This is a genomic window from Streptomyces sp. NBRC 110611 (assembly GCF_001590865.1).
Lineage (GTDB): Bacteria > Actinomycetota > Actinomycetes > Streptomycetales > Streptomycetaceae > Streptomyces.
Window position 1 is genome coordinate 513,524 of sequence record NZ_BBUY01000005.1, and the last position, 54,030, is coordinate 567,553.

Consider the following 54,030-nt stretch of genomic DNA (forward strand, 5'->3'; position numbering starts at 1 on the left):
GCCCAGAACCGCATCACCGAGCCCGCCCTCCTCGAAAAGCTCGTCGTCGACCTGATCGGCAATCAGGATTGGACGATCGACGGCACGGACCTCAAGGGCGACGCCTACGAAGGTCTGCTCGCCAAGGGGGCGGAGGACACCAAGACCGGGGCCGGGCAGTACTTCACCCCGCGCCCGCTGATCGATGCCATCGTCGACGTCGTCCAGCCGCGCCCCGACGACACCATCGCCGACCCGGCCTGCGGCACCGGCGGCTTCCTCATCGCCGCCCACAGCTACATCCGCAAGCACCACATGCGGGATCTGTCACATGAGCAGCGGATCGCGCTCAGCGAGGGCAAGGGCATGATCTTCGGCAACGAGCTGGTCACCGGCACCGCCCGGCTCGCTGCGATGAACATGCTGCTGCACGGCATCGGCGACAGCGACGGCCCCAGCCTCATCGACGTCGGCGACGCGCTCGCCGAGAAGCCCAAGCGGCACGCGTCCCTGGTGCTGGCCAACCCGCCCTTCGGCCGCAAGTCCGCGATCACTGTCATCGGCACCGACGGCACGGCGGAAAAGGAGGAGATCTCCTACGCCCGCGACGACTTCCGCGCCACCACCACCAACAAGCAGCTGAACTTCCTCCAGCACATCATGTCGCTACTGGCCATCGACGGCCATGCCGCGGTCGTCCTGCCCGACAACGTGCTCTTCGAGGGCGGCGCCGGGGAGAAGATCCGCACCCGGCTCCTCCAGGACTTCGATCTCCACACGATGCTGCGCCTGCCCACCGGCATCTTCTACGCGGGCGGCGTCAAGGCGAACGTCCTGTTCTTCGACAAGAAGACCCCGCGCGCGGACGGCAGGCCGCACACCAGCAAGCTGTGGGTCTACGACTTCCGCACCGGCCTGCACTTCACCCTCAAGCAGCGCCAGTTGCGCCGCGCCGACCTGGAGGAGTTCGTCCAGGCGTACAAGCCGGGCGAGCCGCTCGACGAGCGCGTGGAGTCCGAGCGTTTCAAGGCGTTCGACTACGACACGCTGATCGCCCGCGACAAGGTCAACCTCGACATCAGCTGGATGAAGGACCCGGCCCTTGAGGACGCTGACAGCCTGCTGGCGCCCGAGGTCATCGCCCAGGAGATCGTCCAGGACCTCCAGGCCGCGCTCGACGACTTCAAGGCGATCGCCCTCGCCCTGGGCGGCGAGGTGACGGACGAGGGCCCTGCCGCCGAGCTGACGCCCTGACCGCTGGCGATCGGCCCGGCGGGCAGGGGCAATCAGGACAACTTTCCGTCACATAGCCGTCGCACCGCTTGCCCTTCCGCGTGTCCCGCGCAAGTCTTGATCATCCGGCCCACGGGGGCGCATCACGGGACAGGGGAGGGTCCGGATGGCGATCGCGCGACCGCAGACACGCCAGTTCGAGTCGTTCACGACCAACATGGAATACGCGCGCCAGCTGATTACCGCAGGTCAGAGCCTGCATGGGCTTCAGCCGGGCGCACTGGACATCGGCGACCTCTACCGCGCGGCGTGGGTCCAGGCAGTCAGCGCCGTGGACCACTGGCTGCATGAGGAGCTCTTCCGGCGGGTGGCCGAGCTCGCCGCCGCTTCTGGTGCCCGACTGCCCGTACAGCTCCAGAAGTACCAGCTCCCGCTGTCCGTCATCGAAGAGGTACGGGCGGGGCAGGTCACGCTCACGGATGCCGTACTGGAGCGCGTAAGGAGTGAGTGGGCTACCAGGCCGCTGCACAACCCCAAGGAGATCGCCCGGGCGTACCGGCTGGTCACCGACGACAACCTGTGGAGCAAGGCCGCTGTTCAGCTCAACGAGTGGTTCCAGTACCGCACCCACTACGACGCCGACGCGCTCAAGGAGAAGTTCTCGGCAGTCGTGGCCCGCCGCAACAAGATCGCCCACGAGTCGGACCTGGAGGAGGGCCACCTGAAAAGGCGTCGTCCGATAACGGATGCCGACGCGTGCGACGCCGTGGACTGGATAGAGCGGATTACCCTCGCCATCGCCACTGTGCTGGACTGAGCCGGCACATCGCACCGCACCGAGGGGGGCTCTGAAAGCCATATGAAGGACCTTCAGGTACGTCATCTGAAGACGACGCTGACAGATCAGTTCAAGGGACTGATCGATATGACGGACCGCGCGGCCCAGGTGGCCGCGGACAAGGAGGGCACCTTCCTGACCCGGTCGCTCGCGGCGCTCGCGGTGCATGAGGTGACCGGCTGGGAGCGCAAGCAGGCAGCGGAGTGCGTCATCGACGGCTTCGACGACGAGGGCATCGACGCCATCGCCGTCGACACCGAGGCCCCGCACGTGTGGATCATCCAGTCGAAGTGGAGCGGCACCGGAAACGCCACGTTCGACCAGGATGCCTGGTTCGTTCTCGCCAGTGGCCTCAAGTACCTCGTCAAGGGGGAGTACCACCGGTTCAACAGCCGGCTCCAGGCGATGGCGGCCGACCTCGACAAGGCGCTCAACAACCCCAAGGTGCAGGTCACGGTCGTCTTCGCGCTGGCCGGCGGTCAGGGTCTGTCACCGAACATCCAGCAGCGCTGTGCCGACCTGAAGGCCGAGTACAACGAGGACCAGGAGTTCCTGCGGTTCGAGACGCTGCTGCTGGCCGACTTCACCCGGACGATCCGGGCCGGTATCGACGAACCCAACGTCGAACTCAGCGCCCGCATGTCCGACTTCCGTCCCCATGAAGGCCCCTTCATCGCCTACCACGGCACCGTCACCGCGGACCAGGTCGCCACCTGGTATGCCGGCCATCGGCATCGTCTCTTCAAGCGCAACATCCGGCACCCGCTCGGCCTGACCAAGATCAACGGGGAGATGGTCAACAGCGTCGTCCGCAACCCCGAGCTCTTCTGGTACCTCCACAACGGCATCACGGTGCTCTGCGACGAGCTTGAGATCGGCCCGCGCGGCGATCTCAAGCTCCAGGGGGCCAGCGTGGTCAACGGCGCGCAGACCGTTGCTTCGCTCCACGAGGCCCATGAGCGTTCCCCGGAGGCCCTGGCCAAAGCCCGTCTCAGTGTGCGGGTCATCCCGCTGAAGGAGACGCCCTACGGCTTCGCCGAACGGGTCACCATCGCCACCAACACCCAGAACAGCGTGGTGCAGCAGGATTTCAGGGCACTGGACAAGATCCAGAAGCGGCTGCGTTACGACTTCGACGTCACCTTGGGCAAGACCTACGTCATCAAGCGCGGTGAGGAGCCCCCGGAGCGCGCGGACGGATGCCACATGAACGAGGCCGCCGTGGCGCTGGCGTGTGCGCACAAGGACGCACGGATGTCCTTCCGCGCCAACGCCGAAAAGGGTCGTCGCCTGTGGGACAACGACACCTATCCGCAGATCTTCCGGACCCCGGACGCCCGCAGGGTCTGGCGGGCGGTCCAGCTGGTGCGCGAGGTGCGGAGGGCGCTCGGCGAGTCGCAGAACGAGCGGGAAGGGCGCGCCGCGCTGCTGGCGGAACAGGGGCCCCTGCTGATCGCACACCTCGTCTTCCAGAGTCAGCGCGACTGGCACTCACTCGACGACGCCGAATGGGAGCAGCTGCTCAAGCGAGGCCAGGAGATCACCGACGCCACGCTGCGCTGGGCCATGCATGCCGTCGACGACAAAATCGGCGCAAACAGCCAGATCAGCGCGATCTTCCGCTCCGATGTCCGCTATCAGACGGTGACCCAGGCGGCGCTGAGTGCGATGCTCGGCAGCCACTCCGCGCCCCCGCTGGCACCGGAATACCGCACTGCGGAACGTGAGTACCGGGCCCGCCAGACCAAGGCAGTCACCGTGATCCTTGAGGCGGGGGCGATCGAGGAGGGGACCGGACTGGAGTTCCGCCCGGTCACCGGCCCGGAACGGGCGGCGCTGAGCGACTGGGTCGTGGAGGAGGCCCGCCGAGGTCGCGCCACCTGGGTCAGGCATCCGAGCAAACCGCTCCTGTGGGCGTGGGACGGTCAGCAGTACGCGCCGAGCGCCCTGGTGCAGGAGATGTTCGCGCAGGCGCACAAGAAGGGGCCGAAGGCCGTGCAGGGCACCCGCCGCTGGTTCGTCCCCGAGGAAGGGTCACTGGTGGAAATCGCCGACCGGCTGCGCGTCGAGGCGGACTCCTGACGGAGGTATGGGCCCGGGGCACCGCCGCACGTGCAGGTGCCCCAGGCCCACAGGTGCCATGCGAGGGTCCAGCAGTCTCGGGTGTCGCTTCGCGGGCCCGGTTCACTTCCGGGCGGAGGACCGCAGCCCCAGTGGCCCGGCGATCTCCGCGGCCATGACCCTTCCGGCCTCCTCCGCGAGTCGCTCCTCGTCCCCGTCACCGTCGATGCCGGTGTCGGTGTCCAGGCCGTCGAGCGCGGCCAGCGGCTGGTCGAGGCGTACGTGGGCGACCAGCGACTGCAGCGCACGCAGGGCGGCGGACGCGGTCGGCCCCCAGTTGGAGAGGTAGGAGAACTGCCACCACCACAGGGCTTCGACGACCCGGCCCGCCCGGTAGTGCGCCAAGCCGTGGCGCAGGTCGGCGATGATGTTGGCCAGATCGTCGGAGATCCGGCAGGCGACCGGCTCGCTGCGCGGGACGTACGGGTCGAAGACCTCCGAGTAGACGTCCACGGGGTCGAGCAGGGCCGCGAAGCGCTCACGCAGCTCGTCGACGTCCGGCTCCGGGCCGGTGTCCGGCTCGTACCGCTCGTCGGGAACGATGTCCTCGTGGGCGCCCAGCCGGCCGCCGGCGAGCAGCAGCTGGGAGACCTCCAGCAGCAGGAAGGGCACCGCGCTGTCCGGCTCGTCGCCCTTGGCGACCTCCGTGACCGCGACGATGAAGCTCTCGATCGAGTCGGAGATCGACACGGCGAAATCGTCCGGGGCCTGTGTCGCGTTGTGCAGCGTGGCGTCAGACATCGAGAAGTCTCCTCCCTTCGAAGGCCCGCCCGAGCGTGACCTCGTCGGCATACTCCAGATCGCCTCCGACCGGCAGTCCGCTCGCCAGTCGTGTCACTCTCAGGCCCATGGGTTTGATCATGCGGGCCAGATACGTGGCCGTGGCCTCGCCCTCCAGATTCGGGTCGGTGGCCAGGATCAGCTCGGTGACGGTGCCGTCCGCGAGCCTGGCCAGCAGTTCCCGTATCCGCAGATCGTCGGGGCCGACGCCCTCGATCGGGCTGATCGCCCCACCGAGCACGTGGTAGCGACCGCGGAACTCGCGGGTCCGCTCGATCGCCACGACGTCCTTGGGCTCCTCCACGACACAGATGACCGCCGGATCACGCCGGGGGTCCAGGCAGACCCGGCACTGCTCCTCCTGCGCCACATTGCCGCAGACGGTGCAGAACCGGACCTTCGCCTTGACCTCCATCAGCGCGTTCGCGAGCCGGCGGACATCGGTCGGCTCGGCCTGAAGGATGTGGAAGGCGATCCGCTGCGCGCTCTTGGGACCGACGCCGGGCAGCCTGCCCAGCTCGTCGATCAGGTCCTGGACCACGCCTTCATACACGGAACGTCTTCTCTCTCTTCTGGCGTGCTGCGTACGCTAGTTGGCCACTCCTCAGAAGGGGAGACCGGGGATCCCGCCGCCGCCCAGGCCCTGGGCGAGCGGCCCGAGCTTCTGCTGCTGGAGCTGCTGGGCGCTGGCGTTGGCATCCCGGACCGCCGCCAGGACGAGGTCGGCGAGGGTCTCGGCGTTCTCCTCGGCGGATCCGGCCTCCGGGTCGACCGCCTTGGGGTCGATGACCAGAGCCTTCAGCTCACCGGCGCCGGTCACCGTCGCCTTGACCAGACCGCCGCCCGCGGAGCCCTCCACGGGCGTCTCCGCCAGCTCCTGCTGGGCGGCCGCGAGATCCTGCTGCATCTTCTGGGCCTGCTGGAGCAGCTGCTGCATATTGGGCTGACCACCGGGGATCACGACGGGACTCCTGCCGTACGACAACGATTGGTGCGGTAGCCCGAGCCTACGTGGTTCACGGCCCCCGCGCCCTACGCCATAGGGAGGAGCAGGGTGTACGCCTGCTGTACACCCGCCCGTACACCTACGCATCCCCGCCGCCCCTTACCACCGCGAACCGCGGCGCGCCAGCGGAACGGCTCAGCCGCTCTCACCCACCGGCTCCCCCCACTTACACGCTCCGGCTCCCCTCTCCACATTGCTCACTCATTCACACACGCTCACATTCACACACGCTCACTCGTTGTTGAACTCCTCCACGACCGTCGCGCCCAGCTCCCGGACGATCAGCTCATGACCGCTGAGCGCCGAGTCGACGAGGTCGGGGTCGTCCTCGGCCGGCATGTCGTACTCGATCGACACCGGCGGGGGCTCGGGCGTATACGAGGGCTCCGCCGCCGGAGCGCCCTGCGCGCCGCCGCCCGCGGACGCCGACGGCGCGACCGCTTCCCGCGCCATCCTCGCCCCCTGGCTGCCGCCGCCACCGGCTCCTCCGCCGCCCTGCCCGTACTGGCCGGACTGGCCGTACGCGTCGCCGGCCTGCGGTGGCCCGGCAGGCCCGCCCTGCTGCGCCGACGACTGCGGTGCGGACGGCTGGGGCGCGACGGGCGCCCCGCCACCGAAGCCACCCCCGCCGCCGAAGCCGCCACCGCCGCTGCGGGGAGCGCCCCCGGCCGGCGGGTTGGCGCCGCCCGACGGATCGACGATCGCCTCGACCCGCCACTGCACCTGGAACCGCTCCGCGAGCACGTCCTTGAGGACGTCCTCGCTCCCGCCGTTGGCGAAGCTGTCGCGGGCCCCGGCGTTGGGAAAGCCGATCTGCAGCGTCGTGCCGTCGAACCCGGAGACCTGGGCGTTCTGGCTCAGCAGGATCCAGGTGAAGCGCCGGCGGGCCTTCACCGCCTCCAGGATCTCCGGCCACATCTGCCGTACCTGAGCCGCGCCCTGCGCCGCCTCAGGGGCCACCGCCGCCTGCGGCTGCTGCGGTACGGGCGCGAGACCACCGGCCGCCGGTCCGCCCTGCCCCGACGGCTGTACGGGCGCGCCGCCCGCCGCCCCGGCGCCCGGTCCGGACGCGGGCGCCCCGCCCTGCTGCCGCTGACCGCCCTGTCCCGGCGCCACGGCCGTCGGCCAGCCGCCGGGCTGCCGGGCCGCGGCGCCGTTGCCTCCGCCGCCACCGGCGCCATTCCCCCGGCCGACACCACCGGGCCACGCCCCTGGCCGCGCACCCGCGCCCTCGTTCGCCGCAGCACCCGACGGAGCCGCAGCAGCGGGGGCCGAAGCAGCAGGGGCCGAAGCACCCGGAACGCCGGCACCCGGCGCTGAAGCCGCCGGAGCGGCGGGACCCGCGGCACCGGGCGCCGAAGCTGCCGGAGCCTCCGTCGCGCCCCGTACCGCGGCACGCGCGGCCGCCGGCCCGGACTGCCCCGCGGCGGGCATCGGCGGATGCGCCTCCGGCCCCGGCACGTACCCGGCCGCCGGTCCGCCGCCGGCCACCACGGGCGCCACACCAGCTCCCGCACCACCCGCGGCCCCGGCGCCCGGCCCGACACCGCCGACACCTCCGATGCCACCACCGGCACCACCAGCACCGCCCAGCAGCCCCGCGCCGGCGCCCCGCTCCAGCCGGTCGAGTCGCGCCTGCACCGACCGCTCGTCCCCGTACGCCGCGGGCAGCAGGACCCGCGCACAGATCAGCTCCAGCTGCAGCCGGGGCGAGGTCGCCCCCCGCATCTCCGTCAGGCCCTCGTTCACCACATCCGCAGCCCGGCTCAGCTCCGCCGCGCCGAACACGGCGGCCTGCGCGGCCATCCGCTCCACCACATCGGCGGGGGCGTCGATCAGCCCCTTCTCCGCCGCGTCCGGCACCGCGGCCAGGATCACCAGATCCCGCAGCCGCTCCAGCAGATCGGCCACGAACCGCCGCGGATCATTGCCCCCCTCGATGACCCGGTCGACGACCTCGAAGGCCGCCGCCCCGTCACCCGCGGCAAACGCCTCCACCACAGCGTCCAGCAGCGACCCGTCCGTATACCCCAGCAGCGCCGTGGCCATGGCATACGTCACACCGTCGTCGCCCGCCCCCGCGAGCAGCTGGTCCATCACCGACATCGAGTCCCGTACGGACCCGGCGCCGGCCCGCACCACCAGCGGAAGCACGCCCTCCTCGACCGGGATGTCCTCCCGCCCGCACACCTCCGCCAGGTAGTCCCGCAGCGTCCCCGGCGGCACCAACCGGAACGGATAGTGATGCGTCCGCGACCGGATCGTCCCGATGACCTTCTCGGGCTCCGTGGTCGCGAAGATGAACTTCAGATGCTCCGGCGGCTCCTCGACGACCTTCAGCAGGGCGTTGAAGCCCGCCGAGGTCACCATGTGCGCCTCATCGATGATGTAGATCTTGTACCGGCTGCTCGCCGGCCCGAAGAACGCCTTCTCCCGCAGCTCACGGGCGTCGTCCACACCACCGTGCGACGCCGCGTCGATCTCGATCACATCGATCGAACCGCGCCCGTTCCTGGCCAGATCCACACACGACTGGCACTTCCCACAGGGAGTGGGAGTGGGACCTTCCTCACAGTTCAGGCACCGCGCCAGGATCCGCGCACTGGTCGTCTTGCCGCAGCCGCGCGGGCCACTGAACAGATACGCATGATTGACCCGGTTGTTCCGCAACGCCTGCTGCAGCGGATCGGTCACGTGCTCTTGCCCGATGACCTCGGCGAAGGTCTCGGGGCGATAGCGGCGGTACAGCGCAAGGGACGACACGCATACGACGATATCGGCCCCCACTGACAACCGGCCCGCCCCACAGCTCCACGGGCCCGCGAAACCGCAAACACAAGCGCCCCTCACGCACCCGCCAGAGCCGACCTACCCTTGCTGCCTTCCGGCCCTGGGGGAGTTCAGTCAGATAGCGCCACGTGAGGGGCTGCGCACCACACTAGCGGATCCCCGGCCCAACCACCGAACCCCTCCCCGACTCCACCCCCACCCACGCCCCCTCCCGCACCCCCTCCCCCGGATCATGTTCGCGAGCACCCCCCAACGTCTTGTATTGTTTGCGGCGGAGGATTCGCCTAGTGGCCTAGGGCGCACGCTTGGAAAGCGTGTTGGGGGCAACCCCTCACGAGTTCGAATCTCGTATCCTCCGCACCGCCCATCAGGGCAAACGAAGGTCCCGACCGCTCAGCGGCCGGGACCTTCGTCGTTCCGTGGCTGCAGTTCTGGTTGCAGTCAGTCCGGCGCGGGCATGCCGTCGCGGGCATGCCGGCGCGGGCGGCGAGGAGCCCTTCTGTGACGCAAGGGGCGAGGTGGCGGGGTGGCGGGGCCGTCGCGCCGGGGAAGGTCGCCTACGCGAAGCCCGTGACGCGCGACTCGCTCGCCTGGCCGCGCGTGCGGCTACTGGAGAGGGCCGAAGGCGCTTCGGAGGTGCGTCTCTCGCTCAAGAAGTCTTCCTTCGCCACCCCTGTCTCGGGCCCCCTGTCCCGGGCCCGGCCCTGCAGGCTGGGGGCCTCTCGTATCTGGTCGCGTCCGTCGGCTTGTTGGAATGCCGAATGGCCGCAGCCGCTCGATGCCCTCCGGGCGGTCGGGCTGCCCGTCAGGCGGACAGCCCGACCCGAGTGCTGCGGAGGATCAGTCGCACAGCCGGTCCAGGAGCCACTCGCCGAGTTCCTGGGTGATGGCGGTGTGCGCCGTCGTGTCCGAGGAGCAGATGAACTCGTCGACCTCGCTCTCCTCCCCGGGCAGGCCGTCGATGTTCGCGTAGAGGTCTTTCTGCTGGTCGATGTCGCGGATCGCGACCGCGCTGACGGAGGGGACGAAGCAGACGTGCTCGTGCCGCAGATCGATCTTGGCGCCGACCTTCTTCAGCGCGTCGGCGAGGATGCCGTACGAGCGGAGGGTGCCACCGGGGGCGCCGTCCAGTTCGGAGAAGTCATTCGTCGTGATCGTTTTCTCCGCCGCGGGGAACCTCCGCTTCAGCTCGGCGGTGATGACGTCCTTGCCCTGGGCCTGGGTGGAGAAGGTCGTGCCCGGGTAGATCCGCTCGACCTTCAGCGCGGTACTGCCGGGCGGGATCTCCAGGCCCGCGCCGTCGCCGCGGCCGTTGGCGACCGCCAGCTTCAGCGGGTCGGACGGCCAGCCGCCGACCTGTGCCAGTTCCTGGAGGAACTGCGTGCGCTCGGGGGCGATCCCGATCTCCCCGGCCTCGGGGTCGTAGTGCCGCCAGAGCATCTGCCGGGCGGCCGGGCTGTTCATCTGACGGGCGAAGGGGTTGTTCGGGAAGGGGATGAAGTGCGCGAACGCCTGGAGGCCCACGGGCACGACAGCGCCGCGGTGCGGGCTGTCGTAGGAGAAGTACAGGCTGGTGCGGTGGCCGGCCCGCAGCCTCTCCATCTTGGCCAGGGCGTAGCGGGTGACCAGGCCGCCCATGCTGAAACCGCCCACGGTCAGCGGTGCGTCGCCCAGTTGCTGGGCGCAGGTCTGCGCGATGGCGGCCATCGCTGCCTGGGCGTTGTCCAGGATTGAGGCGGAGCGCTCGTGGTAACCGAGCAGGATGACGTCACGGCCCCGGCGGCGCAGCTCCGTCAGGAAGGGGAAGTCGCTGTCGAGCCCGGAGTACAGCCACTTCAGGTCGCTCTTGCCGAGGCTGAAGCCGTCGGCCATGATCAGCGGTCGGGTGATGTCCCGGTTGCCCTCGCCATAGAAGACGTGTGCGAAACCGTGCGGCAGTTCCCACTGCTCGTCCGGTTCCGGGACCGTATACGCCAGTGCAGCCGGCGGCTCGGCGCTTACGGGGGTGGTGAGCGTGAACTCCCCGACGCTCCGCTCAGCCTGTTCGTACTCTTGATCGGACAACGTCGTCTCCTTCCGTGCGCGCGCATGACACAGCAGCCCGCCCCGGAAGTGGACTGAGAGACTGCGAGCGGCGCGAAGACAGCACCATCGTCAGCGGTGCCGTCGCTGGTCAGCCCTGACACGCCCGGCCCTTCATCCGTACGAAGGGATTGGGAGCGAATGGCGAATATGTTCGGTACGTCCCCCGTTCAGACCACCCCAAGACGAGGACTTGGACGGCCTGTTGGGGGCAATCCCTCACGCGTTCGAATCTCGTATCCTCCGCCAGGCAAAAGGCCCGGATCGCGGAAACGGTCCGGGCCTTAAAGCTCCTAACGCAACGTGGGTTGCAGGCGGTGCCAGCAGATGAGTGAGCATGCAAGTCCGAGGAAGGCTTCGTGGATTTCGTTGCGGTTGCCACCCGTCAGGGTCACGGCCGACGGGGTGTCGGTGGCGTCGCAGACCACGTGCTGCCTGGAGCCCGGCCGTCCTCGGTCGACCGGGCTCCGGCCGGTTTTGGGCCGGCCCCCGGCGCCCTGACGTGGGAGCCGTCGATCACCGCCCCGGACAGGTCGAGCCGCCCCGCGGCCCGCAGCTCGGGCAGCAGCACCTCGTGCAGACGCTGCCAGACGCCTGCGTTGATCCAGACCCGCAGTCTGCAACTGGATCAGGTTGGCGCCGAGGAGCCACCCCTCCTGCTCCGCCCCGACCAGCACGGGTGGGCGAGGCTCCCCCGTGCTGACACAAAGGACATCTCCACCAGCCAGCCTGAACTTGACGAGCTCCTGGGCCTTCTCGCAGGAAACCTTCTCCTCCTCTCGGAGCAGGATCCGCACGCCCTCCAACTATCGGGGAAAGACCACGGGCACTTCCCCCGACGGCGACCGTTCTCCCTTGCCGAGACGGGTGCAGGAAGGGCCCGGCTGGATCTCACCCAGCTCGGCGAGACGTGCTTCCGCCCACCCCTGCGGCAACGGGGCGGTGACGCTCCGCGCGCACAAGAGCCGGTCCCAGGCGAGGCCAGCGGCGGCTGCGTCCACCGCGTGCACCAGGTCACCGAGGCGGGCGGCCTCCCCGTGGGTCTGGATCAATTCGTCGCGTGCGGGCGGCCCGTCCGGCCGGGATTCCGGTACGTGATCCATGGGACTCAAGGAATAAGCAGACTCGGCAAACGCCTCCCTCGGCACCATGGTCGTATGGGGAACCAATTCGCCGTCTGCGACCAAACCGGGCACCGCCCCGGACAGCCACGGTCGCACGACCTCCAGAACGGCACCAAGTCCGTCGCCGCCGACCGCGTTACGCCCGCCCCCTCCGGCCCCTAGCCGCCGGGCGTCCACCAAGAGCACTTGGGGACGCGGCATCTCCGCAGGCCGGCGTGATCCTCATCGTGGTCGAGGTTGAGACGGAACGACCCCTATGCAGCTTCGCCGCGATCCCCACGGCTCCCACAATGCTCCCGAGCAGACCTGCCGTGTGTTCCAGGCCCGTGCCCTTCTTCGTAGCGCCTTCCACGTCCTGCCAGCCGGCCGGGGCGGCCTCCCGGGCAAACGCTCCCCTCGCATCTCAACTCGCCTACGACACGCGCAGGGGTTATCAGATAGCTAGGCCTTGTCGCACCTGCGTCACAGCATGCAGACACGGCAATCCAGGAAGATCAAAGGAAGAAAAGAGCGGACACTTTCAGACAAGATGCGTCGCATTCCGATCATATCGCTACGGGTTCGGTTCACTTCTGCAACGCTGCATAACAAACGACGGAACGCAGCGAGTTCAGCCGCACGCTCCGTGGGAACGAGGAGGATCGGGTTCCATACCATGCGCACTGAGACGATGATGGTCACGCCGGACATCTGCATCGACTGGATGAAGAACAGGGTCTGTAACCGCGTCCCGTTACGCGGTTACAACGTCGAGAAGTTCCGGGAGATCCTGCGGACTGGACAATTCCGCACGACCCATCAAGGCTTCGCCCTGGACCTGCACGGTTGCCTGATCGATGGCCAGCACAGAGCACAGGCCATCATCGACACGGGAATCTCCGTGACCGCGCAGGTCACCTACGGCCTCGACCCGGATGCCTTCGCCGCCATCGACGGGGGCCGTGTGCGCACCGCGGGCGACTACGTGGCCCAGGCGTCCGGCATGGCACAGAACAACGCCAACTACTATGGCGCAGCGCTGAAGATCCTGCGCAATCGAGCCGCAGGCCTGCACTGGACCCGTTGGTCCACAGGAAAGCTCACGGCTGACGAGATTCCCGCCCTCATGACGTCCTGGCCCATCTCGGAACACTGGATCACATACATGCTCATGAAGGGGCGTCAGTGCCATGCCAGCGGCACGGGACTCCTCATCAGCCACCAGATCATCCTGGAGAAGTGGCCCGAGCACGTTGCCGAACTCTTCTTCAGGAACATCGGTGACGCGAGTCGCGAGTACCTCGGCAAGGACCCCAGGGCCGTATACACGAACACCATGCTCAACGTGAACAAGGGCGTCGTCAGCAGAGACAGCGTCCAGCAGTCGGGGCAGGCGATCAAGGCCTTCAACGCGCTCATCACAGGCGAGACCATCGGCACCCTGAAGAAGATGAAGATGGGCGGTATCAAGGTCGTACGCAACCGCCAGACCGGCGAGGAGATGGAGCAGGAGTACCTCGCCGATCGCTATCCCGATGTGGTCGACGTACAACCCCCCAGTGATAACTGGCTGCACATCACGAAAGACTAGGGCGCCCTTGCAGAACGTCCCCTGACTGCCCAGTTCCGGATGCAGAACCGTGCGCCGGCAAACAGCCAGGGGGCCGGGGGGATTACTCGGGGGTTTCTGTCCAGGTGACCGGTAGTTCGTGGACGCCGTAGATGTTCATGTCGGCTCTGAGTTTCACCTCGTTGGCGGGGATGGCGAGTTTGAGGGTCGGGAAGCGGCGCAGCAGTCCGTCGAAGCCGGCGCGCATCTCGATGCGGGCCAGTTGCTGGCCGAGGCATTGGTGGATGCCGTGGCCGAAGGACAGGTGGCCGCGGGCCTTGCGGTGGATGTCCAGGGTGTCGGGGTTGTCGAAGCGCTGGGGGTCGTGGTTGGCGGCCAGCAGGGAGACAACGACGGTCGACCCCTTGCCGATTGTTTCGCCGCCGAGCTCGATGTCCTCCGTTGCGTAGCGGTAGAAGATGTCGGCAACGGAGAGGAAGCGCAGGAGTTCCTCGACGGCGTTGGGGAGCAATGACGGGTCGGCGCGTAGTTCGGCCAGTTGCTCGGGGTTCTCCAGGAGCGCGAAGGTGCCCAGGGCCAGCATGTTGGCGGTGGTCTCGTGGCCCGCGAGCAGCAGCAGGAAGGCGGCGCCGGTCAGTTCCTCGATAGTGAGGTCGTCATGGCGGGCCAGGTCGGAGAGTATGTCGTCGCCGGGTTCGGCGCGTTTGTGTGCGACCAGTTCGGAAAGGTACGTGGTCATCGCGCCGTATGCGGCCATCTTCTCCTCGAGCGTCACATCCTTTTGCAGGAATGTGGCGGAGTTGCCCTGGAAGTTCTCCCGGTCCGTATAGGGGACACCGAGCAGTTCGCAGATCACCAGCGAGGGCACCGGCAGCGCGAACTCCTTGACCAGGTCGACGGGCGGGGTAAGGCACACCAGCTCGTCCAGTTGCCGCGCGACGATGTCGACGATGTGGTCTTCGAGCATTTTCATGCGTTTGACGGTGAAGGCGCCGGTGAGTTTGCGCCGCATCCGGGTGTGGTCCGGCGGGTCCATGCTGATGAACAGGCCCGGCATCTGCGGGGACGGTTCGGTAGCGGCGGGCATGCCGGGGGTCTCGTACGGCACATGGATGACGCCGATGTCCTGGCGGGAGCTGAACCGGGTGTCGGCCATGAGCTGGCGGACCGCGTCATAGCCGGTGACCAGCCAGCCCTCGTGACCGTCCGGGAAGACCAGGGGACTGACAGGGCCTGCGGCACGCAGCCGGGTGAGGTGGCGGGGCGGGGCGAAGGGGCCGGCATCGCGCTCCATGGGAAGGCCGCGCGGGGTGGGAACCGTCTGACTTGTCTGGATCTGGCTCGTCTGACTCATCTGGCTCATCGGAGTTCCTTTGGTGGTTGGTGCGGCGGCAGTCGTCGGCGGGCCTCACGCATGGCTGAGACGGCTCGGACACCGACCACGTCGGAGACATGGCCGGCTGGGCCCGAGCCGTCCGGTCGACGACATTGCGGACCGACTGGCCCACGGCATCGGGCCGCTTGAAGTGGAGTTGGCTATGAGCGGCCCATCAAGCGGCGTCGAGGGCTTCGGTGATCTTGCGGGCCATCTCGGCCATAGGGGGGGCTGGACTTGCCGTTCAGGCCCTTGCCCTGGGGGTGCTTGGCGAGCACGTGCCCGACCAGGCCGGTCGCGGAGCCCAGGGCGATGGCACCGTCGGTGGCAACCCTGTGGGGCTTCCCAGCGGCGTCAGTGGCGGACATCAGAGTGACGGCGCCGCGCGCGGCGATCCGCAGGGTGAACTTGTCCTGTTCGGTGAGGGTGACGGACATGGTGATGCGCTCCTTGGGCGAAACGGATGGGCGGCGAAACGGAAGGACGGCGAAACGGAATGGTGGCGAGGGCGGGCCTGTCGGGATGCCGGCTCGGTCTCAGTCGTCGAGTACCTGGTAGAGCATGGTCCAGAAGTCGTGGATGAGCCGCCGCGAATCCGGAGTGGACATTCCGACCTGGGTGAGCAGGATGCCGCTGAGCTGTTCGTCCGGGTCGGCGTATGCGGTGGTGCCGGTTCCGCCGTCCCAGCCGAACTGGCCGATGGACGCGTAGTCGCCGCGGCAGGTGCGCACCGCCATCCCGAGACCCCAGCCGCCTTGCTGCGCCTGGCCGAACGACAGATGGACCTTGTCACGGGCCAGAGCCTCTCGGGCGGCTCGCTGCTCGGGCGTGAGGCGGTTGGTGGTCATCAGCTGGACGGCGGGCCGGGACAGGATCCGTTCGGACCCGTGCATCCCGTGATTCAGCAGCATCCGGAAGTACGCGTGATAGTCGTCGACGGTCGAGACCAGCCCACCGCCGGCGCCCTGGAACGCCGGAGGCCGGCTGTACCTTCCACCTGCCGCCTCGTCCCACACGACGAACTCTCCGGTCTGCGGATCGGGCACGTAGCTGGGCGGCAGACGGTCGATCTTGCCGGCGGGTACGTGGAAGCCGGTGTCGACCATCCTCAGCGGGTCGAGGATGCGTTCGCGCAGAAACGTATCGAACGGCTGGCCCGTGACCCTCGCGACGAGCACGCCGAGCAGGTCGGAGCCGATCTGATACCCCCACTCCGCTCCGGGCTGGTGCATCAGCGGAAGCGTGCCAAGACGGCGCATCCACTCGTCCGGCTCAGGGGGCGGCGCTCCATGGCCGGTGAGCTCCAGCTCCTGGATTGCCTCCTGGATCGGGGCGTCCGGCGTTGTCAGATCCATTGCGAGCCCGAACGTGCACGTCAGCACGTCCCGTACGCTGATCGGCCGCCGCGCCGGCACGGTGTCGTCCAGCGGACCGTCGGTCCGCTTCAGCACTCGCCGGTCGGCGAGTTCGGGGAGCCACGGCTCCACCGAATCGTCCAGCCGCAGCCGGCACGCGTCGAGAAGGACCATCGCCGCCGAGACCGTGACCGGCTTGGACGTCGAGGCCATCCCTGTTGCGGATAAGCCGCGGTTGCTTTTCCCCATCATGAATCTCCTCGGGTGCAGCCCGTCCGTGTTCAGGGATCTCTGAACAGTCACGAAGCTACATTGCGTTCACTATTTCGTCAACGCGAGATGAGGGTCCAGTTGCTCTTGTTGCCGGGGTTCCCAAGCCTACTATTGCAATGGGCGTGGCTCTGAATGCAATGATGACTAGAGGGGGCATTGCAATGGTATCTGGGTGAATGCATACTGTGCAGCGGAGTGCGCAGGCGCCGAGCGCCGTGCAGGTCGACAGACGGGAGACGAAAACCGATGCCCGGAGGCAGGCTCACCAGCGAGGACCGTCAGCAGATCGCTGCGGGGCTGGCCGAGGGGCTCGGATATACGGAGATCGGACGGCGCCTGGGGCGGCCCGCCTCGACCGTCATGCGAGAGGTCACCCGAAACGGGGGGCCCGACCGCTACGTGGCGGATCGAGCGCACGAGGCCACATGGCACCGAGCCCGCCGGCGCAAGCAGGCTCAGCCTCCGGCGCCGCCGGTTCCCGACAGCGGCCATGGGCGTGACCCGCAGGCGGTCCAGGACTTCACGGAGTCCTGGACCGCTCTCCTCGTTCAGCAGGGGCTGCCCCGTATGGTGGCCAGGGTGCTGGCCTGCCTGTGCATCACCGATTCCGGCACTCTCACCGCCGCTGATCTGGTCCAGCAGCTTCGCGTCAGCCCCGCCTCCGTCTCGCACGCCGTCACCTTCCTCGAACAGCAGGGGCTGGTGAGGCGGGAACGAACTCCCGGCATGCGCCGCGAAAGCTATGTCGTCGACGATGAGGTCTGGCTCCGGTCCCTCCTCGCAGCCCTGCAGATGAACGACGCCCTGGCCGCCACTTCACGGCGCGGAGCCGAGATTCTCGGGGCCGCGACCCCGGCGGGCGCCCGCTTCGCGTCCTCCGCCGAATTCCTTCTTCTCGTGAGCGAGTCCCTCCAGAACGCCATGGAGCAGTGGCGGCAGAGCCGGTCCGTTGCGCCGACGGGTTCTGCGCAAGCGGACCGGTGAAGTCCCGGCCTTCGCCTGCCAAGGACCGGCCAAAGGACCGGTCAGGGCCCAAGCTCGGGGACCTGGGCCCTGCCTCATCCGATGCCTTGGCGGCTCGGCGGGATTGGGCTACTTCCGGCAGAACTCCGCCTGGAGGACATCGGGGAAGACGCCGATGTGGGCGGGGATCCAGTCGGCGTTGATGTTCTGGGCGAGCATGTGCCGGCCGTCGCGCGTGCCCATCGTGTACGACCACGAGCCCCAGGTGGCGCCGCCGTTGCCCCAGACCGTCCGGCCGCACGGCAGCTTCTGTGAGAGGACGCCGAGGCCGTATCCGGTCACGCCCGGTATGTAGTCCTTGGACGGGACGGTGGTGAACATCTCCCGCTGCTGGGCGGGCGGGAGGAGCCGGCCGCCCAGCAGTGCACTGAAGAACCGGTTCATGTCCTCGGCCGAGGAGACCATCCCGCCGGCCGCCCAGGAGGTGGACTGGTCCATGTCGGCCACGTCGTAGACCTTGGCGTCGGGGACGGTGTCCCGATGCAGCTTCGAGTAGTGGCGCGGGTGCGGTCCGGGGATCACCGTGCCGCGGTCCGGCAGATACGTCCTGGTCAGGCCGAGCGGGCGGGTGATCCGCCGGGAGATCTCGTCGGCGAGCGGCCGGCCGGTGATCCGCTCGACGATCATTCCGGCGAGGTAGTAGTTGGTGTTGGAGTAGCCCCAGCTCGTGCCCGGTGCGAACGCGGGCCGATGGGTCATGGCCAGCTTGACGAGCTGCTCGGGACGGTAGTGGTCGTTGCGGTGCTCGAACCACGCGGGGCCGGTCTACTTCCTGTTCAACGCCGGGTCCATGGCGTAGTTGTAGATCCCGCTGGTGTGATTGAGCAGCCGCCGAACGCTGATCTTGCTTCCGTCGTGGCCATGGCCGTGGACCACGCCGGGCAGCCACTTCTCCACCGTGTCGTCGAGGCTCAGCTTGTGCTCGGCCACGAGCTGCAGAACCACGGTGGCCGTGAACGTCTTGGCGGAGCTCCCTATGCGGTACTGCTCCTGTGGCTTGCGCTGACGGCCGGTGTCGGTGTCGGCCACGCCCGCCGTGCCGAACCACGACCGCCGGCCGTCGCGGACCTCGGCGACGATGCCGGGGCTACCGCCCTCGCTCACCGCCCGGTTGAGTGCGCGCTGGACTTCGGCATGGGGGGGGGCTCGGCCACCGCCGTAGGGGCCGCGGAGACCTCGGGGGCCGTTAAGGCGCTGCCCGCCACCGCTGCGGCGGCGAGGAGCGGGACGAGCACAAAGCCCAGGGTGCGCTTGGGGAGGCGCATGCGCACCGCGTGTCTACTCATGGGGAATCCTCCCTTCAGGGCTGCTGGTGGGCTGCTGCTGATGATGTGTCGTGTGATGTGTCGTGTGGTCGATGGCGGTGATGGCCGCGGCGGGGCAGAGGCCGGCCGCCAGCTGGGCCGCGGCATGGCGGGCGGGCGGTGGAGCGGCGTCGAGGAGGACCACCCCGCCGTCCTCGTCGCTCTGGTCGAACACCTCGGGGGCGGTCAGTGCGCACATCCCGGCACCGACGCAGCGTTCCCGGTCAACGGTGAGGGTGAGAGTGCGGGCCACGGGCTATTCCTTGTCCCAGGTGACGGGGAGGCTCTGCACCCCGTAGATGTCCGAGTTGGCGCGCAGCGGTACGTCCTCGGGCGGGACGGCCAGTCGCAGTGTCGGGAAGCGGGTGAGCAGCGCCGGGAAGGCGACGCTCATCTCGACGCGGGCCAGCTGCTGGCCCAGGCACTGGTGGGCGCCATGACCGAAGCTCAGGTGCCCGGCGGCCTTGCGGTGCAGGTCGAGGCGGTCGGGGTCGGGGTACTTCGCCGGATCGCGGTTGGCGGCCTGGAACGAGACGACCACCGTCTCACCGGCCCTGATCAGCTGACCGTCGATCTCGACGTCCTCCAGCGCGGACCGCACCCCGGGATCAGCGACGGTCAGATAGCGCAACAGCTCCTCGACGGCCTGACCGGCCAGCCCCGGATCGCCGCGCAGAGCGGCGAGTTGGTCCGGATTGCTCAACAGCGCGAAAGTGCCGAGTCCGAGCATATTGGCGGTGGTGTCGAGACCGGCGGCCAGCAACAGCGCGCCGATACCAGCCAGCCACTCATCGCTGAGATCGCTGCTGGTCAGGTCACTGAGCAGGTCATCGGTGGGCTCGGCGCGCTTGGCCAGCACCAGCTTGTGCAGATACTCCAGCAGCGCACCGGTGGCGGCGGCGCTGTCCTCCTGGCCGGCCGTCTGGTCGAACATCGTCGCCACATGACGCTGGAAGAACGCACGGTCGCCATAAGGCACTCCGAGCAGTTCACAGATCATCAGCGCGGGGACGGGCTGGGCGAGCACCTCCACCAGGTCCACCGGACCACCACGACGCTCCATGTCATCGAGACACTCGGCCGTGATCTGCTCGACGCGCTCGGCGAGTTGACGCATCCGGCGGACAGTGAACTTCCCGGCGAGCAGCTTCCGATAGCGGGTGTGCTCGGGCGCGTCCAGACCGAGGATGTCACCGGCCGGCGCCGCAGGAAGCTCACCGACGTCCGCAAGCGGATAGTGCATCAGCTCATAGCGCGCACTGAAACGGGGATCAGCCATGATCCCACGGCACACGGAGTGCCCCGTGGCCAGCCAACCGATATGCCCGTCGGGGAAGTGCAATCGCCGCAGCGGGCGCTCCGCGCGCAACCGCGCAAATTCCGCGGGCGGGTCGAAGGGGCACCCCGAGTGACGGCCGGTCGGCAACGACACCGGCACTAGCTCTGGCTCTGGCTGCGTTACTGACTGCGGCTCGGGCTGCGGCTCTGCGTCGGGGGCGGAGTGTGTCGGTGGTCCGGTGCGCATGGTCCCCTCCGGGAGATTGTCGGCGTACGGCGCGAGGCCGTAACGCCATCATGGCACCGCGATGGCGTCATGACAAGCCATTGTGACACCATTAAGAGTCCTGCGGCGCCATGGTGGCGCCACAGGGGCGGGAAGGAGGGGAGAGGCGAGGGAGGAGAGAGAGGAGGGGAGGGCAAGGTTGTTAAGGGGCTTCGCTCTTGACGGAGAGCGGCGGGTCGCTGTCGTAGGCGCGGCCCGGTGCGTCGTAGGTGCGGCCCGGCGCGTCGTACGCGTGGCCGGGAGCCTGGGCCAGGAACAGCTGGGCGTACAGGCCGTGTTGGGTGAGGAGTTGGCGGTGGGTGCCCGATTCGACGAGGCGCCCCCCGTCGAGGACGAGGATGAGGTCGGCGTCCGTGGCGAGGTCGAGGTCGTGGGTGATGACGATGGTGGTGCGGCCCTCGGCGAGCCGGCGCAGGGGGGTGAGGATGCGCTGGGTGGCCAGGATGTCGAGGCCGGTGGTGGGCTCGTCGAGGACGAGTACGGGGGCGTCGCGCAGCATGGCGCGGGCGATGGCGATGCGCTGCAGCTGACCTCCGGAGAGGCGGGCGGTACCGGGAGCGATGACGGTCCGGTAGCCGTCCGGGAGGGCGGAGATGAAGCCGTGGGCGTCGGCGGCCTCGGCGGCGCGGACGACCTCCTGGTGGGTGGCGCGGGGGTGGGCGCGGCCGGAGGCGATGTTCTCCTCGACGGTGTCGTGCAGGACGAGCGTCTCCTGGGGCAGCAGGGTGATGTTGCGGCGGAGCTGGGCGAGCGGGAGATGGTTCACGGGGATGCCGTCCAGGCGGATGCTGCCGGAGTCGGGGTCGTAGAAGCGGAGCAGCAGCGCGGCGAGGGTGGACTTGCCGGCGCCGCTCGGGCCCGTGATGACGAGGAGTTGGCCGGGGACCGCGGTGAAGGAGAGGTCGTCGAGGACGAGGGCGTCGGGCGGGCTGCCGGGGTAGTGGAACGTGACGTGGTGGGCCTCCAGCTCACCTGTGGCACGGTGACGGCGCGGCAGGGCGAGGAGGGAGACGGCGGACGGGGACGGGTCGTGCACCGCGGGCCGGGCGTCGAGGACCTCCAGCAGCCGTTCGGCGCCGGCGGTCGCCTCGGTGGCGGTCAGCCCGAGCTGGCCCAGTGAGCGGATCGGCGGGTAGAGGTAGCCGATGAACGCGGCGAAGGCGAGCAGCTGGCCGAGGGTCATCCGTCCCGCGGCGATCTCCCATGCCCCGAGGCCGATGATGGCCAGTACGCAGAGGGTTTCCAGGAGCTCGACGACCTGCACGTACAGCACGTTGAGGCGGGCGCTGGTCACCGATGCCCGGAACCAGGTGCGCGCCTGCCGGTCGAGCCGCTGCTCCTCGTCGTGCTGCCGGTTGTAGGCCTGCGTCAGGACGACGTTGACCAGGCCCTCCTCGACGACCGAGGTGATGGCGCCGTCCGCGGCGCGCTCGCGACGGGAGAGCTCTTTCACGCGGCCGGTGAAGCGGTGGGTGGCGAACCAGAAGACGGGGGCCAGGGCGAAGGTGGCCAGCGCCAGGTCCCAGCGCAGCCAGAGGGCGGCGCCCGCGTAGAGGATGATGCCGAACAGGGCGGTGGCCAGTTGGACGAGACCGCTGACCACCAGCTCCTCGATGGCGTCGATGTCTCCCGTCATCCGCTCCAGCAGGTCACCGCGGCGGTTGCGCTGGAAGAAGTGCGGCGGCAGCGTCTGGAGATGGCCGAAGGTCCGGGCGCGCAGGCGCATGACGAAGCGCTCGGCGGTCCACGCGGCGAGCGAGTTGCCGAGGTAGCCGACGACGGCACCGAGGACGGCGACGCTCAGCCACAGTCCGGCCGGTTGCCAGAAGGCGCTGACCGATCCCTTCTGCAGGGCGTTGTCGGTGAGTTGGGCGAAGAGGAGGATGGCCACTGTCTCGGTGAGCGCGGCCGTGATGGCGGCCAGGCACACCAGGGCGATCCAGCGCCGGTCGCCACGCGTCAGCGGCCAGAAGCGGCGGAGCGCCTCCCGGATGCCGACGCGTCTGGTGCGGATCGTGGCGTCCGTCAGATGCGCCAGATCCGTCCGGTCCGTCATGGAGTCCCACAGGCCGATGCGGCCAACAGGCGGTACTCCGTCGGCTTGTTGGGGCGCGCCCGTGACCTGTTCAGGAGCGCGGTGTGAGCTGCGCAGGTGCATGGTCGCGGGCCATATCGTCGGCGCCGCAGCAGGATCGGAGAGCCGGCTCGGTGAGTCGGCTCTCCGCGAGCTGGCCCGGTGAGTCAGCTCGATGAGCCGGCCTGGTGAGCCGGCCCGGCACGCCGGCTCGGTGAATCGGCTTGGTGAATCGGTCCTGCTGGGCTGATGAGGGAGTCGGGCTGCGGGGCCCCGGAGCGCATCGGCCCGGGACCCCGACCCACGAGGGAGACCCGCGCGGAACGCGGGTCAACCTCGACTCAGAGCATTCAGAGCTTTGGGTCAGTCTCAGTCACAGACGCCTTACTTGCGCCCGTGGCCGCCTTTGCTGCGACCGTACCCGCGGCCGTATCCACCGTGGCCGTTCCTGCGACCACGCCGCCGTCCACGACGACCGTAGTCGTGGTCGTCACGGTCCCAGTCGTCACAGCCGTTCTTGCGGTTGAAGACTTTCCGGAAGCTCATACCTGCCTCCTTGATCGTTCCTTAGCTGGCGAGCCGCTCCGGATCGGTATGAGCCGCCGTCTCCGGCTTCGTCAGCGCCTCAACTCCCAAGCTACGTCGACCACCTGCCCACCAACAAGGAAATATGGGTGAAAATTCAGACAAAATTGCAAATTCTCCCCTCGCCCTCGCAGGGTGCCGACGCGTAACGCTCCGCATCCAGACGCCATGCCGGGCCGGCCGCCTCGACGCACCCGGCCCACCAGGCATCTTTCACCCTCCGTAGCCGGTACGGGACTTGACGGTCCGATGTGCGTCCGCGCCCATATGAGCACGACGACGCGGGGGCGGCACGTGGGCGCGGCGACGCAGCGCAGGGGAACGGCGGCGACGGGACCGGTGCGTGGCACGTACACGCATGAGTGCGGCGGCGACGGTGGTGGCGACGAGCAGGGCGACGGCCAGCCAGAAGGCGTTACGGGCGCCGTGCAGCGCGGCGATGGCCGGCACCGACGCGCTGGCGGTGGCGGGGGCGGGGGCATGCAGAAAGACCGTGCCGTGCAGGAAGACCGTGCCCAGCACGGCGGTGCCGAGTGTGCCGCCGAGTTGCTGGGCGGCATTGAGCAGACCGGCCGCCGAACCGGTCTCGTATGGGCGGACGCGGCGCAGCGCGGTAGTGAAGAACGGGACGGCGAACAGCCCCTGACCCACCCCGCAGGCCGCCAGCGCGACGAGCAGCGGCCACGGGTACGACGTGGCCGGACCGGCCGCATGGGCTGCGTAGACCGCATGCACCGCATGGACCGGGTGGGCCGCATGGACCGCATGCACCTCGTAGCCCTCGTAGACCGCGATTGCGGCCAGGACGCCGGTCAGCAGTACGGCGAGCCCGGCGAACATCACCCGTGAGCCGTGGCGGGGCACCAGCCGGGCACCGGCGATCCAGGAAGCGAGCGCCATACCGCCCGACCACGGCAGCAGGGTGAGGCCGGCGGACCGGACATCCGCATGCAGCCCGAGTTGCAGCTGAAGGACGACCACCAGCATCAGGCCATTGACCACCGCGAAGAACAGCAGCGATGCGACCAGCGCGGCCGGGAATCCCCGGTCCCGGAAGAGGCCCGGCTCCACCAGCGCACTGCGCCCCCGGGCGCCGCGGCGCCGCTGATGTGCTCCGAACCCGGCCAGGACGGCGAGGCCCGCGGCCAGGCATATCCAGGCCCGGAGCGGCCCCGCGTCCAGTACCCCGGGAGCCGGTCCCCCGGAGGCCGGTGCCCCGGAGGCCTGCGCCCCCGGGATCAGGTCGCCCTCGATGAGGGGGTGGACGACCAGTCCCGTGCCGAGCACCGCCAGCACTGTGCCGGTGAGGTCGAGGCGCGGCCGCCGGTCGGAGCGGTCCTCCGGCAGCAGGTGGGCCGTGGCGAGCACGCCGGCTCCGAGCGGGATGTTGACGACGAACACCGCCCGCCAGGAGAAGCCGAACAGGTCGGCGTGCGTCAGGACGCCGGCGAGTACCGGCCCGCAGACCGCGGCCAGGCCCATGACGGGGCCGATGCCGCCCATCGCCCTGGCCAGTTCGTCACCGTCGAACATGCGCCGGATCAGGCCGATGGTCTGCGGGATGACGAGCGCGGCCGCGGCTCCCTGGACGGCCCGCGCGGCGATCAGCACGGCGGGCGAGCCGGCCAGCGCACAGGCCAGTGAGGCCAGCACGAAACCGGCGACGCCGATCCGGAACACCCGGCGCCGCCCGGCGATGTCGCCGAGCCGGCCCCCGGTGATCAGCAGGACGGCGAACGGGAGCGTGTAGGCGGCGCTGAACCACTGGATGCCGGAGGCGGGCCCGCCGAGATCGGCATGGATGGCGGGTGCGGCGACCGTCATGATCGTCGCATCGAGCAGATTCATCGCCTCGGCGGTCAGCAGCGCCACCAGCGCGGCCCAGCGGTGCGGGTGGAGGTGAATGCCGGGGTGAGGGTACGGGTGGGGGTGAGGGTGAGGGTGAGATGAGGTAAGTGGCGTAGAGGGCGCAGGTGGCGTGGAGGGCACGGTTTCTCCCCTTCGGTGGATTCCGGGAGAGCGTGCAGAGGCCTGCGCCAGTCGTTCCATTCAGAGCAGCCGGACCATCGGAATTTTCCCTTCAGGCTCATCTGCTGAAGAATTTCTCCATGGTCAGGAGAGCTCCGTCCACACTGGACGACGTCGACCGCGGGCTGATCCACGCGCTGCACATCGACGGGCGGGCGCCGCTCAGCCGGATCGCCGAGGTGCTCGGCGTCTCGCCCCAGACCGTGGCCCGCCGGTACCAGAGGCTGTACGCCGAGGCCGGGCTCCGCGTCGTCGGACTCGTCGAACCGCATCATGCCGGACAGGCGCAGTGGCTGGTCCGGCTCACCGCCGCCCCGCACAGCGCCCAGGACCTCGCGCAGGCGCTGGCCCGGCGGACGGACACGTCCTGGGTGAAGCTCGCCTCCGGCGGCACCGAAATCATCGCGGTGGTCCACGCCCCGGCGGCCGGCACCGGCCGTCACCCACTGCTGCTGCACGACATCCCCCGCACCGCCGGTATCACCGCAGTGTCCGCCCACTATCTGCTCCATACGTACCTGGGCGGCCCCACCGCCTGGCGCGGCCGCGCCAGCATCCTCGACGAGCAGCAGCGACGTCGCCTGACGCCCCGCCATAGGGCGGGACACGACGACGAACAACTCGCCGGAATTGCCGATCTCGCCGCCGAGTTCGGCACTTCCGGCGAGTTGTCCGATGTCGACGAAAGGCTGATGACCGCCCTTCAGCGGGACGGCCGAGCCAGCCACACCGAACTGGCCGCAGCCACCGGCTGGTCAGCCGCCACCGTCGCCCGCCGCCTCACCGCCCTGCAGGCCGGCGGCGCGCTCTTCTTCGACCTCGAATTCGACGACGCGCTCTACGGCGCCACGACCCAGGCCCTGCTCTGGCTGACCGTGGCCCCCACCCACCTCGAACGCGTCGCCACCTCCCTGGCCCGGCACGACGAGCTCGCCTTCGTCGCCGCGACGACCGGCCGTACGAACGTGGTGGCACATGCCCTGTGCCCCGATCCGGCGGCACTGCACCACTACCTCACCCGGCGTCTCGGCAGCCACGATGCCATCCACGCCCTGGAGACCGCGCCGGTGCTGCGCACGGTCAAGGGCGCCGGCCTGCTCCCCCGTCGCCGGCTCGGCCGGCGCCGCTAGCAGGCTCATACAGAACGGCTGACCAACTGCCGCGGCTGCCGGCACTCACCTCGTGCACGACGTGCAGACGTGCAGACGTGCAGGACGAGCAGACGTGCAGGAACGAGCGGGAACGAGCGGGACGAATCACCTTGCCTTGCGCGCGAGAGGCGCGGACTCCTGTCCCCACTCCCCTCCCATTCCGGCGTTCATGTCGAAGCCGTCGTTCTTGTCGAAGTCGTCGTGTTGGTTGTGGTCGCCGAACTCATGGGGTTTGTCGGGATGGGGCTCGTGGGGCTTCTCGATGTGGTCGGGATGGGGCGGGTGAGGCGTTTCGATGTGGTCGGGATGGGGTGCGTGAGGCGTTTCGATGGGGTCGAGATGGGGTGGGTGGGGCGGCTCGGGCGTGTCGACGTGGCAGTGATGATGGCACTTGTGGTGGTGATGATGGTGATGGTGCTTGTGGTGATGGTGATGGTGGTGGTCATCGTCGCCACCCGGCAGGCGCTTCTGCTGCGGAGTGACAAACGGGGACAGGGGGGCCGGCAGCATGCCGAACGGCGCCGGGGAGCGGGTCACCATCGGGGAGCTGGAGGCCGCCGGCGAACTGGACGCCGCCGGGGAACCGGACGCAGCCGGGGAGCGCGCCGGGTCGGGGTACGGACGGTCGGAGCGAGCCGGGGAGCGCGACGGGGCCGGGGAGCGGGAGGGAGCCGCCGTTGGATTTACGGCGGGGCCCGCGGTGCTGGACGGGTCCGGGCGGTCCGGCGCATCGCGGCGGTCGGGGGGTTCACGGCGGTCGGGAGGTTCACGGCGGTCGGGAGGTTCGCGACGGTTGACGGGATCGCGGCGGTCCGACGGAGCCGAGGAGTGGTCATCCGAAGGAGCGGGAGAGTCGGACGGGTAGTCGTCGGGCCCGGGCTCCGGGGGTTCCGGGGCGCTGTCCGGGTCGAGCTGCAGACTCCCGTACGTCTTGAACCGGGCCGCGTCACCCGAGCGCACGACGGCCATCGCCTTCCCCGTGCAGTTACGGGAGGGCCACAGGATCAGGTCGAGCGGGGTGTCGTTGATCACCTGCCCGCCCCCGGCTCCGAGCCCGTAGCAGTGGTCGTCGCCGGGGTCGAGGATCTTGTACTCCTTGTTATGCGGCCGCATGTGGAAGGTGATGGTGCCGGTCGTGGCCTGGGCTCCACTGAAGGGTACGAACGCAGCGAGCGCCGTCCCCGTGACGGCCGCGGTGCCCAGGAAGAGGGTCATGTGTCGCATGGCCCGACAGTTCCCTATGACATATCGGACTATTCACATGGAATGGGATATTCACCCGCGTCCACAGCGCCTTCCGCCCCCGCCGGCACCTCAGTCCCGCACACTCCCCAGCCACAGCATGTCCCGGGCCCGGGTCATGGCCACAAAGAGCTGACTGCGTGCCAGCTCCCCCCGTTCACGGGCGGTTTCCCGGCCGACCTCAGCCACCTCAGCCACCTCCACCCCCTTCCCGGCCTCGGCCGGTACGGCGTCGACCGGTCTGGCGTCCGCCGGTTTGGCGTCGGCCGACAGGTGGGCGTCGTACCGGGGCAGGTAGACGCGCTTGAATTCGAGGCCCTTGGCTCGCCGGTAGCTGCCGAGTTTCACGGCCTCGACCGGATGCCCGTCGTACTGCTCCAGCAGACAGACCCGGATCCCGGCCCGGGTGAGCAGCCGCCGGTAGTGATCGATGGCGCGCTTGAACGGGCACAGGACGGCGGAGTCGGCCAGCTCCTGCGGGGTCAGGGCGCTCAGCGCGGACAGCAAGGCCTCGTCGTGCGCGGCCCGGGTCGGCAGGGCGGCGCGCTGCACCCGGCCGTGATGGTAGGTCAGGTCGATGTCCCGGCGGCCCGGCGTGGGCCGGCCGTCGATGTCCTCGAAGGCGTCATCGGCGACCACGGACAGCGCGGTGTCCACGATCTCCTTGCTGTTGCGGTAATTGGCGCGCAGTACCTGCCCGCGGTCGCCCCGCACGTCGATACCGGCGTCCGAGAGCCGGAACCCGCCCGGGTAGACGGCCTGTTGCCCGTCGCCCACCAGCAACAGTCCGTTGGGGCTGTCCCCGACCAGGGCGTGCAGCAGGCGCACCCCGACGAGCGTGAGGTCCTGGACCTCGTCCACCACGACGGCCCGGTAGGCGGAGTGGCCGGTGCGCCCGGCCGCCTCCGCCAGGGCGAGCGAGAGGACGTCGTTGAAGTCGTGCACCGCGCGCTCGACGCGCTCGGCCTCGTACGCCTCGTACAGCTCCCAGACGGCCTTCCGGTGCGAGCGGCGAAGGCCCGCGCGGCGGCGACGGCGGGCCAGTGCGGCGTACTCCTCGAAGGAGGTGATGCCGCGTCCCTTGATGACGTAGTCGATCTCCTCCTTCCAGTAGCGGGGCAGCGGGTCGATCTCGGCGAGGCAGCTGTCCCGGCCGACGTGTTTCCAGGCCAGGCTGAAGGCGGTCTCCGCCTTGTCCCGGTGCAGGCGGACGGGGACGCCGCGCGCGTGCAGATACTCCTGCGCCCAGGAGTGCAGGCTGCGGAAGTCGACCCGGTCGGCCACCGCCGGGGCCATGGCGGCGAGGAAGGTGGCCTGGACGCGCGGCAGGTTGTTGGCGAAGGTGACGTACAGGACCCGGCCGTTGGTGCGCTGGGCGAGGTAGGCCGCACGGTGCAGGCCGACGACGGTCTTGCCGGTACCGGCCGGGCCGCAGATACGGGCGGGACCGGCCCAGTTACGGCGTACGAGGGCGAGCTGGTCCGGGTCGAGGAAGGTCATCCACTGCTCGATGGGGGCCCGGCGGGCCGTGTCGAGCGCGGCCTCACGCAGCCCGTCGAGGTCGAAAAGGCCGTCATCGAGGCCGTCGTCGGGGGCGTCGTCGCGGTCGTCGTCGAGGCCGTCAGCGCTGCGCGCGGGCCGGGGGCCGGCGGCTGCGGGCCGGGGGCCGGCGGACACAGGTCGAGGGCCGGCCGGATCCTCGTATTCGGGGAAGATCCGCCCCAGGTGTTCGGTCAGGGCACGGACCGAGGCCGTCGACAGCCGGGTGCGCTCCGACAGCAGTGCGGGTCCGATCTCCCGCTCGCCCAGCAGCCGTACCCGCCCCACCTCGCCATCGACCCGCTGCCCGGCGAAGGCCATCAGCGGCCGCACCGCCACGGGGGACATGCCCAGGGACGCCACCGCGCCCTCGGCGGTCTTGGTGACCGCGAGCAGCTTGCGGCGGTGCTCGTCGCGTGAGAAGCCGCCGGCCCGCAGCCGGCCGCAGGACGCCTCCGGGGCGGCCCGCCAGTTCTTGACGTCGATGACGAAGACACCGCCGGGGCCGATCAGCAGCATGTCGACATTGGCCGCCCGGGTGCCCGGCCAGCGCCGGTCCACCAGCAGCCGCCAGCCCCGTTCGGTCAGCATCAGCAGCTGGGCGACGATGCGCTGCTCCCCCTCGCTCGCCGCCTCCCAGCGCGCGGCCCGCTGCCGGGCCGCCCGCCACCGTTCCCGCAACAGGCGCTCCTGCCTCCGGGCGTCCTGCACCCGCCGGGACGCCGAACCGCCCCGCCGTCCTGACCCACCCCGCCCTGAACCGCTCCGCGCCCTGGCACCTGAACTACCCGAACCACCCGAGCTACCGGAGCCACCGGAGCCACCCGACCTACCTGAGCCACCTGCCGCCATCGCTCGCCCCCTCGCCACCGGCCCCGCGCCTGCCGCCAACTCCGCCACCTGCGGGGGCATGAACCATAGGTCCGTGGCACATGTCGCGACAGCGCGCACGGGAGGAGCACAGGGGCACGGCGCGGGACCATACGCCGTGCCCCTGTACAGGCAGCGGCGCCTACCCCGCCACCGCCACCGCCCGCTGGAAGAGCCGGGCCGCGGACGTGCCGAGCCCGGTCGGCGCGCCCAGCCGGCCCGGCGAACCCTGCGGGTGGCGTAGCTCGGGCTCGACATAGCGGCGGCAGCCCCGGTGCCAGTTCAGGATTCCGGCCATCCAGTTCTCCAGCTCGTGCACATAGCCGTCCAGCACCTCACGCGCCTCGTCCGAGAGGTGGAAATCGTCGTAGACGACCGGTAGTTGTTCCTGGGCGACATGCTGGAACTCCCGCAGACGGGAGGTCATGAGGTCCGTGACGATGGCCAGCCCGCTCGGGTAGTCGCAGTCGAAGAAGGTCTGGACGACCAGGATGCCGTTGTGCACCTCGCCCTCGTACTCGACCTCCTTCTGGTACGAGAAGACGTCGTTCATCAGGCATGCGAAGTCGGCGGCGGAGTTCTCCAGCGAGCGCATCGCGCCGGTGCGGTAGACCTCCGGCGGGACCTGCCGGCCGTGGCCGATGCGACTGAGAGCCATGGTGAGGTCGGAGCCGAAGGTGGCTCGGCGCATCTCGATGTAGTCGACGGGGTCGGGGACGCGGTTCTGGACCTGGTTCTCGATCTCCCAGAGCCAGCTGGCCGTCATGGTGTCGATGGCATGGCGGAAGCTTCGGCGCGCCGCGGGCGTCATCGGTCCCGCGGTGCGCGTCCACAGGTCCGCAAGCGCCCGTTCGAGGGCGTTGACCGGCTCCGGCGTGCGGACGTCGGGCCCCGATGCGGTGGCGGAGAGACCCGATGCGGTGGCGGAGAGGTCGAGTGGCATGAACGACGACAGCCGCTCGGTGCACGCCTTGGCCGCGACGATGTCCCTGGTCCGGCCGAAGACCTGCGGGTAGTAGTCGTCCGCGTACGTGCCCCAGGCCAGCCACTGGGAACTCAGGTCGAGTTGCTCCGGCGTGGCGTCCGGGTGGAGGCCAGCCGCGCAGAGCGCCAGGTCGTGGCGGACCATCGCGGGCTCGTCCCACACGTCCGAGAGCGGCACGCCGGGCTGCGGCTGGAGCATGCCCATCCGGTGAGCCCACTCGATCACCCGGCGGCGGGCGCCCTCCAGATGGGGGCTGAGGCTGAGCGGGAACGGCAGGGCGATGTCGGGGATCTGCGACGGCCCGACCTGCTGGTGCGGGATGTGGGTGGCGCTGCGGAAGCGGTGCGCACCGCCCGTGGCCAGCGCCGCCTTCAGATCCGCCGCGGAGGTGCCGAGGCCACCCACGCGGGACGGCGACCAGGGCGGTTCCGCGGCGTGGGCCACGGACCAGGGCCGCACGTGCGGTACCGCGGCGTGAACCACGGACCAGGGCCGTACCCCGGCATGGGCCGCCGCCCCGCCGCCGTTCATATAGCGGCTGGAGCGCATATGCCATTCATGGCCGCCCGACTGCCAGTCCTGTAGCCCCTTGGCGTACGCCAGCACATCCGCACAGGCCCCGGCGTCCAGCCCCTTCTCCAGGAAGAGCGCCGGCAGCTCCATGACAACAGTGTTCTCGAACTGCTGGAGCCGCGAGGTGATCAGGTCGTTGACAGCGTCCGCGGCCTCCTGGGTGGTGCAGTCCAGGAAGGTCTCCAGCACCAGGACACCATTGCTCAACTCGCCCTCGTCCTCGGTCTCCCGCTGGTAGGAGAAGAGGTCGTTGCGCAGGTGGACGCCGTCGGCGAAGGTGTCGCGCAGCACCCGCAGCGGGCGCGAGTCCGCGACGGCCGCCGGTACCTCGGCCCCGGTCGCGTACTCCACCAGGCCCGCCGACCAGGGCGCGCCACCCACCTTGCGGCGCATCTCGATGTACTCGACGGGGTTGGGCACCCGGGCGATATTGATGTTGGACAGTTCCCACAGCGATTCGTTGAGCAGGTGCTCGGTGCTCTCGGCGAACCGTTTCCGCCAGGCCATCGACATCTGCGGCACGGTGCGCGCCCACAGGTCGGCGAGCCCCGCCTCGACCGGGTTGGCCGGCTCGGGCACGGGCGTGGCGTCGTCCATCGGCATGAAGGCGGGCAGCCGGTCGAGGTACTCCTTGCCGCCCTCCCGGTCCAGCGTCCGCTTGAACTTCTCCAGGAAGTGGTCGTCGAAGAAGAAGACCCAGACGTACCAGTCGGTCACCAGGGAGAGCGCATCGGCGTCGCAGTCCGGGTGGGTGTACGAGCAGAGCAGCGCGTAGTCGTGGGCGTCGAGGTCGCTCTCGTCCCAGATGCCCGAGCCCTCCAGCATGCCCATGTCGCGGGCCCACTTCCTGGAATGGGTACGTGCCGTCTCCAGGTGCGGATTGAGCCGCGCCGGATACGGCGTGTAGAACTCGGGCAGTTCAAATGGCTGTGTCACGTTGCCGGCCTCTTCCCCTGCGTACGGACGGTACGGAAGGAGGACGCACGGACCACGCCCCCCTGCCGGGGCAGCGCTACCCTGCCGTTCGGCGCACTAGGCCTTGTGGAGGAAGAGGCCCCGTCCAGTTCCGCCCAGCCGCGCATTGCGGCCGATCAGCTCCGCTCGACGATCATTGCCACGCCACTTCTGACGCCTTTCCTTCGTTCCGCATGGCCGTACGGAGGGCGAGTTCCGCCAGGGCCTCGGGCGCTCCCGCCTGGCCCCGGATGCCGGGGAAGGCGTTGATGTCCACGATCAGCGGCGCGCCGCCGCCCGCGTCGAGGACGTCCACGCCGTAGACCTCCAGCCCGAATACCTCGCCGACCCGGAGCACGGCCGCCACCCAGGCCGCCGGGAGCTCCGCGACCGGCAGCGGCAGCGTGCCGCCCCGCCCCTCCGGGGACAGCTCCGAGCGGCGCAGCCCGGCGAAGAGCCGTCCGGCGACCACCCACAGCTTGTGGTCCCATCCGCTGTTCGCCGTGAACTCCTGTACCACTACCGGCTCTTCGAGCCAGTCGGCGGCCAGCGCCCGCAGGCGTACCGCGCTGTCGGCCCGGGCCACGAGGTCATGGCGCCGGCTGTACCGGCTCTTGATCACCAGCGGAACGGGCGGCTCCCCGGCCGCGGCCAGCTCGCGCGGTGTCGTCACGCCGACGGTTCGGGCGAACGGCAGCCCGGCCGCACGAGCCAGCTCCGCCATCTCCACCCGGTCCTGGCAACGGGACGTGGCGGCAACGGAGTTGAGGACGGGCGCGCCGCACTCCTCCAGCCGGGCGGCGAGCGCGAGCGCGCGGGGCGTACGGGCCTTGAGGAGGTAGACATCGGCCGGCCCACGGCCCGCCCGCCCCTCCGGTCCTGGACACGCGCCCTCCGATCCCGGACGCATCCCCTCCGGATCGAGCTGCACGACCTCATGCTCCGGATCCAGGTGCACCACCTCATGCTCCGGCGTCAGCAGGCGGGTGACCGCCGCCAGCACCGGATGACCGGGGTCCGCGGTGATCAGACCGACCTTCACCGCTCACCGCCGATACTCGTCAGCGGGACCGTCGCCGCCGCGACGGAGGCGGCCGGGTCCGGGACCAGCCGCGGCCCGTTCCCCCTACGGGCCAGCCGCAGTACGGCGGCGGACACCCGGGCGACCGCGTCCGGCACCTGGCGGAAGCTGGGGAAGTCGTTGATGTCGACGACCACCGGCCCGTCCGGCCCGAGCAGGATGTCCACCCCGTACAGATCGAGCCCGAAGACGGTGCCCACTTCCTGGGCGATCCCGGCGACCTCCGGCGTGAGCGGGACCTGACGTTCCGTCACGGCGTGCCCGGGGTGCAGCGGGGAGCACCGCTCGGTGGCGTACAGCTCACCGGCGACGCAGTACACCTTCAGATCCGTACCGGAGTTGGGCACATACGGCTGCGCGATCAGCAGCCCCCCGGCCGCCCCGGCCGACACCCCCGGCCGCTCCCCCGGCACGACCGGCCCGTCCCCCGGCTCGACCAACCGGTTCGGCGACTCGACGAACCGGACCGCGCGCCCCGAGCTGCCGTCCGCGGGCTTCACCACGAGCGGGTACTCCGCCTCGGGTATCGCCGCGAACTCCTCGGCCCGGGCCGCCGCGTACGTCACCGGGACCGGCAGCCCGTGGGCCCGGGCCAGCACCGCGGCCAGCGCCTTGTCGCGCACCCCCCGGATCGCACGGACGTCGTTGACCGTCGGCAGCCCGACGGCGGCTGCGGCCTCCAGGAGGGTCAGCCCCGGGCCGCCGGAGACCGTCTTGAGGACCCAGGCGTCATGACTGCCCGCCCGTATCGCCTCGGATATGGGGATCAGCGACCGGCCGGGCCACAGCACGTCCACCTGGTGACCCCAGGCGCTGAGCCGGCCGATCACATCCAACGGCATGCCGTCGTAGCGGTACTGCTCCTCCACCAGGAAGCAGAGTCTCATCGATGCACCCTCATCGTCGACGCATGCCCGTCCGCCGTTCGAACGGCAGATCCACGACGCAACAGGATCCCACGGAGAGATCGGCAGACTCCGGACAGCCCCCGCGTGCCCCTACACCCGGTACACCCCCGTTACACCCCGACGGTGCTTGGCTGAACGAGCAACGGCGGGACATCATCCTCAGTCGGACACATCCTCGCCGCCGCCCCGCCGCCACGCCCGATTGCGAGTCGCCCCATGCCCCACAAGGACGCGCCCTTCGACGACCTCGACCGCAAGATCATCACGGCGCTGATCGACAACGGCCGGGCGAGCTTCGCGGAGATCGGGACCGCCATCGGGCTGTCGGCGACCGCGGTCAAGCGGCGGGTGGACCGGCTGCGGGAGAACGACGTGATCACCGGGTTCTCCGCGACCGTGCACCCGGCCGCGCTGGGCTGGCTGACCGAGGCGTACGTCGAGGTGTACTGCGACAGCGCGGCACCCCCAAGGCGACTGGCCGAGGTGGTGCGCAACCATCCGGAGATCGCCGCCGCGATGACCGTGACCGGTAACGCCGATGCGCTGCTGCACGTCCGGGCGACCGATGTCGAGCACTTCGAGGAGGTGCTCGAACGGATCAGGACCGAACCGTTCATCCGCAAGACGATCAGCTACATGGTGCTCTCCCATCTGCTGCCGGAAAGCCCGGAGGCAGGCGCCCGCCGCTCCTCGACCCGTACCTCGCCCCGCACCGCGACCCGCACTTCGCCCCGGCCCTAGAACAGACGAACCCGACGCAGGAAAGCCGCGCGCATCGGCTCGGATACGCAGCTTTCCTGCGCAGTTGCGCATCATTCGATTCTTGTGGCCGGAATGGTCGCTTTCTTACCGTGGATGCACCGCGGATGACGATCAGTAACGGCTGGTGGCAGGCCGGTCCGGCAGCAGCCGACTGCCTCGGCATGCCCCCCGTACCCGCCCCCGTACACCCCCGTCCAAGTAAACGGCATCCACACCCCCACTCAAGGAAGCGGAGGGATAGTTCTGTGCCTACGAGTCGTGTGCCGAGCCCACGGCGCTATCTGGTCTGCGAGCCCACACACTTCGATGTGCGCTACACCATCAACCCCTGGATGCGGAAGGACGCGCCGGTCGACCGGGATCTGGCCGGCCGCCAGTGGGAGACGCTGATCCGCACCTACCGCGAGTACGGCCACACGACGGAGTCGGTGGCCCCGGTGCCCGGCCTGCCGGACATGGTGTTCGCGGCGAACTCGGCGGTCATCATCGACAACCGGGTCTTCGGCTCGCTCTTCCACGCACCGGAGCGGCGGCCGGAATCCCTCGCGTACGGAACCTGGTTCAAGGCCGCCGGATTCGACGTCTACCAACCGGAGTCGGTGTGCGAGGGCGAGGGCGACCTGGTCCCCGCGGGCCGCTACCTGCTGGCCGGCACCGGGTTCCGTACGACGCGGGACGCACACCACGAGGTCCAGGAGTTCTTCGGCGTACCGACCGTCAGCCTGCGGCTGGTGGACCCGTACTTCTACCACCTCGACACCGCGCTCTTCGCCCTCGACGCGGACAACATCGCGTACTACCCCGAAGCGTTCTCGCCCGGCTGCCGCGAGGTCCTCGCCCGCCTCTTCCCGGACGCGGTGCGAGCGACCCGCGACGACGCCATGGCCTTCGGCCTCAACTCCGTCTCCGACGGCCGGCATGTCTTCATCGCACCGCAGGCGACCGGTCTCATCGACCAGCTCACCGCCCGTGGCTACCTCCCCGTCCCCGTCGACCTGTCGGAGTTCCACAAGGCCGGCGGCGGCATCAAGTGCTGCACCCAGGAGATCCGCTCATGACCGCTCCCACCCGCATCGTTCCCACTGGCACCGGCACGGGCCCTGGCACAGGTACCGGCACCGGCACCGCCCCCGTAGGCGCGCCCCGTTCGTCCGCCGAGCTGATTCGGGCCGAACGCCCGGTCCTGGCGCACAACTACCACCCCCTGCCCGTGGTCGTCGCGCGCGCCGAAGGGGTCTGGGTCGAGGACGTCGAGGGGCGCCGCTACCTCGACATGCTGGCCGGCTACTCGGCGCTCAACTTCGGCCACCGGCACCCGGCCCTGATCGAGGCCGCGCACCGCCAGCTCGACCAGCTGACCCTCACCTCCCGCGCCTTCCACAACGACCAACTCGCCGGCTTCGCCGAGCGGCTGGCCGAGCTCACCGGCCTGGACATGGTGCTGCCCATGAACACCGGCGCCGAGGCGGTGGAGAGCGGCATCAAGGTCGCCCGCAAGTGGGCGTACGACGTCAAGCGCGTCCCGGCGGACCAGGCGACGATCGTGGTCGCCGGCGGCAACTTCCACGGCCGTACGACGACGATCGTGGGGTTCTCCGACGACGACACCGCCCGCGTCGGCTTCGGCCCCTTCGCCCCCGGCTTCCGCACCGTCCCCTACAACGACCTCGCCGCGCTGGAAGCGGCCGTGGACGAGACGACCGCCGCGGTGCTCATCGAGCCCATCCAGGGCGAGGCCGGAGTGCTCATCCCCGACGACGGCTACCTCACCGGCGTACGTGAGCTGACCCGGCGGGCCGGGTGCCTGTTCATCGCCGACGAGATCCAGTCCGGGCTGGGCCGGACCGGGACCACCCTGGCCGTCGACCATGAGTCCGTCGTCCCCGATGTCCTCCTCCTCGGCAAGGCGCTCGGCGGGGGCATCGTCCCGGTGTCCGCGGTCGTCGCCCGCCGCGACGTACTCGGCGTGCTCGGGCCGGGGCAGCACGGCTCGACCTTCGGCGGCAACCCGCTGGCGGCGGCGGTCGGTTCGGCCGTGGTCGAGCTGCTCGCCACCGGCGAGTTCCAGCGCCGCGCCGCGGAACTGGGCGCGGAGCTGCGCTCCGGCCTGGCCGCCCTGACCGGCAAGGGGGTGACCGGCTTCCGCGCCCGCGGCCTGTGGGCCGGCGTCGACATCGACCCCGCCCTCGGCACCGGCCGCGAGATCAGCGAACGCCTCCTGAAGGAGGGCATCCTGGTGAAGGACACCCACGGCTCGACGATCCGGCTGGCCCCGCCCCTGACCATCACGAGCGAGGAACTGGCATCGGCGCTGCACTGCCTGGAGCGGGTACTGGCCTAGCCAACGGGCACTGGCCTGGCCAACGGGTACTGGCCCAGCTGAGGACATGAGGGTTTCGGTGGTGATCAGCCTGGATCACCACCGGCCCGAAGCCAGTCGCCGCAGCGCCTCGGCCGAGGGCGACCCCGGCTCGGCGTGGTAGGTGATCAACTGCTGGTCGGGGTCCGCGGGGAGCGTCAGCGTCTCGTACGAGAGGGTGAGGCGGCCGGCCACCGGGTGGTGGAGCACTTCCCTCCCGAAGCCCTTGTCCTGGACGTCGTGTGCGGCCCACAGCCGACGGAACTCGGCGCTCCGGACGGAGAGTTCGGTGATCAGCGAGGCCATGTGCGGGTCGTCGGGATTCCTGCCCGCATCGCGCCGCAGGTAGCCGACCACGTCGGCCGCCTTGGCCGGCCCGTTCTCGTACAGCTCGCGGGCCACCGGGTCGAGGAAGATCCGGCGGGCCAGGTTGCGGCGTTCGGGCGGTAACGCGGAGAAGTCGCCGAGCAGGGCGCAGGCGAGCCGGTTCCAGCCGATGATGTCCAGCCGTTGGCCGATGACGTAGCCGGGGACGTTCTCCATCGCGTCGAGGAGCTGTTGCAGCGCGGGGCGGATGCGCTGCGCACGGCCTGCGGACGGGCGGCGCAGCCGGTGGGAGGCCGGGCGGGCGAGGTGGCTGAGGTGGTCGCGCTCGGCGGGGGTCAGACGCAGCGCGGTGGCGACGGCGTCCAGCACGGCGGTCGAGACGTTGCGGCCGCGGCCCTGTTCCAGGCGGACGTAGTACGCGACGCTCACCCCGGCCAGCTGGGCCAGCTCCTCCCGGCGCAGCCCCGGCACCCGGCGCCGCCCACCGTGGTCGGGCAGGCCGACGTCCTGAGGCCGCAGCCGGGCCCGCCGGGTGCGCAGGAACTCGCTCAGCTCGGTGCGGCGGTCCAGTGTGCTCCCGTCGGGAAGGGGGCTCCGGTCCGGCGGGGTGGTTCTGCCGGGCAGGGTGGTTCTGCCAGTGGTAGGTACGGCATACATATGTTCAAGGGTGCACTGGCTAGGGGAGTTGGGGCGAAGGAATCTCGGTGGCATGACCCCTACCGCTGTCTCCGCGTACGCCGCACCCGCCCCGAAGGCGCCCCTGGAGCGGATCACGATCCCGCGCCGGGAGCTGGGTGCTCACGACATCCTGATCGAGATCAAGTACGCCGGTATCTGCCACTCCGACATCCACGCGGTGCACGGCGATTGGGGCGGCGGCGGGAACTTCCCGATCGTCCCCGGCCATGAGATCGCCGGTGTGGTCGCCGCGGTGGGCACCGAGGTCAGCCGCCACGCGGTGGGCGATCGGGTCGGCGTGGGCTACTTCGTCGACTCCTGCCGGGAGTGCGCGAACTGCCGGGCCGGCCGGGAGCATTACTGCACGGGCGAGCTGGGCGCGGTCATGACGTACAACGCGACGGGCCGGGACGGCGAACCCACCCAGGGCGGCTACTCCACCCACCTCGTCGTCGACGAGAACTACGCCCTGCGCATTCCCGACGGCATTCCGCTGGCTGCCGCGGCCCCGCTGCTCTGTGCCGGTATCACGCTCTATTCGCCGCTGGCCCGCTGGAAGGCCGGTCCGGGCAAGAAGGTCGCCATCGTCGGCCTGGGCGGCCTCGGGCACATGGGGGTGAAGTTCGCGCAGGTGATGGGCGCGGAGGTCACCGTGCTGAGCCAGTCGCTGCGCAAGAAGGACGACGGACTGCGGCTGGGCGCGGACCACTTCTACGCGACCTCCGACCCGGCCACGTTCGAGGAGCTGGCGGGCGTCTTCGACCTGATCATCAACACCGTCTCGGCGGACCTGGACCTGGCCGCCTGCCTCGGGCTGCTGCGCACGGACGGCACCCTGGTCCAGGTGGGCGCCCCGGTGAACCCGCTGTCGGTCCCGGCGTCCGCACTGCTCGCGGGAGGGAAGTCGATATCCGGATCGGCGATCGGCGGCCTCCCGGAGACGCAGCGGATGCTGGACTTCTGCGGTGAGCACGGGCTGGCCGCGGACATCGAGGTGATCGACGCGGAGCAGATCAACGAGGCGTACGAGCGGGTGCTGGCGAGTGATGTCCGGTACCGGTTCGTGATCGACGTGGCGACGATCTGAGCCGCCGCTCTGCACTGGGCGCCCCTGCGTGCTGGGTGGCCCGGCCGCGGCGGCGAAGCGATCGCATCCGGCCACGGTGAGCGGCTCCCGCCCCCCGCCAATGATCCATGTTTGCGGCCAATGACCCCTTTCCGCCGCTGCGGCATGGCTGCGCTCAGGGCCGCTCGCCCGGTAGGCTTTCCGTGTGATCTTCAAGCGCATCGGAAATGGGCGGCCGTACCCCGACCACGGCCGGGAGAGCACCCGCCAGTGGGCGGATGTCGCCCCGCGCCCGGTACGCCTCGACCAGTTGGTGACCACGAAACAGCAGCTCGATCTGGAGACGCTGCTCGCCGAGGACTCGACGTTCTACGGCGACCTCTTCGCGCATGTCGTGAAGTGGGAGGGCGACCTGTATCTGGAGGACGGGCTGCACCGCGCGGTGCGCGCCGCACTCCAGCAGCGCCAGGTGCTGCACGCCCGCGTGCTCGAACTGGACTGACCGCCGGCAGCACCGCCGCCGCACACCCGCAGATCTCCCGTAAGTCCCCACACGGTACGCACCTCACCCCAACCCACCCTGCCCGAATTGGCCCTTTTGGGTTGGCTCTCACGCCACGCGTTGATCATCTAGTAGGCACGGCCTGTCACCCGCACTACGCTGCGGCCATGAGCATGCTGACGCCCCCTGGCATGGGCGGTAAGAACTACCGCATCACGGGCGACAGGTATCCGCGGATGCGCCGTCCTCGACACCGTCGCCGGATCGCCCTCACCCTCCTCGCCACCGTCTGTGCCCTCGGTCTGGCCGGCTGGGGGACGCTGCAGCTCATCGACGTCTTCGGCGGCGGACGGAACGGCACCGCCCAGGCCGCTCAGGAAGGCCAGGGCAAGAAACACTGCCGTCCGGGCGGCGCGGCGGCGGCCGGAGCGCAGGCGCAGCCCGCGGTACGGAAGCTGCCCGCTCCCGGCACGCTCACGATCAATGTCCTCAACGCCACCGCGCGCGCCGGACTCGCCAAGCAGACCGCCGACGAGCTCCAGAAGCGCGGCTTCAAGATCGGCAAGGTGGGCAACGCACCGGCCGCCTACGACAAGAAGGTCAAGGGAATCGGGATACTGCTCGGCTCCAGGGCCGCCGCCGACGGCCCGCTGAAGGTACTGGGCACCCAGCTCGCCGGCGCCCAGCAGAAGACCGACGACCGCAAGACCGCCGAGCTCGACCTGCTCCTCGGCGACACCTTCCAGACTCTGGCCACCCCCCAGGCCGCCGCCAGGTCCCTGGCGCTGCTGACCCACCCGTCACCGGAGCCGTCGGCCGACGCGAAGTGCTGACCGTCCGGCCGCACGGAGACCGGGGCGCCGGTGGCATGGGCCGGGCCCCGCACCACCAAGGGCATGGTGCGGGGCCCGACTCGTGATCACTCCGGGTCCGTCAGACCGTGTCCGTCACTCCGGGTCCGTCGCTCCGGACCCTCGTATCAGGTTCTCAGCCGGCCGTGCCGTACATGCGGTCGCCCGCGTCGCCGAGGCCCGGCACGATGTAGCGGTCCGGGTTCAGCCGCTCGTCGACCGCCGCGGTGACCACCGTCACCGGCGTACCGGCCAGCTCCTTCTCCATGACCGCGACCCCCTCCGGCGCGGCCAGCAGGCAGATCGCGGTGACGTCGTCCGCGCCCCGCTTGATCAGTTCCCGGATCGCCGCGACCAGCGTGCCGCCGGTGGCGAGCATCGGGTCGACGACGTACACCTGGCGGCCCGAGAGGTCGTCGGGCATCCGCGTGGCGTACGTGTGCGCCTCGTAGGTCTCCTCGTTGCGGACCATGCCCATGAAGCCGACCTCGGCGGTGGGCAGCAGCCGGACCATACCGTCCAGCATGCCCAGACCGGCCCGCAGGATCGGTACGACCATGGGGCGGGGGTGCGACAGCCGGACACCGGTCGTCGCCGTCACCGGGGTCTCGATGTCGACCTGCTCGGTGCGCACATCGCGGGTGGCCTCGTACGCGAGCAGGGTCACCAGCTCGTCGGCGAGCCGCCGGAAGGTGGGGGAATCGGTGCGCTTGTCGCGCAGTGTGGTGAGTTTGTGCGCCACCAGCGGGTGGTCGACGACGTGGATCCGCATGACATCGACAGTAACCGAGCCGGAGAGTGCCAGCGCCCGCCGTGCAGCGCCCGGAGTCCGGCCACGGCCGCCCGGCCCGGCCGACGGTGGTACCGGTCGGCATCGATGCGGCTTGGTTGGCATCAGACCGTCGAATCGGGGGAAAGTGGGCACATACGCCCAATCGGCCATCTGGTCGCCCGGCCCCCGGGTCGCCAGGTCGTCCGTCCGGCCGTCCGGCCGTGGGCGAAGACCGCGCCCGTGGTGAGTGCCCGAGGTGGTGTGCAGCGTGGCCGACCGTATGCGTAAGCGAACCAATGACACGGACACAGCAGTCCCCGACCCCATAGTCCGCGGCGCCTCTGCCCCGGCCCCCGGCGGGGAGGACGCTGCCGGAGCCGGTGCGGACAGTGCGGCCGCGCGCCGGCGCCGCCGCGCGCAGTTCCTGCGTGAACTGCATGAGGCCAAGGAGCTGCGGGACCGGGTCCAGCCGCGCCGCGTACGGGCCGAGCGGATGCGCCAGGCCATGCGGATGCGGACATTCCGCTGGTAGCTGAGCGAGTTCCGCTGCTAGCGGAACCGCTGCGCATACCCGCCCGCGCTGCGGCACGTGAGCGACATCTCGCACAACCTCCGCACGACGCAGCGCCGAAGACACCGCGCAGACGCCATGTTTCTGCCACGATTCCGAAGGGGCGGGACCAACGGCGTGCAGCGCCGCCCCGCCCGGCCCGGCACGCCTATGACCAGTGGGAGAGTCACGGTGTACTTCGCCGCACTGCTCGCGCGCACCGAAGACGGGTGGGAAGCGAGCGATACGGAGCTCGACAATGTGGAGACCCTGGCCGATCTGGCCGACCTGGCCCGAGAGGCGGTGGGCGAGGACGAGACGGCGGTGGTGCTGATCGAGCAGGAGGACGCGTGGTTCGGCGTCGTCCGTGTGGACGGCGAGGACGACCCTCGCGTCTTCATCTCGAACGCGGCCGTCGCCGCCCGCAGCTCGTACGGCACGATGCTGACCGATGAGCTGCTCGGCCACGAGGAGAGCGACACGGACGACCTGGACACGCTCAACCTGGACGGCACGGAGGACGGTGAGCCCGACCGGGGCGAGGACGAGGCGGAGGACTCCGCCGCCACCCGCGCCCCGCAGGGCCCGCTCGGCGACGCCAAGCTCCTGGAGGACTTCGGCATCGACGAGACCGTACTGCTGGCCCTGGAGGGCGATGCGCTCAGCGACATCGCCGACATGATCGGCTGCTCGGACCTCCTGGAGGCCGTGAGGTAGCTCCGGGACACTCCGGGACACCAGGAAGCGTCACCGGCACCGGCGGCGCCGTCACCAGCACCGGCGGCGGCGTCAGCGCGGGTGGCAGCATCAGCGCGGGTGGCGACGTCGTCACGAGCACCGCGGCGACGCCGTCACCGACACTGGTGGCATGGCAGATCCCGTCCCCGCTCCCGCGCCTCGCGCCGGCCCGTCCCCGGTACCGGCGCCCGACCCCCTGTCCGCCCCCTTGCCCGACCCTCTCCGCGACCCCTGGCTCGCACCGATGCGGCGGGCGCTGGAGGAGGCCACCCGCGCCCCCGGGACCGGCGACGTCCCGGTGGGTGCCGTCGTGCTGTCCGCGGACGGCACGATCCTGGGGACCGGCCACAACGAGCGCGAGGCCACCGGCGACCCGACCGCACACGCCGAGGTCCTCGCCCTGCGGGAGGCGGCCCGCAACCTAAGAGAGGAAGCATCGCGCAGCGATTCCGGCGGGGGCGGTGGTGGGAGACGGGCGGGCGAGTGGCGGCTGACCGGCTGCACCCTCGTCGTCACCCTCGAACCCTGCACGATGTGCGCCGGCGCGATCGTGCTCTCCCGGGTGGACCGGGTGGTCTACGGTGCCCGCGACGCCAAGGCCGGTGCCGTCGGCTCCCTCTGGGACGTGGTCCGTGACCGACGTCTCAATCACCGCCCCGAGGTCATCACCGGTGTCCTCGAAGCCCCGTGCGCGGGCCTGCTCACCACGTTCTTCCGCGACCGCTGAACGGGGGCTCCCGGGAGGCCCCGGGAATCCGATTTCGGCGCATGGCCACCCGTGGGCTAAGCTCTCTCTCGGTAGCGTGTCCGAGCGGCCGAAGGAGCGCGCCTCGAAAGCGCGTGAGGGGGCAACTCCTCCGTGGGTTCAAATCCCACCGCTACCGCCAGTAACACCCCTCTGGACTGCGGAAACGCAGGCCAGGGGGGTGTTTGCGTGTGGCCTGTGCAGCACGGCGGTGCCACTGAGAGCCAGTGCGCTACCCCGCGCCCCTGCCGGCGGGCGAGGACAATCGCTCCCTCCGACCTGGGCAAGTGGCTAGCATGGGCACTCCTGTTGGGGGCCCCATACGGGCTGCGGCCCCCAGGGAGGGGCGCAAGAGTGCGGGTCGGCATCATCGTGGACGGCGACGGCGACGGCGAGGAACGGGGCTCGGCGGTGGCGGGCGGCACAGGGGCGGATCAGCAGCGGTGACCGCAGCCTTACCCGACCCCGCCACCTCGCGGGCGCTGCTCGTCGGCGTCCATGATTACGAGAGCCTGGAAGACCTGCCCGCCGTCGAACGCAACCTGACCGGGCTCAAGCGGACGTTCACCGACGAGACGCTGTGGGGCCTGCCGGATGCGCATTGTGTCGTGCTGCCCCAGCCGGCGAGCGCCGAGGTGGTGCTCGACACCCTGCACAGCGTCGCCTTGCAGACCACCGACACGCTGGTCGTCTACTACGCGGGCCATGGGCTCACCGACCCGTACAGCGACGAGCTGTTTCTGGCGCTGCCCAGTTCGGACCAGCGGCGCATCTACAGTGCACTGCCGTACGAGTGGGTGCGCCGGGCCGTTCTCGATCCGCAGGTCAGGGCCCGGCGCAAGGTGGTGATCCTGGACTGCTGCTACAGCGGCCGGGCGCTGCTGGGCGGTATGAGCGGCACCGATCAGGTCGCCGACCGCGCCCGCATCGAGGGCACGTCCGTGTTGGCGGCCTCCGCGGAGACCCGAACGGCCCTGTCCCCTCCAGGCGAGGAGTTCACCGCCTTCACCGGCGAATTGATCACCCTCCTGGCCGAGGGCATCGCGGACGGTCCGCCCCTGCTGGACATGCATACGCTGTTCCGGCATCTGCACTCCGTACTGGCGGCCAAGAGCAGACCGCTCCCGCAGCAACGCAACCGGAATGCGGGCGGGATGATCGCGCTGGCGCGCAACCGCATGCGACTGCCGCCTCCGCCCGAGGACCCGGCCCCGGAGCGCCACGAAACGCCGCCGCCCCGGCCCGAGGCGCCAGCTCCTGCGTCCGGCATCCCTCCGCTCCCGCCCGGGAAGCCCGCCGCGAAGGCTGACGTGAAGGCCGACGCGAAGGCTGACGTGAAGGCCGACGCGGAGGCCGACGAGCGCGCCCCGGACGGCGAATCCCCGGGGTCCGCGGATAACCCGCGGCCGACCTCCACCCGCGCCGGGGCCCGGTTTCTCCGGAGACCCGGCATCCACGGCTCCTCGTGGTTCAGGATCGGGGTGGTGTCGTTGGGGGTGCTCCTTGTCGCCGGCGTCCCCACCCTTCTCAGCTGGCTGCCGGACCGGCCCGACGACACCGGGGGCAGCTCCGGTGCCGCCGCGTACAACGCAGCGGCCAAAGGTGTGGTCAACGCATCGACCGCCACTGGCGGAACGCTGAAGTTCGCCGGCACGGAAGCCGATTCCTGGGATCCACAGCGCAGTTACTACGGATTCGTCTGGAACTTCGCCCGCTTCTACACCCGCCAACTGGTGACCTACGCAGCCGCCCCGGGCGCCAAGAGCGCCGAGCTCACACCGGATCTGGCCACCAGCACGGCCACGATTTCCAGCGATGGCAAGAGGTACACCTACACGCTGCGCGCGGGGGTCAGCTGGGAGGACGGCACCCCCATCACCTCCATGGACATCAAGTACGGGATCGAGCGGCTCTGGGCGCAGGACGTCGTTTCCGGGGGACCGGTCCACCTCCAGCAGGCGCTCGATCCGAACCACACCTACCGCGGTCCGTACAAGGACGAGTCCCGGGACAAGCTGGGCCTGAAGGCAATCGAGACACCCAATTCCAGGACCATCGTCTTTCAACTGCCCGAGCCCAACAGTGAATTCGAGCAGCTGCTGGCCATGACCGCCGCCTCGCCGGTGAAACGGACGAAGGACAAAGGGGCGGAGTACGGCCGGCTCCCGTTCTCCAGTGGGCCGTACAGGTTCCATACCTACGAGCCGAATAAAAAGCTGGAGTTGGTCCGCAACCGCCATTGGAAGAAAGCCACCGATCCCGTCCGCACAGCGTTGCCGGACAAGATCGAGGTCACCTTCTTCAGCGATCCGGACGCTGCGGACCTCGCGCTGTCGCAGGGCCACTTCGACCTGGCGCTCGACTCCCGGGGGCTGGGCCGGTCCGTCCGGTCCACAACGATGGAGGATGCCGGCCTCAAGAAGAATCTCGACCATCCCTTCACCGGTTCCGTCCGTTACGCAGCTTTTCCGCAGTCGGTCAAGCCGATGGACAACGTCCATTGCCGTAGGGCCGTCATCTACGCGGCCGATCACAAGATGCTGCAGAGCGCGCTCGGGGGGTCCGCGCTCGGCGATATCGCGCCGAATCTCTTTCCGCCGGGGCTCCCGGGCTCGGACGCCACGTTCGACCCGTACGGCGTGCGCAAGAACGGCGGCGGGCCGGATCTGGCCAAGGCCAGGGACGAGTTGAGGTCCTGCGGCCGCCCGGACGGATTCGCCACGACGATCGCGGTGCGCGAGGTGCCGGAAGAGGTGGACGCTGCCGAATCCCTTCAGGGATCGCTGCGAAAGGCCGGTATCGACACCCGGATCGAGAAATTCGACAGGCTGCGCGCGGTCGAGATCACCGGTTCACCGAAGGTCGTGGAGAAGAACGGATATGGCATCGTCATAGCGCGCTGGGGTGCCGACTTCCCTACCGGGCAGACGTTCTGGCAGCCGCTGGTCAGCAGCAAAGCCATCCCGCCGAGCGGAAATGTCAACCTCCCCGAGGTCAGGAACCGGACCGTGGATGTGGCGCTCGACGCGGCCACCGCCTCCCCGGCCACCGGCCCGGAAGCGGCCAGTGCGCTCTACGAGCAGATCAACCACACGGTCACGAAGGAGGCCTACTACCTGCCTTTGGTATACGACCGGATCGTCACCTGGCGCAGCCCCCGGCTGACCAATGTGTACACCTCCCACGCTTACGGCAACTACGACTTCGCCTCACTGGGCATCCAGGAGAACAACAAGGAGAACAGCAAAGGGAACAGTAAGGGGAACAGCGAGGGGAATTGACCTGGCCGCCCGTTCAGCTGCCCTGTGGGCTCGCTCAGATGTCAGCCGTGGCGATCCGGGCCAGGGCCGCGCTGTGTTCCGCGAGGTAGAAGTGCCCGCCGGGGAAGGTGTGGCAGGCGAAGGGGCCGGTGGTGATCCGGGCCCACTCCTTCATCTGTGCCTCCGTGACCCGGGGATCGGCGTCGCCGGTCAGGGCGACGACCTCCGCGGTGACCGGTGCGGCGGCGGGGTCCGGCCGGTAGGAGTCGATGAGGAAGTAGTCGTTGCGCAGGATCGGGAGGACCATCGCGCGGATGTCCGGGTCCTCCAGGATGGCGCTCTGGGTACCGCCGAGCGCGCCCATCGAGGCGATCAGCTCGTCGTCGGTGAGCGGGGTGATCACGCGGTCCGCGGAAGGACCGGTGAGCCGTCGGCCCGAGACGCACAACCGGGTGACCGCCGAGGCCCGGTCCGCCTCGAGGATGCGCAGGACCTCGTACGCGACCGCCGCACCCATGCTGTGGCCGAAGAGGATCGTCTCCCGGCCGTCGGCGCGCAGCGCCCGGGCGGCGGCGGAGGCCACCTCGTCCATGGTGCCCAGCAACGGCTCGGCTATCCGGTTCTCCCGGCCCGGGTACTGCACCACCTGCAGTTCGACCGTGGGGTCGAGGTGCTGCGCCCAGGTGCGGAAGAAGCTCGCGCTGCCACCGGCGTGCGGGAAGCAGACCAGACGGCGGGCGGCGGACGGGTTGGGGCGGGGTACGACGAGCCAGGGGGTCTTGGGGGTCTGGGGGGAATGGGCGGACTTGGGGGGCATGGAGGGCATGGGGATCTGGGGCCTTTCTCTAGCCGAGCACCGCTTCGCCCAGTGGGGTCAGGGTGTGGACGGAGGCGTTGTTCCGTCGCTCGGTGGCGACGAGCCCGGCGCGCCGCAGTACACCGATGTGCTGGCTCACCGAGGGGTTGGAGATCTTCAGCCGGCGGGCTATCTCCCCGGTGGAGCCGGTCTCCCGCAGGCACTCCATGACGTCGGCGCGGGTGCGCCCCAGCAGGGAGGGCAGCGCCGAGTCGGTGGGCTCGTCCTGCCAGAGGGCCGCGGCACCGGCCGGGTCGGGGGTGATGTTGTAGACGAGCAGGAGGGAGTCCTGGGGGCCCAGGGCGGAGTCGAGGACCAGCGGTTGCTGGGCGAAGAGGGAGGGCACGAGGGTGAGCCGGCGGCCGCCCAGCGAGACCTCGCGGTCGGGGTGGCCGTCGGCGATGCGCAGCACGGGCGCCTCCCAGCTGATCGCGGGATGAAGGGCGTTCAGCACACCCTCCATCCCGTTCTCCAGGACGTCCCGTCCCCGCGCGGTGCGTTCCGTTTCCAGGCTGAGGGCGATGCGTTTCCAATACGGCCGGACCGCCGCGCCCTGGAAAGCGTTGCCATCGCTGAGCTCGCCTTTCTCGCGTGGCGAGAAATCCCGGGCGGGCTGCGAATCCGGGTCCACGGACTCCATGAGCGGTCGCGGGGTTTTCACCACGGTGCCCGCCGCCATCATCCGGCGTAGTCGACTCCTGGTCTTCTTACGCCACTCCGTGAACACATCGGACTGCGGCTCGGTGTAACGCTGCCAGGCGAAATACGTCTCGGCTGCCAGGCCGAGCGTGCTCATGACGCGGATGCGCGCCAGCTCCTCGACGGCCAGTCCCAGGGCTACCAATTCCGCACCCCAATCCCCCCTGCCCCCGTACGATCGCCGATGATCTTACCCGAGCGATTCCACGATGGCGGGTGAGGGTGGTCTCACTCCTGAACGTGCATGCGCTCAGCGCCATTCCATGGTGACCGGCAGGCTCTGGTAGCCCTGGACCAAGTTGGAGCGCATCCACCTCGGGTCGCTATTCAGCCGGACCGCCTCGGCCTCCTGGGAGAGCTCCCGCAGAAGTTCCCGCAGCTCGATACGGGCCAGCGCCGCGCCCAGACAATGGTGCGGGCCATTTCCGAATCCCAGGTGACGGTTGGGCTTGCGGTCCGCACGAAACGCATGCGGTTCCGGGAAGAGCCGTGCGTCACGGTTCGCGGCCGACAGCCAGCCCACGACCGGCTCGCCCTTGCGGATGTCCTGCCCGCCGATGGTGACGTCCTCGGTGGCGACACGCAGTACGTGCATGGCCGGTGAGGTCCAGCGCACGACCTCCTCAACGGCGGTGTCCAGCAGCTCGGGGTCGTCCCGGAGCGCGTTGAGGACCTCAGGGAACGCCTGGAAGATGTGGAAGGCGCCGGTAATGGAATGCCGGGTGGTCTCGTTGCCGCCGATCAGTACGTTATTGCAGTTGATGAGGACATCGTCAGCAGACAGCCGGCCGTCCGTGAGCAGTGTGCTGACGAGGTCGTCACCCGGGTTCTTCGCGCGCTCCTCGATCAATTCAAAGAAATAGAAGAGAATTTCCGAGTGGGCCACGCCGGACGTCATCTTGTTGAAGGAACTGTCCTCTCCGCCGAAGGCGTGGTTGGTCAGTTCGATCAGCCGCGGCCGGTCGCTGAGCGGAACGCCGATGACCTCGCAGACAATCGCCGCCGGGAGCCGAGGCCCGACTTCGAGGGCGACGTCGGTGGTGCCCTCGGCCTTCATCCGCTCGACAATCTCCTTGACCTCGCGCTGCAGCACGGATTCCAGTTCCGGGGCGCGCAGCCGGGAGAGGAACGGACCGATGAGCCGCTTGAGGGTGGAGTGCCATTTCCCTTCGGATACCACGAGCATACGGCCACCGGCGTTGTCCGGCTTCTCTGCGTCGAAGCCGATCATCATGCCGTGCTCGGAAGTGAAGGGCGCTTTGGGAGAGAGCATGGCGCTGACGTCCTGGTGCGAGAAGAGCGACCAGAATCCATGGGGTGAGCTGCCCGGCTCGCTCCAGATCTTGGCGTCGTTCGCGACGTACTCCTGCCACATGGTGAAGCGGTCTTCGGTGGTGTAGAGATCAGGGTTTCCGAGGTCCATGGTGAACACCATTTCTTTTCAGGTCCGTTGGCGGGCAGGGGAAGCGGAGGGCGATTCATCGGGCACGTCCTCGGGCGCCTCGCTCTCCGGCACGGGCGGGGTCACGGGCGGGGCCGCAGTAGGGGGCACCGGCGGGGTGAAGCCGCGCATGGTGGGGCTGAGCACCGCCGAGAGGGCGAGGAGGGTGACCACACCCGCGCACGAGAGCAGCCCGGCCGTGCGACCGGTGAGGTCGAAGAGCACTCCGCCGACCAGCGGCGCGACCGCCCCGCCCACACCGCTGACGACATTGGCCACGCTCATCACCCGCCCGCGCTGCGCGTCCGGGGTCAGCAGCAGCTGGTACGTGGTGATGGCCGCGTTGGCGGTCGGTGCGGCGAAGGCGATGGCACCGAGCAGGACGCCGGGCAGATACCCGCCGGGCAGCAGCGCGATGCCGACGGTGAGCACCGCGAACACCCACAGCACGGCGAAGACCGCGCGCGACCCGGTCAGGACGCGCTGCAGTGCGGGCGCCGCCAGCGCGCCCAGCAGCCCGCCCACGCCGAGCAGGGCCGCCATCACCCCGATCAGCCCGGAGTTCATCCCGCTGGTCTTCGCGGAGGCGATGACGATGAAGTAGATGACGCCGAAGAACAGGTTGGTCGCCACCGCGTACAGCAGGGTGAGCCGCAGGAAGGGGTGCCGGGCGATCCAGCGGATTCCCTGGCTCAGCTCCCGTCCCCGGTTGCCCTTGTAGGGCTCCCGTGGCGGTGCGGCGGGCGGACGCAGGAACAGCAGCAGGCCGAAGCTGAGCAGATGCGCCAGCGCGCCGGCCCCGAACGGGAAGGCGTTCTTCAGCGCGAGCAGGAAGCCGCCCGCCGAGGTTCCGGCGAGCTGACCGGCGTACGTACGGGCCGAGTTGAGTGACACCGCGCCGGAGAGCTTCTCCTCGCCGACCAGCGTCGGCAGCAGCGCCTCGCCGGCCGCCAGCATCATGGCCGTGGCCGCGCCGTTGACCAGCGCCAGCAGTACCAGAGCGGTCAGGGACGGGGCACCCGTCCACAGCGACAGCGCCAGATATCCGAAGACCAGGATCTGGGCGGCCTCGCAGCCGAGCATGATCGTGCGGCGGTCGTAGCGGTCGGCGACCGCCCCGGCCGGCAGCCCGGCCAGGAACATCGCCACCGCGTCGACGAAGCCGATGATGCCGGCCTGCGAGGGCGAGTTGGTGAGCGTCAGCACGAGCAGCGGCAGCACGATCACCGAGGTGCTGTAGGCGAACTCGCTGAAGGTCTGGCTCGTCCACAGCAAGGTGAAACTGGCTTTACCCGATTGTGGACGAGCCACGGCTTCTGCTCCCTTGGTTGACTACGGCGGCGGGTACGAGACGACAGGGCTCAGCCCACGACGCGGGAGCGCCGGCGGGTGTGCACATAGGTGCGGCGCAGGTCACGGATCAGGCTGGTGCGCTTGAGCCAGCGGTCCGTGCCGTCGTAGCGCGGGGTGAAGGTGTCCCGGCCGTGGATGACGCGGTAGTTGTCGATGAACGCCACCTCGCCCGGGTTCAGGACGACTCGCTCGGTGGCGCCGGCCAGCTGCTCCGCCGCGAAGTTCATGGCCCGCTCGGCCTCCGCGTCACCGGGCAGCGGGCTGGTGAAGTCCGCGTCGATACGCAGGTACGGATCGTCCTCGGGGCCGAAGAGCACCGAGGCCACCTCGTGCACGCGCTCGTCCAGCGCCACCGGGCCGGCCCCGTCCCGCATGGCCTCCTCGACGTGCGAGTCGTCCGGGTAGAAGCGGAAGCGGTTCTGGTGGAGTACCTGCCGGACGTCCTCGGGGAACTCCACCGCGTCCACCCGCGCCACGGTCGTGCCCACCTGGTCGAGGTTGCGCAGGCACATCAGCACGACGTAGTCGCCGCGGCAGGTGTGGAAGACGTCCTCGGTGTGCAGGGTGAGCTGCTGCTCGCTGCTGGCGCTGGTCAGCGACGCCTCCTGGCCCTTGGAGGGGCACACGTCGTGGACCAGGCGGCCGTTCTGCTGGTTGGCCCAGGCGAACGGGTCGCCGAGCACGGAGGAGACCAGCAGCAGTACCAGCTCCTCGCGCAGCGCCGCACCCTCCTTCTCCGCTATCTGCCAGCTCGGCGGGGTCGCCACCAGGTCGTCGCTGACCGGGAGGTTGGCCACCCGGATCACGGCATCCTCCTCGGCGCGCGCGCCGACCAGGAATTTCCGCAGTCCGACCGGGAGGTTCTCGGCCTCGAGGCGTACCTCGTCCGCGTAGGCGTGCAGATCCCAGACGGGATGGCCGGCGATGAAGTCATCGGCGATCCTCTCGATCTGGGACTTTTCCTCGTCGCTCAGGACGTAGCGAGCCATGTCGGAAAACCTTTCGAAGATGTGCGACAGCAGAAGAAAGCGTGGGGAGAAATGAGGTGCGGAAGGGCTGCCGGTCCCGCGGCCGCGGCGGCCGCGGGACCGGCATACGGTCAGCGTCCGCGCCGCGTACGGTCGACGATCTGCCGCAGGGCGTCGAGGAGCCCCTCCGCGAGGTGCTCGACGGTGGCCGTGCGGTGGCTGCCGGGCGAGTGGATCCAGTCGATCCGCAGCTCGCCCTCGCTCACCGCCGCCACCACATCGATCAGATGCGGCCGGGCCTGCTCCGGCGCCTGGTCCCGGCCCAGACCCTCCAGCCGGCCCCGGATGAGCCCGTCGTCGCTGGTGGTGCCGTCCCACTGCCCCAGGTAGTTGAAGCTCACCCGCGGCTGATCCTGGACGGCCAGCGCCCGGCCGGCGCCGTCGGGCCCGGACAGGTGGCGCAGCGCGCCGTAGCCCAGACCGCGGCCCGGCAGCTTGCGCAGCTTGCCCTTGACGGACTTCAGCGCACGCGCCCAGTCGCCCTCGGGCACGTCCAGGGTCACCGGGTAGATGGTGGTGAACCACCCCACGGTGCGGGACAGATCGACATCGTCGAACAGCTCCTCGCGGCCGTGGCCCTCCAGCGCGATGGTCACCGGACCGCCCGCCCAGTCGCCCAGCACCCGGCCCAGCGCCGCCAGCAGCACATCGTTGATCTGGGTGCGGAAGACGGCCGGAACCTGGTGCAGCAGCGCCTCGGTCTCCTCCCGGCCCAGGTGCGCCGAGACGATCTCGGTGGCGCCGTAGGTGTTCGGCTCCGCCCCGTCGAGCGGGATCTCCCGGGTCCCGTCCACGCCCTGCCAGTAGGCGAGTTCACCGTCCAGGGCGCCCGAGCGGACGTGGTCGGCCAGGCGCCGCGCCCACAGCTGGTAGCTGGAGGTCTTGGCGCCCAGATCCACCGTACGGCCCTCGGCCAGCTGCGCGTACGCCGTGGCCAGGTCCTCCAGCACCACGCGCCAGGAGACACCGTCCATGACGATGTGGTGCACGGCCAGGAAGAGCCGGGGCATACCGCCCTCGCTCTCCGGGCGCAGGTAGACGCCCTTGACCAGCGCGCCGGAGGTCAGGTCCAGCGCGTGCTGGGCGGCGACCGCGGCCTCCGCGGCCTCGGCCGACTCCCGCACGGCCAGCAGGGCATCGGTGCTCGCCGGGCCCTCGCCGTACTCCTGCACCCACTGCCCGCCCTCGCGGCGGTAGCGCATCCGCAGCGCATCGTGGTGCGCGGCCACCGCGGCCAGGGCGCGGCCGAGCAGTCCAGCGTCGGTGCCCGGCGCCAGCTCGACGTGGACCGACATCGCGTAGTGGTCCGGGTTGTCGGCGTGCCCGTCGAAGAACCACCGCTGGATCGGGGTGAGTTCCACCTCACCGGTCACCGCGCCGCCGCCGTCCCCGGCACCGCGCTCCGCGTCCCACTCCACCGCACCGGCCAGGGCCGCCACCGTCTGATGGGTGAACATCAGCTTGGAGGTGAGCCGCAGGCCGGCCTGACGGGCCCGGGAGACGGCCTGGATGGACAGGATCGAGTCGCCGCCCAGCTCGAAGAAGTTGTCGTGCACGCCGACCCGCTCCACGCCCAGCACCTCGGCCCACACCGCCGCAAGGGCTTCCTCGGCCGGGCTGCCCGGCGCGACGTACGCACTGTCGAACTGGTCCGTCT

The 54,030-nt window shown here is 69.8% G+C and carries 43 protein-coding genes, 2 tRNA genes, 1 other RNA gene and 2 pseudogenes (1 of these 48 running past the window's edge); 19 read left to right on the top strand and 29 right to left on the bottom strand.

Going from position 1 to position 54,030, the window contains the following annotated elements; all coding sequences use genetic code 11:
* The 3 genes from AZE13_RS15445 to AZE13_RS15455 all read left to right on the top strand — a co-directional run.
* Positions 1–1,233 carry the 3' portion of a class I SAM-dependent DNA methyltransferase gene (locus AZE13_RS15445; RefSeq protein ID WP_066931309.1) on the top strand. It extends 339 nt beyond the left edge of the window, so only the last 1,233 of its 1,572 coding nucleotides appear in the window; its start codon lies beyond the left edge, outside the window; its stop codon occupies positions 1,231–1,233.
* Between the two features lie 145 nt (positions 1,234–1,378).
* On the top strand, positions 1,379–2,029 hold the full coding sequence (locus AZE13_RS15450) for a hypothetical protein (RefSeq protein WP_066931311.1): 651 nt from the start codon (positions 1,379–1,381) through the stop codon (positions 2,027–2,029).
* Between the two features lie 42 nt (positions 2,030–2,071).
* Positions 2,072–4,132, top strand: a complete 2,061-nt coding sequence (locus tag AZE13_RS15455) for an AIPR family protein (protein WP_066931313.1) — start codon at positions 2,072–2,074, stop codon at positions 4,130–4,132.
* A gap of 102 nt (positions 4,133–4,234) precedes the next feature.
* Here the strand turns inward: AZE13_RS15455 and AZE13_RS15460 are convergent, their stop codons facing one another.
* The 5 genes from AZE13_RS15460 to ffs all read right to left on the bottom strand — a co-directional run bounded on the left by AZE13_RS15460 (position 4,235) and on the right by ffs (position 8,888).
* On the bottom strand, positions 4,235–4,912 hold the full coding sequence (locus tag AZE13_RS15460; protein WP_066931315.1) for a DUF5063 domain-containing protein: 678 nt from the start codon (positions 4,910–4,912) through the stop codon (positions 4,235–4,237).
* Complete coding sequence (gene recR / locus AZE13_RS15465; protein WP_066931316.1) at positions 4,905–5,504, bottom strand: recombination mediator RecR; 600 nt, start codon at positions 5,502–5,504, stop codon at positions 4,905–4,907. Before recR ends, AZE13_RS15460 begins: the two co-directional genes overlap by 8 nt.
* A gap of 51 nt (positions 5,505–5,555) precedes the next feature.
* Positions 5,556–5,912 (bottom strand): YbaB/EbfC family nucleoid-associated protein, encoded by a 357-nt coding sequence (locus tag AZE13_RS15470; protein WP_079124012.1) that lies wholly within the window; start codon positions 5,910–5,912, stop codon positions 5,556–5,558.
* Between the two features lie 276 nt (positions 5,913–6,188).
* Positions 6,189–8,720, bottom strand: a complete 2,532-nt coding sequence (locus AZE13_RS15475) for a DNA polymerase III subunit gamma and tau (RefSeq protein ID WP_066931473.1) — start codon at positions 8,718–8,720, stop codon at positions 6,189–6,191.
* 69 nt (positions 8,721–8,789) lie between these two features.
* Positions 8,790–8,888: signal recognition particle sRNA small type (gene ffs / locus AZE13_RS15480), an RNA gene on the bottom strand.
* A 132-nt stretch (positions 8,889–9,020) separates the two neighbouring features.
* Here ffs and AZE13_RS15485 point away from each other — a divergent pair.
* A tRNA-Ser gene (locus tag AZE13_RS15485) sits at positions 9,021–9,105 on the top strand.
* A 482-nt stretch (positions 9,106–9,587) separates the two neighbouring features.
* On the opposite strand, the gene AZE13_RS15490 is transcribed toward AZE13_RS15485, so the two are convergent.
* From AZE13_RS15490 to AZE13_RS36345, 3 genes and pseudogenes are all read right to left on the bottom strand, one after another.
* Complete coding sequence (locus AZE13_RS15490; protein ID WP_066931320.1) at positions 9,588–10,811, bottom strand: hypothetical protein; 1,224 nt, start codon at positions 10,809–10,811, stop codon at positions 9,588–9,590.
* Between the two features lie 380 nt (positions 10,812–11,191).
* Positions 11,192–11,448 (bottom strand): annotated as a pseudogene (locus tag AZE13_RS38100) (IS5/IS1182 family transposase); the annotation flags it as partial.
* Between the two features lie 187 nt (positions 11,449–11,635).
* Positions 11,636–11,932, bottom strand: a complete 297-nt coding sequence (locus AZE13_RS36345; RefSeq protein WP_147264668.1) for a hypothetical protein — start codon at positions 11,930–11,932, stop codon at positions 11,636–11,638.
* 54 nt (positions 11,933–11,986) lie between these two features.
* On the opposite strand from AZE13_RS36345, the gene AZE13_RS38105 reads away from it, so the two are divergent.
* Together AZE13_RS38105 and AZE13_RS15500 are read left to right on the top strand one after the other, a co-directional pair.
* The gene (locus tag AZE13_RS38105; protein WP_258527806.1) at positions 11,987–12,115 is read left to right on the top strand and encodes a hypothetical protein; all 129 of its coding nucleotides are present in this window, start codon (positions 11,987–11,989) and stop codon (positions 12,113–12,115) included.
* Positions 12,116–12,608: 493 nt separating this feature from the next.
* Positions 12,609–13,523, top strand: coding sequence for a hypothetical protein (locus AZE13_RS15500; protein WP_066931324.1), 915 nt, complete (start codon positions 12,609–12,611; stop codon positions 13,521–13,523).
* A gap of 82 nt (positions 13,524–13,605) precedes the next feature.
* Here the strand turns inward: AZE13_RS15500 and AZE13_RS15505 are convergent, their stop codons facing one another.
* The 3 genes from AZE13_RS15505 to AZE13_RS15515 all read right to left on the bottom strand — a co-directional run bounded on the left by AZE13_RS15505 (position 13,606) and on the right by AZE13_RS15515 (position 16,445).
* A complete protein-coding gene (locus AZE13_RS15505) occupies positions 13,606–14,856 on the bottom strand; it encodes a cytochrome P450 (RefSeq protein WP_066931475.1) in 1,251 nt (416 codons plus the stop codon).
* A gap of 182 nt (positions 14,857–15,038) precedes the next feature.
* Positions 15,039–15,314 carry a hypothetical protein gene (locus tag AZE13_RS15510; RefSeq protein WP_258527807.1) on the bottom strand — a complete coding sequence of 92 codons (276 nt, stop codon included), beginning with the start codon at positions 15,312–15,314 and terminating at the stop codon, positions 15,039–15,041.
* A 99-nt stretch (positions 15,315–15,413) separates the two neighbouring features.
* Entirely contained in the window at positions 15,414–16,445 is a 1,032-nt protein-coding gene (locus AZE13_RS15515; protein WP_258527808.1) for a serine hydrolase domain-containing protein, read from the bottom strand.
* Between the two features lie 306 nt (positions 16,446–16,751).
* On the opposite strand from AZE13_RS15515, the gene AZE13_RS15520 reads away from it, so the two are divergent.
* Positions 16,752–17,489, top strand: coding sequence for a GbsR/MarR family transcriptional regulator (locus AZE13_RS15520; RefSeq protein ID WP_066931326.1), 738 nt, complete (start codon positions 16,752–16,754; stop codon positions 17,487–17,489).
* 108 nt (positions 17,490–17,597) lie between these two features.
* Here AZE13_RS15520 and AZE13_RS15525 read toward each other — a convergent pair.
* From AZE13_RS15525 to AZE13_RS15545, 5 genes and pseudogenes are all read right to left on the bottom strand, one after another.
* A pseudogene (locus AZE13_RS15525) lies at positions 17,598–18,632 on the bottom strand (serine hydrolase domain-containing protein).
* Between the two features lie 174 nt (positions 18,633–18,806).
* Positions 18,807–19,085: a ferredoxin gene (locus AZE13_RS15530; protein WP_258527809.1), complete on the bottom strand. Its 279-nt coding sequence runs from the start codon at positions 19,083–19,085 to the stop codon at positions 18,807–18,809.
* Positions 19,086–19,088: 3 nt separating this feature from the next.
* Positions 19,089–20,357 carry a cytochrome P450 gene (locus tag AZE13_RS15535; RefSeq protein WP_079124014.1) on the bottom strand — a complete coding sequence of 423 codons (1,269 nt, stop codon included), beginning with the start codon at positions 20,355–20,357 and terminating at the stop codon, positions 19,089–19,091.
* A 181-nt stretch (positions 20,358–20,538) separates the two neighbouring features.
* On the bottom strand, positions 20,539–22,452 hold the full coding sequence (locus AZE13_RS15540; protein WP_107288348.1) for an ABC transporter ATP-binding protein: 1,914 nt from the start codon (positions 22,450–22,452) through the stop codon (positions 20,539–20,541).
* A gap of 816 nt (positions 22,453–23,268) precedes the next feature.
* Positions 23,269–24,927: an MFS transporter gene (locus AZE13_RS15545; RefSeq protein WP_066931330.1), complete on the bottom strand. Its 1,659-nt coding sequence runs from the start codon at positions 24,925–24,927 to the stop codon at positions 23,269–23,271.
* A 236-nt stretch (positions 24,928–25,163) separates the two neighbouring features.
* Here AZE13_RS15545 and AZE13_RS15550 point away from each other — a divergent pair, with 236 nt between their 5' ends.
* Positions 25,164–26,213: an Lrp/AsnC family transcriptional regulator gene (locus AZE13_RS15550; protein ID WP_066931332.1), complete on the top strand. Its 1,050-nt coding sequence runs from the start codon at positions 25,164–25,166 to the stop codon at positions 26,211–26,213.
* Positions 26,214–26,339: 126 nt separating this feature from the next.
* On the opposite strand, the gene AZE13_RS15555 is transcribed toward AZE13_RS15550, so the two are convergent.
* From AZE13_RS15555 to AZE13_RS15575, 5 genes are all read right to left on the bottom strand, one after another.
* Positions 26,340–27,458, bottom strand: a complete 1,119-nt coding sequence (locus AZE13_RS15555; RefSeq protein WP_147264669.1) for a hypothetical protein — start codon at positions 27,456–27,458, stop codon at positions 26,340–26,342.
* 90 nt (positions 27,459–27,548) lie between these two features.
* Positions 27,549–29,696, bottom strand: a complete 2,148-nt coding sequence (locus AZE13_RS15560; RefSeq protein ID WP_258527810.1) for a nuclease-related domain-containing DEAD/DEAH box helicase — start codon at positions 29,694–29,696, stop codon at positions 27,549–27,551.
* Between the two features lie 331 nt (positions 29,697–30,027).
* Positions 30,028–32,379: a terpene synthase family protein gene (locus AZE13_RS15565; RefSeq protein ID WP_079124017.1), complete on the bottom strand. Its 2,352-nt coding sequence runs from the start codon at positions 32,377–32,379 to the stop codon at positions 30,028–30,030.
* 172 nt (positions 32,380–32,551) lie between these two features.
* Complete coding sequence (locus AZE13_RS15570) at positions 32,552–33,439, bottom strand: RimK family alpha-L-glutamate ligase (protein ID WP_066931337.1); 888 nt, start codon at positions 33,437–33,439, stop codon at positions 32,552–32,554.
* Entirely contained in the window at positions 33,436–34,365 is a 930-nt protein-coding gene (locus tag AZE13_RS15575) for a RimK family alpha-L-glutamate ligase (protein WP_066931339.1), read from the bottom strand. The genes AZE13_RS15570 and AZE13_RS15575 overlap by 4 nt, the downstream gene beginning before the upstream one ends.
* Positions 34,366–34,602: 237 nt before the next feature.
* Here AZE13_RS15575 and AZE13_RS15580 point away from each other — a divergent pair, with 237 nt between their 5' ends.
* The 3 genes from AZE13_RS15580 to rocD all read left to right on the top strand — a co-directional run bounded on the left by AZE13_RS15580 (position 34,603) and on the right by rocD (position 37,489).
* Complete coding sequence (locus AZE13_RS15580; protein ID WP_066931341.1) at positions 34,603–35,127, top strand: Lrp/AsnC family transcriptional regulator; 525 nt, start codon at positions 34,603–34,605, stop codon at positions 35,125–35,127.
* Positions 35,128–35,393: 266 nt separating this feature from the next.
* Positions 35,394–36,206, top strand: a complete 813-nt coding sequence (gene ddaH / locus AZE13_RS15585) for a dimethylargininase (protein WP_066931342.1) — start codon at positions 35,394–35,396, stop codon at positions 36,204–36,206.
* Complete coding sequence (rocD, locus tag AZE13_RS15590; RefSeq protein WP_258527811.1) at positions 36,203–37,489, top strand: ornithine--oxo-acid transaminase; 1,287 nt, start codon at positions 36,203–36,205, stop codon at positions 37,487–37,489. Before ddaH ends, rocD begins: the two co-directional genes overlap by 4 nt.
* Positions 37,490–37,564: 75 nt before the next feature.
* On the opposite strand, the gene AZE13_RS15595 is transcribed toward rocD, so the two are convergent.
* Positions 37,565–38,491: a helix-turn-helix domain-containing protein gene (locus tag AZE13_RS15595; protein ID WP_079124018.1), complete on the bottom strand. Its 927-nt coding sequence runs from the start codon at positions 38,489–38,491 to the stop codon at positions 37,565–37,567.
* A gap of 52 nt (positions 38,492–38,543) precedes the next feature.
* On the opposite strand from AZE13_RS15595, the gene AZE13_RS15600 reads away from it, so the two are divergent.
* From AZE13_RS15600 to AZE13_RS15610, 3 genes are all read left to right on the top strand, one after another.
* Positions 38,544–39,599, top strand: a complete 1,056-nt coding sequence (locus tag AZE13_RS15600; protein WP_066931345.1) for an NAD(P)-dependent alcohol dehydrogenase — start codon at positions 38,544–38,546, stop codon at positions 39,597–39,599.
* 184 nt (positions 39,600–39,783) lie between these two features.
* Positions 39,784–40,080 (top strand): type II toxin-antitoxin system VapB family antitoxin, encoded by a 297-nt coding sequence (locus tag AZE13_RS15605; RefSeq protein ID WP_006604254.1) that lies wholly within the window; start codon positions 39,784–39,786, stop codon positions 40,078–40,080.
* A gap of 167 nt (positions 40,081–40,247) precedes the next feature.
* Positions 40,248–40,913 carry a LytR C-terminal domain-containing protein gene (locus tag AZE13_RS15610; protein ID WP_079124019.1) on the top strand — a complete coding sequence of 222 codons (666 nt, stop codon included), beginning with the start codon at positions 40,248–40,250 and terminating at the stop codon, positions 40,911–40,913.
* Between the two features lie 154 nt (positions 40,914–41,067).
* On the opposite strand, the gene upp is transcribed toward AZE13_RS15610, so the two are convergent.
* Entirely contained in the window at positions 41,068–41,703 is a 636-nt protein-coding gene (upp, locus tag AZE13_RS15615; protein ID WP_066931349.1) for a uracil phosphoribosyltransferase, read from the bottom strand.
* Between the two features lie 280 nt (positions 41,704–41,983).
* On the opposite strand from upp, the gene AZE13_RS15620 reads away from it, so the two are divergent.
* The 5 genes from AZE13_RS15620 to AZE13_RS15640 all read left to right on the top strand — a co-directional run bounded on the left by AZE13_RS15620 (position 41,984) and on the right by AZE13_RS15640 (position 47,017).
* Positions 41,984–42,235: a hypothetical protein gene (locus AZE13_RS15620; RefSeq protein WP_066931483.1), complete on the top strand. Its 252-nt coding sequence runs from the start codon at positions 41,984–41,986 to the stop codon at positions 42,233–42,235.
* A gap of 189 nt (positions 42,236–42,424) precedes the next feature.
* On the top strand, positions 42,425–42,970 hold the full coding sequence (locus tag AZE13_RS15625) for a hypothetical protein (protein ID WP_258527812.1): 546 nt from the start codon (positions 42,425–42,427) through the stop codon (positions 42,968–42,970).
* A 265-nt stretch (positions 42,971–43,235) separates the two neighbouring features.
* Complete coding sequence (locus AZE13_RS15630; RefSeq protein ID WP_066931352.1) at positions 43,236–43,718, top strand: nucleoside deaminase; 483 nt, start codon at positions 43,236–43,238, stop codon at positions 43,716–43,718.
* Between the two features lie 70 nt (positions 43,719–43,788).
* Positions 43,789–43,878: transfer RNA gene (locus AZE13_RS15635), tRNA-Ser, on the top strand.
* A 301-nt stretch (positions 43,879–44,179) separates the two neighbouring features.
* Complete coding sequence (locus tag AZE13_RS15640; protein WP_066931355.1) at positions 44,180–47,017, top strand: caspase, EACC1-associated type; 2,838 nt, start codon at positions 44,180–44,182, stop codon at positions 47,015–47,017.
* 34 nt (positions 47,018–47,051) lie between these two features.
* Here AZE13_RS15640 and AZE13_RS15645 read toward each other — a convergent pair whose 3' ends face one another.
* From AZE13_RS15645 to AZE13_RS15670, 6 genes are all read right to left on the bottom strand, one after another.
* Entirely contained in the window at positions 47,052–47,813 is a 762-nt protein-coding gene (locus AZE13_RS15645) for a thioesterase II family protein (RefSeq protein WP_066931357.1), read from the bottom strand.
* A gap of 28 nt (positions 47,814–47,841) precedes the next feature.
* On the bottom strand, positions 47,842–48,696 hold the full coding sequence (locus AZE13_RS15650; RefSeq protein WP_066931359.1) for an ArsR/SmtB family transcription factor: 855 nt from the start codon (positions 48,694–48,696) through the stop codon (positions 47,842–47,844).
* Between the two features lie 105 nt (positions 48,697–48,801).
* Positions 48,802–49,974: a cytochrome P450 gene (locus AZE13_RS15655; RefSeq protein WP_258527814.1), complete on the bottom strand. Its 1,173-nt coding sequence runs from the start codon at positions 49,972–49,974 to the stop codon at positions 48,802–48,804.
* A gap of 18 nt (positions 49,975–49,992) precedes the next feature.
* On the bottom strand, positions 49,993–51,267 hold the full coding sequence (locus AZE13_RS15660; protein WP_066931363.1) for an MFS transporter: 1,275 nt from the start codon (positions 51,265–51,267) through the stop codon (positions 49,993–49,995).
* 86 nt (positions 51,268–51,353) lie between these two features.
* The gene (locus tag AZE13_RS15665; protein WP_181690348.1) at positions 51,354–52,334 is read right to left on the bottom strand and encodes a TauD/TfdA family dioxygenase; all 981 of its coding nucleotides are present in this window, start codon (positions 52,332–52,334) and stop codon (positions 51,354–51,356) included.
* A 110-nt stretch (positions 52,335–52,444) separates the two neighbouring features.
* On the bottom strand, positions 52,445–54,030 hold a 1,586-nt coding region (locus AZE13_RS15670), incomplete at its 5' end, for a condensation domain-containing protein (RefSeq protein ID WP_258527815.1).

Coding starts and splice junctions, on each gene's coding strand:
- AZE13_RS15450 (WP_066931311.1), top strand. CDS start 1,379: ATGGCGATCGCGCGACCGCAGACACGCCAGTTCGAGTCGTTCACGACC.
- AZE13_RS15455 (WP_066931313.1), top strand. CDS start 2,072: ATGAAGGACCTTCAGGTACGTCATCTGAAGACGACGCTGACAGATCAG.
- AZE13_RS15460 (WP_066931315.1), bottom strand. CDS start 4,912: ATGTCTGACGCCACGCTGCACAACGCGACACAGGCCCCGGACGATTTC.
- AZE13_RS36345 (WP_147264668.1), bottom strand. CDS start 11,932: ATGGATCACGTACCGGAATCCCGGCCGGACGGGCCGCCCGCACGCGAC.
- AZE13_RS38105 (WP_258527806.1), top strand. CDS start 11,987: ATGGGGAACCAATTCGCCGTCTGCGACCAAACCGGGCACCGCCCCGGA.
- AZE13_RS15500 (WP_066931324.1), top strand. CDS start 12,609: ATGCGCACTGAGACGATGATGGTCACGCCGGACATCTGCATCGACTGG.
- AZE13_RS15505 (WP_066931475.1), bottom strand. CDS start 14,856: ATGAGTCAGACGAGCCAGATCCAGACAAGTCAGACGGTTCCCACCCCG.
- AZE13_RS15510 (WP_258527807.1), bottom strand. CDS start 15,314: ATGTCCGTCACCCTCACCGAACAGGACAAGTTCACCCTGCGGATCGCC.
- AZE13_RS15515 (WP_258527808.1), bottom strand. CDS start 16,445: ATGGCCTCGACGTCCAAGCCGGTCACGGTCTCGGCGGCGATGGTCCTT.
- AZE13_RS15520 (WP_066931326.1), top strand. CDS start 16,752: ATGCCCGGAGGCAGGCTCACCAGCGAGGACCGTCAGCAGATCGCTGCG.
- AZE13_RS15535 (WP_079124014.1), bottom strand. CDS start 20,357: ATGCGCACCGGACCACCGACACACTCCGCCCCCGACGCAGAGCCGCAG.
- AZE13_RS15540 (WP_107288348.1), bottom strand. CDS start 22,452: ATGACGGACCGGACGGATCTGGCGCATCTGACGGACGCCACGATCCGC.
- AZE13_RS15550 (WP_066931332.1), top strand. CDS start 25,164: ATGGTCAGGAGAGCTCCGTCCACACTGGACGACGTCGACCGCGGGCTG.
- AZE13_RS15555 (WP_147264669.1), bottom strand. CDS start 27,458: ATGCGACACATGACCCTCTTCCTGGGCACCGCGGCCGTCACGGGGACG.
- AZE13_RS15575 (WP_066931339.1), bottom strand. CDS start 34,365: ATGAGACTCTGCTTCCTGGTGGAGGAGCAGTACCGCTACGACGGCATG.
- AZE13_RS15580 (WP_066931341.1), top strand. CDS start 34,603: ATGCCCCACAAGGACGCGCCCTTCGACGACCTCGACCGCAAGATCATC.
- rocD (WP_258527811.1), top strand. CDS start 36,203: ATGACCGCTCCCACCCGCATCGTTCCCACTGGCACCGGCACGGGCCCT.
- AZE13_RS15595 (WP_079124018.1), bottom strand. CDS start 38,491: ATGTATGCCGTACCTACCACTGGCAGAACCACCCTGCCCGGCAGAACC.
- AZE13_RS15600 (WP_066931345.1), top strand. CDS start 38,544: ATGACCCCTACCGCTGTCTCCGCGTACGCCGCACCCGCCCCGAAGGCG.
- AZE13_RS15610 (WP_079124019.1), top strand. CDS start 40,248: ATGAGCATGCTGACGCCCCCTGGCATGGGCGGTAAGAACTACCGCATC.
- upp (WP_066931349.1), bottom strand. CDS start 41,703: ATGCGGATCCACGTCGTCGACCACCCGCTGGTGGCGCACAAACTCACC.
- AZE13_RS15620 (WP_066931483.1), top strand. CDS start 41,984: ATGCGTAAGCGAACCAATGACACGGACACAGCAGTCCCCGACCCCATA.
- AZE13_RS15625 (WP_258527812.1), top strand. CDS start 42,425: ATGACCAGTGGGAGAGTCACGGTGTACTTCGCCGCACTGCTCGCGCGC.
- AZE13_RS15630 (WP_066931352.1), top strand. CDS start 43,236: ATGCGGCGGGCGCTGGAGGAGGCCACCCGCGCCCCCGGGACCGGCGAC.
- AZE13_RS15645 (WP_066931357.1), bottom strand. CDS start 47,813: ATGCCCCCCAAGTCCGCCCATTCCCCCCAGACCCCCAAGACCCCCTGG.
- AZE13_RS15655 (WP_258527814.1), bottom strand. CDS start 49,974: ATGGACCTCGGAAACCCTGATCTCTACACCACCGAAGACCGCTTCACC.
- AZE13_RS15665 (WP_181690348.1), bottom strand. CDS start 52,334: ATGGCTCGCTACGTCCTGAGCGACGAGGAAAAGTCCCAGATCGAGAGG.